We start from the raw sequence: 57,671 nt of genomic DNA, 5'->3' as shown, positions 1-57,671 counted from the left end.
CCATGGTCGCTTTGACGGTGCAGTGAATATCGTACAAGAACATGGACAGCTTTATATGTCGATTGACGCACGACAAATTAAACTGAAAGTGCAAATTTTAAGACAAGCCAATCCTGAATTATTGCCTTGGAAAGATTTAAATATTGATGTTGTTTTAGAATGTACAGGGCTGTTTCGATCAAGAGCTGCGGCAACGCAGCATATAACAGCAGGTGCAAAACGCGTGATTATCGGTGCAGCACCTTTTGATACTGTTGATGCTGCCATTGTTTATGGGGTAAATCATCATGATGTTAAAGCTAGTGATCAAATTATTTCGGGTGTGTCATGTACCACACAGGCTTTAGTTCCTTTGGTCAAAATTATTGATGATGCATTTGGAATTGACAGTGCATTAATGACTGAAATCCATGCGGTCACTGCGGATCAATCTGTATTGGATCATGCACATCGAGATTTACGCCGCGCACGTGCTTCAGGACAAAATATTATTCCAACTACATCTTCTGCTTTGGGTGCATTAAAACAAGTCATGCCCAAAATGGAAAACCGTATTGATGGTTTTTCAATACGTGTACCAACAATTAATGTTGCCGCCATTGATTTAACATTTATTGCTAAAGCGTCTGTAACAGCTCATTTAATTAACCAAATCTTAATTCAAGCTGCAAAATATGATTATGCTGAAATTATGTCTGTCACAGATGAGCAATTGGTTTCAAGTGATTTTAATCATTCACCTTATTCACTGATTGTTGATCTGAATCAAACCATGGTCGTGGGGCAACAGGCGAAAGTGTTTGCTTGGTACGATAACGAATGGGGCTATGCAAATCGCTTGTTAGATTTGTGTGAATCATTTTATTAATCTAATATTTATCACTTTAAAATAACTTTAATGACTTGAGTTTAATCAAGACGAAGATTGACGTGTTTTGTTGGGGGTGAATGATGTTTTATATATATTTGGTTATTGTGATTCTTTATCTGGCCATGATGTTTGTGATTTGGCAAATGGGAAAGTTAAAGAAAGAAAACCTTGAATGGCTTAAGCATGTGCAGAATCATGAGCAACAGATCCATGCACAAGAGCAACATCTCAAACAGGCCTTACAAATTATGCAAGATTTGGCTAAAAAAATGCATGTACAGCAGCAAGTTTTAGACAATACCTCAACACGTTTGACTCAAGTTGAGTTTCAAAACGCTGAATTAATTAAAATATTACAGCAAAATTCAAAACCTTAATTGAGGCTTTGAATTGCATCAAGTCAGGAGTGACAGGCTATTGAGAACGTTTAAAGCATAAAGTATCTCAAGATCCCTGTTGCAATGATACTGATCAGTACAGTGGGCAATAATGAAAAATAACAAGCTGCGAACAGTGTGATGATAATTGCAATCAAGTTGGCTGGTTGATCCGTAACAAAGTAGGGTGCAATCACTGATATCAAAACACAGCCGGGGATCACCTGTAAAATTCGCGTGGTTCTTTTGCTGAGGTGTTTATTTTTTAACAGCAAATAACCTAAGATTCGAGTTAAATAGGTTGTTAATCCCACACAAACAATGGCGATGAATGTCGTCATATGAATCATTCTTCATCTCCAATCAGTAAAAAAGCAGCGATAATTCCTGAAATAGAACCAATCAATACATACCAGCCTTTGGGTAGATAATAGTAGGCCAGTGCGGCCGCGATCAGACTAATCAACCAAGGCAGTGCGGGTTTAAAGCCTTTCCACATTCCGCGTAAAAGCACCAGAAAAACTGCGGGGAATGCCATGTCAAAACCAAACTTTGTGACATCGCCAAGAAAAGAGCCAATGCCGACTCCCATCGTGGTAAAAACCACCCACATGACATATAACGCAAAACAAAGGCCGATATAAAAAAACACACTAAATCCTGCATAGGGATTTCGAGGGTTTTGTTTGTGTGCATCCGTAATGCTAAGGGCCCAACTTTCATCACACATAAAAAATAATAATGGAAGGGCTTTACGATTGGGCAAATGTCGAATATAGGGTGCTAAACTTGCACCCATTAAAATATGGCGACTGTTGACCAGAAAAGTGATCAGAATTAAAAACAACAATTGAGGAGGCTGCGTCCAAACTTCAATAATGGCGAACTCAGAACCACCAGCAAAATTGAGTCCTGTTAACAATGGAACTTCTAAGGCAGAAAATCCTTTTTGCGCTGCTTGTGTTCCTAAAACCAGTGCAAAAGGGATAATACCCAGTAGCATTGGAATAGAGGTTTTAAGCCCACGTACAAACTCTCTAAATTCAATTGAATAGGTCAGTTCAGTCGTAGTGTTCTTAAAACTTAACATGAGTCGCTCAATGGTCGCTAAAACAAGGTGATTTTTATTTTATGCCAAATGATTCGCTATATTTCGCTAAACTTGCTGCCTGTAAAATAATTTTTGCAATATTATTGCTGGAATATGTTATTTTTTAGTTTTATCTGCTAGAAATAATTTTATGAAATTGGATCAGATAGATCGGCGTATTCTGTGTGCATTACAACGTAATGGAAAACTACAAAATAATGAATTGGCAGAACAGATCGGTTTATCCGCTTCACCTTGTTTAAGACGAGTAAAGCAACTGGAGGATGAGGGGATCATTGACCAATATGTTGCATTGGTCAATCCACACAAAGTAGATCTTAGTTTGACAGTCTTTGCACGAATTTGGTTAAAGAGTCAGGATGAACAAGCGGTCAATCGATTTATCGAAAGCATTATGAATATTTCTGAAATTGTTGAATGTCAACTTATGGCAGGAGATTGTGATTTTTTCTTACGTATTGTGGTTTCTGATTTAGAGGCATATCGTAAATTCCAAATTAATCATTTAAATAAAATTCCAGGGATCCAGAATGTCAAAACTGAAATCCCTTTACAGAAGATTAAACAGACCACAGCCTTACCACTGGATTAGTTTTTTTGATTCGCTTTCGAATAATTTTAAATATTTTATCGGCACTTGTTCAGTCAACCAAACCCCATTTTCAGCACAATAAAATTGGAAACCATCTTGGTGCATCTGTTTGGTGTCTAATATGAAAATGATGACTTTGCCATGTCGTTGTCCCACTTTCTGGGCTGTGACTAAATCAGCAGATAAATGTACGTGATGACGTTCACCTGAAATTAAGCCTTTTTCTAAAATACTGTCGACAAAGCGAGTTGCTGTGCCATGAAAAAGTGTATCGGGTGGCGTAATAGCAACATACTCACGTTGAACCTGAGCACTAGAGTGACCTTGTACTGCGCGGATTTTGTTTTGATCAGGTGAAAGTTGGAAACGTTTTTTATCACTGCTTTCAACGACCTCAATCAACTCTACGAGTTTAAGCGGTCTTTTGTGTTTGATCATTTGCTGCAAAAGGATATGTACATCCGTCCAGCCTTCGGAATCGAGTTGGATTGCAATGGTTTCTGGTTGATGTCGAAGTACTAAACTTAGAAATTTACTATGTTCGCGTAATGTTTTTTCTGAAGATTTCATTTGTTATTCTTACATGATATGGATTTGGGTATAAAATTAATGCTGAGTTTCAATTGCTCGTACGACACTATCCACTGAATATTGTCCCCATTCAGAGAGTTGGTCGATAAATAAATTGATTGCATGACTATCAAAATGCGCAACCAGCATATAGCAAGCGGAACCACAGACTTTATAGCAACTTTCAATTGACTCAAATTGAGCGATAAATGCTTCAAACTGTTCAAATTCATTATTCTGCATCATCACACGTATAAATTGTGTAGATTGATGCTGTAGCGTAATCGTATATTTCTGAATCGTTCCTTCATCTTGCATTCGCGCAATGCGACTTCCTACAGCTTGCCCTGTACGGTGTACTAATTTTCCGATCTCTTTATTGCTTAAGCGAGAATCAGTTTTTAGTATTTTTAAAATTTTGAGGTCAATTGGGTCATTTGGCAACATAGTGAATTGAACAAATTTTCAGTTTGAAAGTTTCTAATCGATTATTCTTTCATGAGTGACTGCAAATCGCCAGTTGTTTTGATTAATCTTATAAAAACATCAACACAAGGGTTAGGGAAACACCATGAGTCAAACAGCATTATTAGTGATAGATGTACAAAACGATTATTTTCCTCAAGGGAAGATGGAGTTGTTCTGTGCGGAACAGGCTTTAAAACATATCAATCGATTGGAAGATCTATTTATAAAGCGTGAGCAGCCGATTATTTATATTCAGCATATTGCCAATCAACCCAATGCTACATTTTTTGAAGCAGGAACGCAGGGTGTAGCACTACATTCGGGTTTACGTGTTAAGACCGATTCAATTGTGATTGAAAAACATTATCCCAATAGCTTTTTTCAAACCACTTTAAAAGCAGAATTAGAGCGACTGAATGTTGATAAATTAGTGATTAGTGGCATGATGACGCATATGTGTGTTGATGCGACGTCACGTGCAGCGGCAGAATTTGCTTATCAACCGACGATCATTGCAGACGCTACAGCGACGCGTCAATTGAGCTATTCAGGCAGAACAGTTGAAGCAGAAGATGTACAAACAGCCTGTTTGTCAGCCTTTCAAATGTTTTCACAAGTGGTCAGTATCGAGGACTATTTAAAATAGCTGAAAGAGTCAAAATAACAGGGAAGTACAGCGATTCGATTTTGTACTTCCCTTTAAATCTGAATAAAAATTTATGCTTGGTTTAAGAAACCTTCTTTGATTTTTTCAGGTAAGCCTGTATGCCACCATGTATAAATGGAGGATTTTATTTCTTCATCTTGTTCAGGATCATTGAAAGGTTCATCATCTTCACGAATCAATTCATCGCCTTCAAATTTAAACCAAAATTCCCACGGGTCATCATCTCCACAACCCCAAGCCAGTGTGTGAATTTCAGGGAGTAATGCTTTTAAGAAAAGTAGGATTGCTTCGATAAACTCATCACCCGAAGAACCATGCACAAAATGGGCAACTGAATAGCCTGCAATGGTGTGTAATGTTTCAGGACCCAAATCAAACTCAATATTGTCAACTGTATTTAAAAGATCTTCTGCAAGTTCTTGCCCCAATTGTGAATTTAGCTCAACTGCAACAGCAATAAATTTGTCTTGTTCACCGCGATGCTCTTGAAATAAACGGCCTAGCTTTTGCATGATTTCCGTATTTGGATGCGTGTAATATAAGTTGCTATGTAGTTCCATACTTCCCCAGTTTTTAGTATTTCAGTTGCTTTAAATAGATGCTGTTTTTCTAAACGAATAAATTATATTTTCAACAACGCAAATAGCAATCAACACTTGTGTGAAAAGTTAAATAAATACAAAGAATTGAAGTGGGATAGTGTGTAATAGATGGTTTTTTGCCTAAATTATGCATAGGTCGTCAAATTATCTAGGCATCAAAAGTTATTTTATTAATGCATGGCGCAGATGATCGTGCTAAAATAACAGAAATCGGGTGTGTTCCCGATTTTTTTATGCGGATTACTTCCGCGCTGACAGGATTTAGGTTTACAACATGCCCATTTCAGAGACATGGTTATTACCTGATGGTGTAGCTGATGTATTACCAGAGCAAGCGCAAGTAATTGAAAAATTGCGCCGTGAAGCTTTAGATTTCCTCGCATCACGAGGTTATCAACTGGTGTATACGCCATTCATCGAATACATCGAATCTCTTTCTTCTCTCTCCGAATCGAATCAAGATTTAGACTTAGCCACTTTTAAAGTCATCGACCAACTTTCAGGTCGTTTACTTGGTGTGCGTGCCGATATGACACCACAAGTGGCTCGTATTGATGCCCATGTACATCAAGTACAAGGTGTGGCGCGTTACTGCTATGCAGGAACTGTACTTCATACTAAACCACAAGGTTTTAATACCACGCGTGCACCACTTCAGTTAGGTGCAGAGTTATTTGGTTCAGACAGTATTGACGCAGACGTTGAAATGATCGACGTGATGCTCAATCTGCTTAATACTGCGGGTTTAGCTGATGGTATCCATCTTGATTTAGGGCATGTAGGACTGTTTAGAAGTCTGGTAAAACATGTGGGTTTAAACAAATCAACAGAAAGCCACTTATCTGATTTGTATCAGCGCAAAGCACTACCAGAACTTGCTGAATTCACTCAAGATTTAGAATTCGGTTCTGATTTTTATGCTTTAGGTCGTTATGCAAGTGATCTGGATGCATTGCAAGCGAATATTAGCGCAGAGATTTTTGCTGATGAAGCATTTAAAAATGCTTTTGAGGTACTTAAAACAACATATACAGAAATTCAAGCACGTTGGCCAAAACTCAATATTGGTATCGATGTTGTAGAGCTTCGTTCGTACCATTACCACACTGGGTTAATGTATGCCGTGTATGCACCAAATCGTGCTGCACCGTTGGCACAAGGTGGTCGTTATGATGGTATTGGTGAACACTTTGGACGCGCACGTCCTGCAACAGGCTTTTCTTGTGACTTGTATTCCTTAAGTGCGGGTCAACGTCAACAGATTGAAAAAGTGGTTGCACCGAAAGGTACCGAATCCACTTTGCTGGATGCGATTGCCGTAGCACGTCAACAAGGTTTAAGTGTAATTCAGTTATTGGGTAATGACGATTTAAACTCAGTTCCAAATGCAACCCACCAGATGGTGAATGTTGCTGGTGAGTGGAAAATTGAAACAATTTAAGTATCAGATTGAATGTTCATGTCATTCGATTTGGTTTTCTATTTTAACAGCATGATGTAATGAGGCTATTATGGGCAAAAGTGTTGTGGTACTCGGTACCCAATGGGGCGACGAAGGTAAAGGTAAAATCGTTGACCTGCTCACAGATCAAGCAGCTGCGGTAGTACGTTATCAAGGCGGACATAACGCAGGGCATACGCTCGTCGTTGGTGGTAAGAAAACAGTTCTTCACCTCATTCCATCAGGTATTTTACGTGAAAACGTACTTTGCTTAATTGGCAATGGTGTTGTACTTTCACCTGAAGCATTGATCAAAGAGATGGATATTCTTGAGAAAGAAGGCGTACCCGTTCGTGAACGTCTGCGTATTTCTCCAAACTGTCCGTTGATTCTTCCTCACCATATTGCACTTGATCAAGCGCGTGAGAAGAAACGTGGTAATGCCAAAATCGGTACAACAGGTCGTGGTATTGGTCCTGCTTATGAAGATAAAGTAGCGCGTCGTGCGATCCGTGTTGCGGATTTAGTTCGTGGTGGCGAACATCTTAAAGCACAGCTTGAAGAGCTTCTTGAATACCATAACTTCCAATTGACTCAATTCTTCGGTGTTGAAGCAGTTAAAGTTGAAGATGTGTTGGCACTTTGTGATCAATGGCGCGAAGTGGTTAAGCCATTAGTTTTAGATGTGATTACAACATTGCATGACTATCGTAAAGATGGTGCAAACATCATGTTTGAAGGTGCGCAAGGCTCACTTCTTGATGTCGATCATGGTACATATCCGTATGTAACTTCATCGAACACTACCGCTGGTGGGGTAAGTTCTGGTTCAGGTCTTGGTCCATTGCATCTTGACTATGTTTTGGGAATCACCAAAGCCTATACAACTCGTGTAGGTGCGGGTCCATTCCCAACTGAGCTTGTTTATGATGCTGCCAATGATGTTGGCGATGCAGTTGGTAAACATTTGGGTACTGTGGGTTCAGAATTCGGTGCGTCGACTGGTCGTCAGCGTCGTTGTGGTTGGTTTGATGCTGAAATCTTACGTCGTTCTGTAGATGTAAACTCATTATCAGGTATTTGCTTAACTAAACTTGATGTTTTAGATGGTTTGGAAGAAGTAAAAATCTGTATCGGTTATGAAGCTGCGGATTCAGGTTGTGTGGGTTCTACAGATGCGCTTGCATTTGAAACATTAAAACCAATTTATGAAACTATGCCTGGTTGGTCTGAGTCTACGTTTGGTGCGAAATCATTGGATCAATTGCCACAAAACGCAATTAACTATGTAAAACGTATTGAACAGTTGATTGAATGTCCTATCGACATCATTTCAACAGGTCCAGATCGTGATGAAACAATTGTGATGCGTCATCCATTTGATGCTTAATTGATTCAATCTTTAAAAAGCTCCTTCGGGAGCTTTTTTTGTTATTCTTTTTAGGTGTTTTAAATAAAGTGTGATTATATTTTGATTTTTTTTGTAAAATACAACATAATTCAGCCGCTAAGAGCTGAGCTTCGTTTTGAAGCTTGCAATAAGATCTATGAAATTTGGTGAAAATAATGATTAACAAGAAACTATTACTTGGCTTAGGGTTGGCTATAGGCTTAACAGGGTGTACCACTGTTGCTGAATTAACGGGTAATGATTCTGCGACTTTAAACCTCAATGCAGCAGCAGATTATAAACTTCTTGTTGAAGATGCAAAGGCACAAAAAGCACTTGATACAACATCTGCAACATATAAACGAGTCAATGCTGTTTTCTTAAAGATGAAACCTTTTGCTGATCAAGCAAATCAAACGGGTCAAAAATTTGACTGGCAATTGAGCGTGCTTAAATCCAATGAACTCAATGCATTTGTCATGCCTGGTGGTAAGGTTGTGTTCTTTACAGGTATTGTCAATCAATTGAAACTGACTGATGCTGAAATTGCTGCCATTATGGGACATGAAATGACCCATGCCTTAGAAGAGCATTCTAAACGTGGTGCTGGCGCAACTGCAATTACAGACTTTGCTGTGAAAATGGGCAAAACTTATGCAGGCGACAAATTGGGCTCAGTCGGCACTCAAGCTTTAGATATCGGAAGTAAATATGGTGTAGGTTTGCCATATTCACGTAGTTTAGAGTCATCTGCTGACCGTGGTGGATTAATGCTTATGGCGAAAGCTGGCTATAATCCTGAAGCGGCAATCAGTGTTTGGCAAAAAATGAACAAGATCGATGGTGGTAGTAATAATGGGGTACAGAAGTTCACTTCAACACACCCATCAAATAACGACCGTATTTCAGATTTAAACAAAAACATGGTTGAAGCAAAGCAAATCTATCAATCTGTGATTAAAAAGTAATTTGATTGTAGAACGCTAAGCCCGATGTAAATCGGGCTTTTTATTTACAGCTAAAAAAGACTAAAGTCGATATCAATTAGACTAGGTTTTCAAGTTTAGCTTGTTAAAATGTATTTTTAGATACACATTGAGTTTGTAGGATGCAAAAGAATATATCGAGCACGATATTTTATTCTCTGATTTTTGCTATGGGCGGTGCTCCAACGATCGCAATGCTGATTATTCAGGCTCAAACCAATGATCTGAATATCATCAATAATGCATTGCTTGGTCTGAGTGTGATGGTTGCATGCGTACTGGTTCCTATTATTTTGATCCAGAATGCATTTTTGTTTATCAAAAGAAATGATCAATATTTAGAACAAAAGATTATTCCATTGAAAAACATATATTTGACGCTGAATGTAATTTGTCTCATATATTGGTTGGCAATTCAATTTTTGTGATATTTCACTTACATAATTAATATGAATTAATGGATTTTATTGATTTATCCTTATGTAACATTTGCATATAATCCACAATGCTTTTATTTGTTCTCCATGGAGTTGATTATAATGAACAATAAATTAATGCTTAGTCTTTGTGCGGCGACTGTCATTTCAATTTCAGGGTGCTCAACTATCGCGGATATGGCAGGTGCTGATTCTGCAACGCTTAATTTAAATGCAACACAAGGCTTTAATAAAACAGTGCAAGAAGCACGTTTGAATAAGACTCTAGATACAACTTCTGCAACTTATAAAAAAGTGAATGCAGCATTTATTCGATTAAAACCTTTTGCTGATCAAATGAACCAAACGGGTCAAAGATTTGACTGGCAATTGGCAGTACTTAAGTCAGATGAAATCAATGCTTATGTTGCACCCGGCGGTAAAGTGGTTTTTTACACAGGGATTGTAAATCGACTGAATTTATCTGAAGCTGAAGTTGCTGCGGTGATGGGCCACGAAATGACCCATGCTTTAGAGGAACATTCTAAACAAAAATTAGGTGCGCAAGCGTTGACCAATCTTGCAGTTGGTATTGGTAAATCTTATGCAGGCAGCCAAATTGGTGAATTAGGTAATGCAGCGCTCGATTTGGGAAGCCAAGTCGGGGTAGGCTTACCATACTCACGTAGTTTAGAAAGTCGTGCAGATGAGGGCGGCTTAATGATGATGGCGAAAGCTGGCTATAATCCTCAAGCGGCAATTACCTTGTGGGAAAAAATGGCGAAACAGGGTGGAGGAAAAGGTTCTGCATTACTGTCAACACATCCATCTGATGTCAATCGTATCAATGCAATGAAAAAGAATTTACCTGCTGCAATGGCAGTTTATACTGCACGAGGCGGAAGATAAGTTTTTTGATAAAACCTATCGAATAGAAAAGGATGCTTATGCATCCTTTTTTTATTGAAAACAATGTAGAACAACACGTGTTTTAAAACCAGTGCTTAAGGTGCAGGGTTTGGCTGCTGCTGATGAATTGCATCTATTTCCGATAAGATTTCTTCAGACAATTGGTGATCAAAGGCCTGAATATTCTCTTTTAGTTGGTCGAGCGTAGTCGCACCAATAATGGTACTACTCACAAAAAATTGTTGTTTAATAAATGCCAAAGCCAATTGGGTAAGGCTTAAACCATGCTTTTCTGCAAGCTGTGCATATTGTTCAGTTGCCCAATCACTTTGTGGATTGCTATAGCGGCTAAAGCGAGAAAAAAGCGTAATACGTCCTTTTTCAGGGCGTGCGCCGTGGCGATACTTTCCTGTTAAGTAACCAAAGGCCAACGGTGAGTAAGCAAGTAAGCCGACGCCCTCGTGTTGTGCGATCTCAGACATCCCAATTTCATAAGTACGATTAAGTAAACTATAAGGGTTTTGTACACTCACGATTTTTTCTAAGCCCAATTGTTCAGCTAAATGTAAAAATTTTAAGGTACCCCAAGGCGTCTCATTGGATAAGCCAATATGACGAATACGTCCTTTTTTCACTTCTTTTGAGAGTGCTTCTAAGGTTTCAGCAAGCGGGGTAATCTCTTGTGTACGTGCTGCGAGTTGATTGCTGTAGCCCAGCGTGCCAAAGAAGTTAACAGGGCGTTGTGGCCAATGCAGTTGATAAAGGTCTATATAGTCTGTTTGTAAGCGCTTGAGCGAGCTATCAATAGCACTACTGATCTCTGCTTATATAAACTTGGTATGCCCATCACGAATTTGACTGCCACCTTGTTGGGGGCCTGCAATTTTTGTGGCAATGATAAGTTTGTCACGCTGACCGTTTTGAGCAATCCAATTCCCAATGATGCTTTCAGTCGACCCCTGTGTCTCTGGTTTAGGGGGTACGGGATACATTTCAGCAGTATCCCAGAAATGAATATTTTGATCGAGTGCATAAGCAAGTTGTTCAAATGCTTCATTCTGATTATTTTGTTCACCAAAGGTCATGGTACCTAAACAAATTTCAGGGACCACAAGATCAGAATGCCCTAAACGATTTGACTTCATTTTATGTCCTTCAAAATTAATATTCAGTATCTTATGAGAATAATAACGTAATTTAAATTTGATAACTAAGTGAAAGAATGTTTTTAATTATCAAAATAAGATAAAGTTATCTGATTCTTTTATAAAATGCTCATTTTAGCTTGGTCTTGTTTTATAACATGGTCATGAGACCAGCTCACAGTAATTCTCTGTGTATTTATCGCAACATGAAAAAAGCAAACTCGGGAGTTTGCTTTTAAACTATATTTTAACTTTTTGACAATATTTGATATTTATCCCATTCAACATAATTCTTTAAGGAATTAAATTCTCAAATTTGTTCTCAAGCTTTATTCATCATCTGTGCTTAGTTCGTCTTCAGAAAAATTAGATTCTTCCAAAGATACATCAAATATAAGGATGGCTTTACCGTCGGTTTCGATCATGCCTTGTTCTTCAAGTGTTTTTAGAACACGACCAACCATTTCACGGGAACAACCCACGATACGACCAATTTCTTGGCGAGTAATGCGGATTTGACGGCCGTTTGGCAAGATCATCGCTTCAGGCTGTGCTGAAAGATCAATTAAACAACGTGCAATACGACCAGATACATCAATAAATGCAAGGTCAGTTACTTTGCGTGTTGTATTCTTTAAACGACGAACAAGTTGTGCAAATACTGCATAACTTAAGTCAGGATATTGTTTACTAATTTCGTGGAAATTATCATATGAAATTTCAGCAATTTCACATACGTCACGGGTTCTTACTTCCGCAGTACGTTGTGGATTTTGCTCAAATAATCCCATTTCCCCGAAAAAGTCCCCAGGGTTCAAATATGCAACAACAATTTCACGCTCATCATCTTCACGTAAAATAATTGAAACTGAACCTTTTAAAATTAAATACAGTGATTTTGACTCTGAACCTGCATCAATAATCGTTGAGCGTTTTGGAAAACGATTGATGTGGGCTCTTTTGAGCAAAGCTTTGACTGACTCAGGTAGTTGACCAGGAGACAAAGCATCTGTACTAAGTTGTGCAAAATTAGAAGACATGCTTAAAAATTCCGAATTGGATAATAACTAGATCTGTTGATCTAAATTGAACTCGTCACGTAGAAGCAGTAGAGATGAAATTCCTTATCAACTCATTTTATGCTAGTGTACAGGTACCCCGTAAATTTATAGCTTTTTTTAGGTAGTTGCAATGCAAACTAGCGTTCATTGGTTAGAGAATGTTGCTTTCGAAGCAAAATCAGAAAGTGGTCATCAAATTGTGATGGATGGTTCTGCTGAATATGGTGGTGAAAACCGTGGACCACGTCCTATGGAACTCATATTAATGGGACTTGGTGGGTGTGCTTCATTCGATATTGTGACCATTTTAAAGAAATCTAGGCAAAATGTAACAAATGTTGTTTGTCAGCTCAAAGCGGATCGCGCAGACACGATTCCAGCTGTATTCACGAAGATACATTTACATTTTGTGGTAACAGGGCATGATGTAAAAGAGAAGCAAGTAGCTAAAGCTGTTGAATTATCAGCCGAAAAGTATTGCTCAGCAAGTAAAATGCTGTCCGATGGTGGTGTTGAAATCACCCATGATTTTGAAATTATTTCCGCGGAATAACGGAATTAATTTTAAAAAAGCCAATCAAAAGATTGGCTTTTTTTTAACGTGTTTTGGCTGCTTAAGTTGGTGACTTATTCGATCAAAATTAAAAAAAATAAATTATTACAAAATGTGTATTTGTTCAAAAAAAGCATTTTTGAAACAAGTGTTCAAAGGTTTCTTCGCATTTTTCTTGCTAAATTAAGGTGATAAAAATAATTGTGGGTCAACTCTGGCATTATTTAAGCTCATTCCCCAGTGTAAATGTGGGCCTGTTACTCGTCCTGTTTTACCCACCAATCCCAATAAATCTCCTTGTTTCAAGATTTGCCCTTTTTCTACATTGATTTTACTGAGGTGACAAAACATACTGATCAGACCTTGTCCGTGATCAATCATGACGGTATTTCCATTAAAGAAATAATTGCCTGTCGCAACGACCGTTCCCGCAGCTGGCGCAATCACTTTTTGTCCGATGGGGGCAGGGATATCTAAACCAGAATGTGGAGCACGTTCTTCACCATTAAAAAAACGTTTACGACCAAATGAATTACTAAATTTTCCTGCTGTAGGACGGATAAATTTGGGAAAGTCTTTCCATTGTGCAGGGCTAAATGAGCTGTAAACACTGTTTTGTTCTTTCGCTTCTTGGCTATAACGATCAAGTTGTTCCTGATTTGGATTGACGTAATCCTGATTTTTTACATTGAGGCGTTGCTCAGCATATTTAAATGGCTTCACTTCAATATTAATTGGGCCTGTAGAGCTTTGTAATTGCAGTGTACCCAGTGGTGCTGAAAGCGGAATACCAAAAACAATATGATTTACTGCATTTTCACCATCCACGATCAAGACAGGTTTATCTTGGTAAGTGACATTTAACACAGTTTTAGCAACAGGAATAACCGCTATGCCACCTGCACGACGTGAGTCTTGAGGTAAGGCGAAGGCTTGAGTTGCTACAATTAAGCTAGAGAGTAGGAAAAGTTTTTTGATTGAAGGCATAAATGACATACAAGGTTTAATTTTTTGTAGTATCTCGCTTTTTTATTCAGATGCTCAAGCATGTGATTGTTAAATTATAAGTAGAGTATTTTTAAATCACTAATTTCATCAAAGCATCAAGTCTTAAAGATGGACTATACAAGCTTCACTTCGAAAAATCACATGCCTAATTAATTAAGCATGTGATTATGATCGATCAATAAAATCATTAAGAACTAAAAATTAAACGCTAAAGTTTAAAATTAAGATTTATAAGGTTTAGCACGGCGCAGTTGATGTAATACTGAAACCAATAAATCAATTTCCTCAGTGGTATTATAAAACGCAAGAGAAGGGCGTACCGTACGTTCAACACCGAAACGGCGTAAGATCGGTTGGGCACAATGATGCCCAGTACGTACGGCGATTCCATATTGGTTGAGTACTTTCCCAACCTCTTCCGTTTCATAGCCTGCCAGTGTAAAAGACATCACACTGGCTTTATTTAATGCAGTACCAATCAGTCGTAGTCCAGAAACGCTTTGTAGCGCATGTTGACCATATTCAAGCAAGTCATGTTCATAACGTGCAATGTTATGGATTCCAATGCTTTCTACGTATTCTAAGGCAGCACCTAAGCCAACAGCATCTGCAATATTCCCCGTACCTGCTTCAAACTTATTTGGGGCAGGTTGATAGACCACATTCTCAAAAGTCACATCCTGAATCATATTTCCGCCGCCTTCCCATACAGGCATGCTATCAAGTAATTCAGACTTGGCATAGACAGCGCCAATACCTGTTGGGCCAAAAACTTTATGCCCAGAAAACACAAAGAAATCGGCATCTAAGGCAGTAACATTGGTGGGCATATGTGAAACAGACTGAGCACCATCAATCAAAACTCGCACACCTGCTGCATGCGCCAATGCAATAATTTCTTGAGTAGGCGTTACAGTACCCAAAGCATTAGAAACCTGTGTAATCGAAACCAGTTTGGTTCTAGGATTGAGCAATTTTACAAATTCCTCAATCTGAATCTGACCAGTATCATCTACAGGAATTACACGGAGTTTTGCACCAGTTTCTTTACTGAGTTGGTACCAAGGCACAATATTGGCATGATGCTCAAGATGGGACACAATGATTTCGTCTCCCGCTTGAATATTCTGCGTACCCCACGATTTTGCGATTAAGTTAATACCTTCTGTTGTACCTCGAACAAAGACGATATTTTTTGCTGAAGTAGCCCCAATAAAGCGAGCCACAACATCCCGAGCATGCTCATAAGCATCACTGGCACGTGCTGCAAGTTCATGCGCTGCACGGTGAATATTCGAATTTTCATGTTGATAGAAATATGAAATTCGATCGATGACCGCCTGAGGTTTATGGGTGGTGGCTGCATTATCCAACCAAACCAATTGTTTACCATTTACACGTTCTTGTAGGATGGGAAAATCCCGACGGATTTGCAAAATATCAATGGGTTGATAGTTCTGAGTATTCGCGGGTATTTGCACATCTGAATGCGGACGAACAGCTTCAATGGTAGGTGATTGAAGAAAATAATAACCAGACGCTGCGGTTGCAGGTTTGTCGTTACGATCTTGTAATACACTTTTTAATTGCTGGTCATCAGTCACATGATAATCATCAAAAGCATATGGATTTTTAAGCACATCAGTTTGAGCCACATTTGTATTTACTGTTTGGGCGCTGGTAACTTCAGGGTGAGGCAGATCCAAAAAGTAATAACTCGATTGCGCTTGATGTGGTGCAGTCGTTGTTAGGTTTGATGGAGCAGTGTGTTGTGTGATTTGTGTAGGATTCAAAGACAAATCTAGCTTTTGTCCGACCGCAAATGGATCAGGAGTATTTGCACCCCCAACAATGGGCGAAGAAGATAGAATTCTACGCTCAGGATGATCGGCGGTCGGTTCTACATAGTGATGTGTAGAATCTGGATTTAAATTTGCCTGTTGCACAATGGCAGGTATACGTCCAGACAATGCAGCAATAGGATCTTTAGGCTGTGGTTGATGGCTAACACCTTGAGATCGTTGATCGGGTAGATCAAAGTTAAAACCTTGTGGGTTTTGTTTGGGTAAAGCCGAAAAAAATTCAGCAGCCAATTGAGCAATGACAGATTCACTGATGGGTGCATCAGCAATATGATCAGAAGAAATATCTGGAGTGGCTTGATTACTTGTAAGTTGTTGGATAGTCATGGTACTTGTCTACCTCCACATCTTCGAGCACAGCGAGTGCATCATCTGTCAACACAGCAAGAGAACAATATAAGGAGATTAAGTAAGAGGCGATTGCATTACGATTGATGCCCATAAAGCGTACAGATAGGCCTGGTGCCTGTTCACCTGCAAGACCTGGTTGGAATAAGCCAACAACACCTTGACGCTTTTCACCGACACGTAACAAGATAATTTTGGTTTTGCCGTCTTCAACTGGAATTTTATTTGAAGGAATCAGTGGAATACCGCGCCAAGTGATGAACTGTGAACCAAATAGGCTTACGGTTGGTGGTGGAACACCACGACGGGTACATTCACGTCCAAAAGCCGCTATCGCATCGGGATGTGCTAAGAAGAAGCCCGGTTCTTTCCAAACTTTGCGCAGTAAATCATCAAAATCATCTGGTGTGGGTGCACCTGTCAAAGTGGAAATACGTTGTTCATCTGCAACACTTGCCAACAAGCCGTATTCAGGATTATTGATCAATTCACTTTCTTGACGTTCTTTAATAGTCTCGATGGTTAAGCGTAACTGTTCTTTGATTTGATCATGAGGACTACTATATAAGTCAGAAACACGGGTATGAATATCCAGAACTGTGGAAACACCATTTAAAAAATATTCACGTGGATTAACTTCATAGTCGACAAAAGTTTGTGGAAGTGTTGCTTCATCACGTTGTGTACAAGCCACCTGAATGTCATCGGTATTGCTGACTTTGTTGACACGGTAAATACCCGCTTCAACAGGGGTCCATTGCAATAAATGTGTTAGCCAACGTGGTGTAATGGTGGAGAGTTGCGGTACTGTTTTTGTCGCATTGGCAAGTTGACGAGCTGCTTGATCATTCAATGCTTGGCGTGTGACTTCTTGGTTCTTAGCCATGTTTTAATCCTTGGTGGTATTGGAAATTAATTATTGATTACTGGTTTGATTTAAAAATGCTGTTGTTATCTTCTCCAATAAAGTAAAAATTTTGCTCTTGGGGTTTAATTGTGCTGTATATTTATTGGATTAATTTGAGGTTTATTGCGTGCGTTTTATTGCCATTTTCGAGGAAAAATTCATAAAGGGAATAAAGCAAAAGCCTTATTCCTGACGCCAAGGTAAGTTGTGGAAACGCCATCCATTGAAAGAACCACGATGATCGTTTTCATCAAGGTCGCCTTCAAAGCCTTGTTCAATATTGTAAATATTTTCAAAACCTGCATTAAAAGCTACATTTGCAGCAGCAGCGGAACGTTTGCCACTGCGGCAAAGCAGTAGAATGATCTTGTCTTTTCCAATTTTAGTTTCAAGTTCTTTGGCAAAGCGTGGATTGCGGTTCAGCGCAGTTCCTGTTGCCCACGGGATATGCACTGTATCTTCTACATAGCCGACAAATTTACGTTCTTCGTTGGTGCGTACGTCAACAATCACCACATGTCCTGCTTTAAACAAAGCCCATGCTTCATGAGGTAAAATCGTTCCAGTAAATTCTAGATAATGATCTTCAACACGTTGTTTTGCTTGTTCAAAGATATTTTCAATTTGAGCCGTTGTTAATTCGGTAAAGTGTTGCTGATTTAAACTCGTCATTTCAATTGCCTTTTTTGAGACTTAAATCACGTCTAAGTCATCATGTATCAGATGTATTGATAACAACTATAATGATTTTATATATTCAATAAATTAATAAAAATTGAATTGCTTATTCTTATTTTGAAATAAGGTTTAAATGATTTTTAAAGATATCTTTATACGAAGAATGTTTATCTACAAGATTGCTAATAAAATAGTATCAAGGGTCTGCTAGCATTTCATATTATAGTTTGCGTTGTAGGTTAAAATTGAGCATGAGCGTATATGTCGTAACGCATGGGATAAGGAGAATAGCCAGCTTATTTCTGCGTTTTATAATGTAGGCTGAGATAATTTTAACGATAACCCAGAGTAAGAACAAAGCACTGCTTTGTTTGCAGTCTAAAGTGTAGTTGAGGGACTAGAGTGTTTTTTGCTGCTACTTCGTTACGAACTACTAGTTTAGATGACTAAATTTCGTATTTCGTGCCTCGGATCGCCTAAAAACACTCGTCGTCGCAAACATAAACGAATTGCCAACAGACCCTGTTCATTCAAAGTGAATAATAAAATTTCATGTTAAGCGCATGGATTGTGAAAAGTCATTTCAGTAGGTAAATATATGACCCAATGGAATATCCCCAATATTGTGGATGAGCTACAACAAGCTCGAAATGAATGGCGTACTCAACGTAAAAGCTTAAAAGACTTTGGCGGTAGGGAATTACCTTCAAAAGATGAAATTAAGAAAATCATGAATGATCTGTGTGGCATCTTGTTCCCTATGCGACTTGGACCACCTGACCTACGCCAACAAAGTGAAAATTTTTATATTGCACATGCACTTGAGAAAACTTTGCACTCATTATTGGAGCAAGTCAAACTCAATTTAACCTATGATTATAAATATAAAAAGCACAACGAAAATGCCGATGTGATTGAGGTATTGGCACAAAGTATCGTCAGTGAATTTGCGCAAAAATTACCAGATCTACGCCGTATTTTAGATACAGATGTGATTGCGGCCTATGATGGTGATCCAGCAGCACGAAGTGTTGATGAGGTTTTATTGTGTTATCCGGGTATTTTGGCAATTATTTACCATCGTATTGCACATGAGTTTTATAAAAAAGACTTGTCATTGTTGGCACGTTTAATTGCTGAGATTGCACATTCAAAAACTGGCATAGATATACATCCGGGTGCACAAGTCGATCAAGGTTTCTTTATTGATCATGGTACAGGTGTGGTGATTGGTGAAACCTGTATTATTGGTAAAAATGTGCGGATTTACCAAGCCGTAACGCTTGGTGCTAAACGTTTTGAAATTGATGATTCTGGGCGTTTACAGAAAGAATATGCACGTCACCCAATCGTAGAAGACAATGTGGTGATCTATGCAGGTGCAACTATTCTTGGGCGTATTACCATTGGTCAGGGTGCTGTAATCGGTGGAAATGTATGGATTACCCAAAGTGTTGCAGCAAATAGTGCAGTTTCTCAAAGTTCTGCAACCAAGTCAGAAGTGTAAGTGTATTGAAAGCTTAATAGGTTGCGTAGCATAAAATTTTTATGCGGTTAAAATGCTTCATTCAGAAAGTGGAATGATGTAGTAAGTTTGATCAACCGAGATGATCAGTTTATTTCTAATTTGGTATATCCAAGCAGTGTCAATGGGCAGCTTAAATTGTTTATTTTGCCCATGTTGTTTGATTTCAAATACATCATAGCCAATCGGTGTAAACCAGAATATATAATGATTTCCTGAACCTTGAACGTCATCAATACTTTGATATTTTAGATATTTGGCATTTACAGTGGATAACTCTACTGGCTTTTTGCATTCAGGCAGTCTTATTTCATCTGCTAACTGTGGCAGAAATTTGGAAAAATCACGACTATAGAGATAACTTTGTGGTGTTTTTAAGAGCTGTGTTTCGTGATCAAGAATTAAATAGCATTCTGCTTGGTGCTGTTGTAGATAAAGCTTTAACTGTTGAATGAGCTTTAAATTAAATGGTTCGGCAGGTTGAGCAGGATAATCATCTGGTGAAAAATCACGTTTTGGTTGTTCAGGCTTGTCTCTAAAAATATCTTTGAAATTTTCGATTACAGATTGCTGCTGTTGTTTATGTTCTTTTTGAGCTTCTGCGGCTGCTTTGGCCGAAATATATTGAGGATCAAAATAAACCGTTGTGCCATATTCTAAGACTTTCTTTTGATATGTTTTTTCTTGCACCATTTGCTCTAAAATTGTCTGAGCAAATGCAGTATAGGAAAATGAAGTCATGGCCGTTGAATTTTGTGTCTGTGCATTGAACAAATAAGCTTGCATTGGATCATTCACACCAGATTGAAATGTTTTTATAGTGATGAGAAAGTGATTGTGATTTAAGGCGACAATTTGATCGATCAATTGATTTGTTTGTGCAGCAATGAAATGAGGCTGAATCTGTTGATCATGATTTAGATCGTAAGTACATATTTTAAAATTCTTTACAGGATTTTGTTTTATATGACTTTCAGGGCAATTGTAGACAATAAAATTTTCATTGATGGCTTTTCTATTCATATCATCAGAGGTTTTAAACCATGTGAATTCTATGCCTGATATATTCGGTGTTAATTGCTGGATATGTTGGTGCGGAAATTTTTCACTATTTGGCGATTTGTAGCCACAGGCATACAGTGCAGATGCTGCAATTAATACAGATAATGATTTACCGAAAGTCAACATTGTTCTTATACTAAAATCTCTCAATACTCCTTACTCTAAAAGCATATCGTTGAAAATACAAACGCTTAAAAAACTAATCTTCTATATTTTTCCATCATCTTACTTGAAAAATAACGTTTCAGCACAGATATTAATACTGAAATCTATTCCAAGTGTTTTGGTAAGCTTTTGAAAAATATATAAATTAATTCACTATTGCTATTGAAATCGAAAAAAACGTTCCCATTTATTATTCAAGTACAAAATTTGTTGTGAGGAATAACAAGAATGCGATTTGAAAAATTTACGAACCGCCTGCAGCAAGCCTTATCTGATGCACAATCTCAGGCAATGGGTAATGATAATACCGCAATTGAGGGTATTCATATTCTTTCTGTTTTATTGGAAGAACCATCCAATCTTAGCCTGTTGCAACAGTCAGGCGCCAATCTACCTGAGTTAAAAACAAAACTGCAAAAAGCCTTAACAGACGCGCCAAAAATTGGAACACCAACTGGGGATATCAATTTAAATCCTGAAGCTGTGCGTGCGCTTAATTTGGCAGACAGTTTTGCTCAAAAAGCCGGAGATGAATTTTTATCTACGGATTGGGTGATCTTGGCACTTGCTGAAACAGGTGCAACCAAAACATTGTTAACCAGTGTAGGTGTAACAACTGACAAACTACGCAAAGCAATTGAAAATATTCGAGGTGGCGAACAAGTTATGGCAAATAACCATGAAGATCAGCGAGATTCACTCAATAAATATACTGTAGATCTTACGGCACGTGCTGCGGAAGGCAAACTCGACCCTGTAATTGGCCGTGATGAAGAAATTCGTCGTACCATCCAAGTGTTGTCACGTCGAACTAAAAATAATCCTGTATTGATTGGTGAACCGGGTGTCGGTAAAACAGCGATTGTGGAAGGTTTGGCACAGCGTATTATCAATGGTGAAGTGCCTGAAGGCTTAAAGGGTAAACGTGTTTTATCGTTAGACTTAGGCTCGTTGTTGGCTGGTGCAAAATACCGTGGTGAGTTTGAAGAACGTTTAAAAGCAGTACTCAAAGATTTAGCTAAATTTGATGGCGAAATCATCCTGTTTATTGATGAGCTACATACGCTTGTTGGTGCGGGTAAAGGTGATGGCGCAATGGATGCAGGTAATATGTTAAAACCTGCATTGGCACGTGGTGAATTACGTTGTGTCGGTGCAACAACACTGGATGAGTATCGCCAATTTATTGAAAAAGATGCAGCTTTGGAACGTCGTTTCCAAAAAGTTCTGGTGGATGAACCAAGTGTTGAAGACACCATTGCAATTTTACGTGGTCTAAAAGACAAATATGCAACGCATCATGGTGTGCAAATTCTCGATTCTGCAATCATTGCAGCCGCGAAAATGTCACATCGCTATATTACAGACCGTCAATTGCCAGATAAGGCGATTGATTTGATTGATGAAGCAGCATCACGTATCAAAATGGAAATTGACTCAAAACCTGAGCCACTTGACCGTTTAGATCGCCGTTTAATCCAATTAAAAATGCAATTGGAAGCGGTGAAAAAAGATGCAGATTCAGTCAGTAAAGCTGAAGTTGAGCATTTGGAAAAACAAATTTCAGATGTTGAAAAAGAATATAGTGATTTGGAAGAAATTTGGATTGCAGAAAAGCGTCTAGTCGATGGTACAAATCAGGCGCAAATCGAACTTGATAAAGCACGTACTGCATTTGAAAAAGCACAACGTGAAGGTGATTTGGCAGAAGCAAGTCGTTTGCAATATGGGGTGATTCCAGAGTTGCAAAAACGCTTAAATGAAGAAGAGGTTGCGGAAGTCAATGAAGAACCAAAACTGATTCGTACCAAAGTGACTGAAAATGAAATTGCAGAAGTGGTCAGTGCTGCAACCGGTATTCCTGTGTCAAAAATGCTACAAGGTGAGCGTGAGAAATTACTCCATATGGAAGATTTCTTACACAACCGTGTGGTGGGACAGGATGAAGCTGTGGTTGCTGTCTCAAATGCAGTTCGTCGTTCACGTGCGGGCTTATCTGATCCAAATCGTCCAAGTGGTTCGTTCTTATTCCTTGGACCAACAGGGGTGGGTAAAACTGAGTTAACCAAGGCTTTAGGTAACTTCTTATTTGACAGTGATGATGCGATTATCCGTATCGATATGTCAGAGTTTATGGAAAAGCATTCGGTGAGTCGCTTGGTGGGTGCGCCTCCGGGTTATGTGGGTTATGAAGAAGGTGGTGTTTTAACTGAAGCAGTCCGCCGCAAACCGTACAGTGTGGTGTTATTTGATGAAGTTGAAAAAGCCCATCCAGACGTATTCAACATCTTATTACAAGTGTTGGATGATGGTCGATTAACTGACTCACAAGGCCGTGTGATTGACTTTAAAAATACCGTGATTGTGATGACATCGAACTTAGGTTCAAGTGATGTACGTGAACTCGGTGAAGGTGCCAGTGATGAAGATGTTCGTTTAACGGTGATGAATGCCGTATCACAACATTTCCGTCCTGAGTTTATTAATCGTATCGATGAATTGGTGGTGTTCCACTCGTTGAAAAAATCACAAATTCGTGGCATTGCGGATATTCAATTGGATCGTTTACGTTCACGTTTATCTGAACGAGACATTGGATTGAAAGTCGATGATCAGGCCTTTGATATTCTGATTGATGCTGGTTTTGATCCTGTATATGGTGCGCGTCCACTTAAACGTGCAATTCAACAACAGGTTGAAAATCCATTGGCTCAGCAAATCCTTGCCGGTCAATTTACAGCAGGTGATACCATCTTAATCAGTGCTGAAAATGGTCAACTTGATTTTGGTAAATTAAAATTAAGTTAATTTATCCAGCAGTATAACCGAAGCCAACTACCGTAAGGTGGTTGGCTTTTTTATTGGATAAGCATTTATATTTTTGCGTGTTACAGATTCCGATCAGTAGGACTTTCGCGTTCTACATAAGTGTAAGCATTGGTGCAAGGGGAAGTAATCTTGATGGATAGCACTAGTGAAGGGGAAATAAGGTTGATTGAGCAGCAGAATGCCACATTAAGACTTTCGCATAATAGGGAAAACACTACACATCATAGAATTGATGCAAAGGTTTAGTGCCTGTTCAATCCTTCAATCAAGCATCCAGAGCTATAGGGATGCATAGATTTATAAACCATCCTAAACCAGCAATCGGCATAGTCTTGGCTTTTTATCATATTATTTTAATCATCAGATATTTATGCGTGTTTATTTCGGTTTTACCTATTATCGGGTTTTTCATGAATTTATTGAAAAAACGGTCAAAAATTGATAGTTTTTCAATGAGGAATAATAAGAAAGGAAAAGTTGATCATGATGATCAAAGATAAGGACAAATCTGATTATTTAAAAATACTCGGTTTTCTCTTGATGGCATTTAGTTCGATAGAGGCATTGGCAGATAAATTAGATGATCAAGATCTTGCAGAGCAATCTGTAGGTGTGGTTAAACTGTCACCCATTATTATTAAAGCTGTCAAGGAAAATGCACAACAACCTGTCGAAGAGCAAAATAACCTGCATAAACAAGTTGCTCAGGAAAGGTCGGACGATGCTAAAAAAGATGAAATTTATTCTACTGTATTAACTGATTTCGAGTGGCAGAAAAAAGACCCAGACCCAAATCAACCTGGGGATAAGTATTTAAAACCACTAGAAAAATATAGAATAATTGAGGTTGGCTATAATCCATATCAACGCCATGATGTGCGAATAACAACCCAAGATCGCGTTACACTTTATATAGGACATGAAATTGACCCCGTGGCTTATAAATAAGCCCGAGGTCTAGTATGATTAAACAGGGAAGTGTTTAATTTTCCATGCTCTATGGATTTTTTGATTACGTTTGAAATCTAAGCCAATCGTTTCATTGGTGATCTCTTGTACATCAAACATTGCATCGATTTCTTCATCCATCTCAAAACCACGGTAGTTATTTGAGAAATACAACGTTCCCTCGGTGGTTAGACGGTTCATTGCACGTTTAAGTAAAGAAATATGGTCACGTTGCACGTCAAAAGTACCGTAGAATTTCTTTGAGTTTGAGAAGGTTGGTGGGTCAATAAAAATCATGTCATATTGTTCATGACCTTCTTTTAACCATTCAAAACAATCACTTGAGAAGAATTGATGCTGTTCATCTGGGTGATCAACCGTTAAGCCATTTAAGACAAAGTTTTCTTTAGACCAATTTAGATAAGTATTGGATAAGTCAACACTTGTCGTACTTGCAGCACCACCTAAAGCAGCGTGTAGACTTGCTGTAGAGGTATAACTATACAGGTTCAGGAAATGTTTTCCTTTAGCTTCAGCTGCAATACGTAGACGCATTTGACGGTGATCTAGGAATAATCCAGTATCCAAATAATCAGTCAAGTTGATTAAAATTTTGGCTTTACCTTCTTGCACAATAAAACGTTTAGATGCAGTACTTTGTTTTGCGTACTGAGTTTTACCTTCTTGACGGGCACGAGTTTTAATAAAGATCGCATCACGACCTAGACCTGTTACGGCACGGATTGAAGCCAAAGCAAGGTTAAAACGTTTTTTGGCTTTTTCTGGGTCAATGGTTTTTGGTGGTGCATATTCTTGAACATGTAAACGATCACCATACAAATCTACAGCGACATTAAAGTCTGGTAAATCTGCATCATAGAGACGTAAACAGTAAATATCTTCTTTTACAGCCCATTTTTTCAAAGCTTGCATATTTTTTTGCAAACGATTGGTAAAGTCTTCTGCACCTTCAATTTTTTCAAATTGTTGATGTTGCCAATCTGCAAGGAAAGGTTTAACCACAGCTGCTGGCTTAATATCACCAAAACGAATATAAATTGGCAATTTACCATTCATTAAACGTAAGATTTGTGGATTGTTAAATGCCAATACATCAGCTTGTTCAACAGCCGCTGCGATAACGGCAGCATGCTGATTGGGGAAATTCTTTTGTAGAAGTGCTGACAGACCCAGATATAAAGCTCGGTTAGAGGCTTTTTCTCCTAAACGCTCACCATAAGGTGGGTTGGTGACAATAAATGAAGTTTTGCCTTCAGCTTGGAAATCGGGCCAATCTGCTAAAGTACGCTCTTCAATTTGAATTTGATCCAGTTGTTGCTCAAATCCAGCAGCAATAATATTTTGTTTGGTTGCTTTTACTGCTTCCCAATCTGCATCATAGGCATAGAATTTAGGTAAAGGTTGTTCTAGGGCAACTTTATGACGTTCAGCTGCTTCAGCTTTAATCGACATCCATAACTCATGATCATGCCCATTCCAGCCATTAAAGCCGAAACGGCGCACTAAACCAGGTGCACGATCAGTTAGGATCATCAATGATTCAATAATAAAGGTTCCTGAACCACACATTGGGTCAAGAATAATTTCTGGATTGCGTTGTTTAAGCTGTGCTTTTTGTAGGATAGCGGCTGCTAGGTTTTCTTTTATTGGGGCATCTGTCATAAAACGACGATAGCCACGCTTATGTAAAGAATCCCCAGATAAATCTAAACAATAGGTGTGTTCAGTTTTTCCAGCAAGCACATACAGGGTAATTTCAGGCTGTTTAATGTCGATACTTGGACGTTTACCTACAGCTTCCATGAAGGAATCAACCACACCATCTTTAACACGTAAAGTCGCAAACTGTGTGTTGACTTTAATATCACGTTCTACGTGAAGACGAATTGCGAAAGTACTTTGTGGTGCAAAAATAAGTGACCAATCAAAATTGATCGCACCTTCATAAAGTTCTTCTGCAACGTCACGTGCGTCATGGGTAAATTCAAGTTCATGAACATGAATCGGTGTTAGTACACGAGAAGCCAAACGTGACCACATACAAACACGGTATGCATCTTCGAGTTTGCCTTTAAAGATCAAACGTCCAGGAAATTTTTCAATATCTTGAATCCCTAAACCTTGAATTTCTTCTTGCAGTAAGGTTTCTAGTCCATCTGCACAGGTAACCCAATATGTAGAAAGACGTGGTTTCGAATTCATGAATATTTCCAAAGACATTAAAAAAGCAATCGCGTATTTTAGCGTATTTTGATGACGAAAACTTATAGAATGACCTTTTAAGTCCGAAATTTTATAAAAAGTACCAAATTCAGTTAAAAATTTGGGTTTTTTGCTTGAAATATATTCAAATATCAATATGTAGATAAGATCAAATAACGAATTTAAAAAATGCTCAGTCTTATTGTTTCAATGTTTATTTTTTCGCTATCTATGTCGATTTCACCGGGACCTGTGAATTTGACCATTTTAACCAGCAGTATGAATTATGGTGTAAAAGCAACTTTTGCATTTATTTCAGGGGCGACCATTGGTTTTACCTTGTTATTGGCATCAGTCTGTTTTGGTTTGTATCAAATGATCGTGATCTATCCTGTACTTCTTGATGTGATCACGATCTTGGGTACAGTTTTATTGTTGTGGATTGGGCTCAATATTCTACGTGCAAAAGGGACCGTGATCTCAAGTCAACCCCATGATGAAGCAAAAATACCAACCTTTATACAAGGTGCATTGATGCAATGGCTAAATCCTAAAGCATGGATTGCCGCAGTGGCGGGTACAGGGCTATTTTCAACGGGGCATATCCATGCTGTTTTATTGGTTTTTGTAGCGATTTATTTTGTTGTCTGTTATCTATCTTTATTGCTGTGGGGGATTGCTGGTGAAAAGTTAGCAAGTTTTTTAAATACAGGAAATCGGGCGCGTCTTTTTAATATCGTGATGGGTGTGTTATTAATTTTGATTTCATTGGAAATGTGTTGGCGCTATTTTTATCATTAAAATTTGATTTAAAATTCTTTTATTACTGAAATCATTTAAGACCAAGAAAAATTGGCATGCAGTATTACAATTTAAATAGATGAGTCATCTATGAATAAAACACACATGTAGTTCTTGATTCATGATGATGAACGTAAAGTGCATACGGGGCAATTTCTAGATCTATTTAAAGGTCCGCAATGTGTGGGGCGAGTTCTAGTCGGTAAACTTTTAAATAGAGAATAATGTGTATGCATTATTAATTCATTTTATGGTGTGATTTTGGTACACAATTTGCTTAATTATCCATCGTATTGGCTCAGAAATTTAATTGAATTTTTAATGAATTAATAAATACGGGGATTTCTATGCAAGATCTTAACAACAGCAGATTTATTGCACATGCAGATGCGTTTTCCATTGGGGCATTAATCTTAACGCGATTAAGACGTGTGACAGGGCGTGTGATTGATGTGATGTATTTAGTGGATAATAAAAGCTATGCACAGTATGTGATTGATATGTCATTGGCGACTCAAGATCCAGAATTAAATCGTCATGCCTTGCGCTTACAGCATTTATTAGAACAGGAACAACCAGCTTCCTCTGTGAATACAGTAACGACAACGCAAGTTGAACAAAGCGAGGAAGCATATGTTTCTGGTGCAACAGAAGAAGAAATTTATCGAGCGCAAGTCTCACATCACTATATTGGTGCATTGAGATAAGTCGGGCAATAAGCTCTAACTATAGCGTTAGAGCTTAATTGATACAGTGTGATTAAAATTAAAACTCATTTATAGTGTTGTTAAGCTGTGAGACAATCACTTGAGTTATACGAAATTCAATGCAGAAATTAGCAAATATTTAAAAAACAACCAAATGATTTACGTTGGTACGGCTGATGAGTCGGCACAACAAACTGAACTGCGATTAAGTCATTATCATCAAGCAAAGGCTGTTGTGTTTAAACTGTGGGTTGAACAGAAAAAATATAAAGAATTAATCTCCTGTGCGCATGGGCGTTGGTATCCTTATGAGGATTTTACTCTCCCATTGGCACAATATTTTGCTGCTCAACAGGATTTGCCACATTTAAAATTTCTTTGTGAACACGAGATCCGCTTTCGTTTAGAAGATACCTTAAAGTGCTTAAAACGTGTAAAAGAATATGATGTGACATTAACCAATATACAAATATCGGAATATCAACTGCATGATTTTGATCCACAAAAGTACCATCCAATAGCAGAATTACTTAAATGGCGTAATCAAGCCTTGCTGCGAATAGATGCTTATATTGAGCTGTTAAAAGATCAATCAGATATTGACTACCTCAATATGATTCAGCAACTTCGAGAAAAATTGATCAACTTAACACTCAAACTTGCAGACTTAAAGCAGATCAAATTTAAAATTTGATCGCTGACTTTTATGACTATTTGTCCAAAACTTCAACTGCCAAAGAAAAAGAAAATCTGTATAATACGTTAACTTAACCTCTAAGGAATCTCTCATGCACTTGGCGGCATTGCATACACCGAGTCAGATTCAACTCAATAATGATGGAAACTTAAAGCATTTCCTGACCATCGAAGGTCTTTCTAAAGCAACCCTCACCAAAATTCTAGATACAGCCCATTCCTTTATAAATGATCAAAATCAACTGATAACGACACCACTTTTAGAAGGTCGTACAGTGATGAACTTATTCTTTGAAAATTCGACACGTACACGAACTACTTTTGAAGCGGCTGCAAAACGCTTATCTGCAAATGTATTGAACATTGATATCGCACGATCAAGTACTTCAAAAGGGGAAACATTGCGCGATACACTATGGAACCTCGAAGCGATGGCAGCAGATATTTTTGTTGTACGTCATTCTTCATCAGGCGCAGCACATTTTATTGCTGAAACAGTTTGTCCACACGTTGCAATCATCAATGCTGGAGATGGGCGTCATGCTCATCCAACTCAAGCAATGTTAGATATGTTAACCATTCGCCGTGAAACGAAAAAGAATTTTGAAGACATTAGTCTGGCAATTATTGGTGATATTAAGCATTCGCGTGTGGCACGTTCAGATATCGCAGCGTTACAGACTTTAGGTTGTAAAGATATCCGTGTAATTGCACCAAATACTTTGCTTCCGTGTGGTTTTGATGAATATGGTGAAGGCGTTCGCTTGTTCAATAAAATGGATGAAGGCATTAAAGACTGTGATGTGATCATTACTCTTCGTATTCAAAATGAACGTATTGATTCACCAGCTTTGTCGTCACAAGCTGAATTTTACAAAATGTATGGTTTAAATAAAGATCGTCTTGCCATGGCTAAACCTGATTGTATTGTTATGCATCCGGGACCGATGAACCGCGGTGTAGAGATTGATTCTAGTATTGCTGATGGTGCACAGTCGGTAATTTTGCATCAAGTGACCAATGGTATTGCGGTGCGAATGGCTGTTTTGGCTTTGGCAATGCAAGGTCAGTTGCAAGAGAAAGGTTTGTTAGAAGCAATTGCGGTTTAAGGTTAAGGATAAAGTCATGAGTAGTGTAAAAATTGAAAATGTACGTGTCTTAGACCCAATTAAAAAAACTGACACTGTACAAACGGTTTATGTTGAACATGGAAAAATAGTCGAATCATCTGCCAATGTCGTAGATACCATTGACGGACAAGGAAAATGGTTGATACCGACTATGGTTGATTTGTGTGCACGATTACGTGAGCCAGGTCAGCAACAGCATGGTACCTTGAAGTCAGAAGGTAAAGCGGCACGTGAAAATGGTATTTTGCATGTATTTACCCCACCTGATTCAAAGCCGATCGTGCAAGACAATGGTGCTTTGATTCATGGACTTGTAGAAAAAGCCATGTTAGATGGTGGTATTCATTTACAAGTGATTGGTGCGCAAACCCAAGGTTTAAATGGTAAACAACCCGCAAATATGGCAGGTTTAAAAAAGGGTGGTTGTACTGCCGTTTCCAACGCATATGCTACTTTTAAAGATGATGATGTGGTTCTGCGTACCTTGGAATATGCAGCTGGTTTAGACATGACCGTGGTGTTTTATCCAGAAGAGCATCAGATCGCAAAAGACGGTTGTGTACATGAGGGGTTTATTGCCTCACGTCAGGGACTACCTATGATTCCAGCACTGGCTGAAACAGTTGCTATTGCGAAATACCTATTGATGATTGAAGCAACAGGTGTCCAAGCGCACTTTGGTTTGCTTTCAAGTGGTGCATCTGTAGAGTTGATTAAAATTGCAAAAAGCAAAGGTTTGCCTGTGACGGCAGATGTTGCAATGCATCAATTGCATTTAACAGAACATTTAATTGATGGTTTTAATTCTTTGGCACATGTGCGCCCACCATTGCGTGCTGAAAAAGACAAAGAATTACTGCGTCAAGGTGTCAAAGACGGTGTGATTGATGCGATTTGTACCCATCATGAACCTTTGAGTGGCTCTGCGAAATTAGCGCCTTTTGCTGAGACTTTACCCGGTATTAGTGCATTTGATACCTATGTGTCTTTTGGGGTGCAATTGGTTCGTGAAGGTTTGTTTGAACCTTTAGAATGGGTTGAAAAAGTTACGCTTGCTCCTGCAAAAGTGGCCAATATGACGGATCGTTGGGTCAAAGAGTCGGGTTGGGCTTTGGTTGATCCAGATCTAGAATGGGTTGTTAACAATGACAGTATTTTATCTCATGGAAAAAATACGCCATTAATCAATCAAAAAATGGTCGGTAAAGTACTGCAAACGTTTACTGCCTAAGCTGTAAAATTTACATAAGCGCAAAAATTGAAACAAAAAGCCAGCATAAGCTGGCTTTTCAAATAGATATTGAACACGCTGTGCTACAAAAAGCTATTATAACTATTAGAATTTAATCACTAGAATAAAAAATGATCAATAAAATGATTTTTAATGTGACAAATACAACAATGAAATCGGAGTGTCCAAAATTATGAATATTATTGAGCTTCTAAAAGAACGGGTGACCACAAAAGTTTTACAGGGTGATCTTCAGTTTCAAGATGAAAAAATCGGTGCTTTAAGTGCCTTTTATCCCATTCTCCTCTCTGTTTTAAAATCAAAACCAGAACTTATTAATACACTTCAACAAAATCTAAATCCTCGCTTAGGCGATATTTTCAGTCATCAACCAGAAACAGTCACACATTTTTTAGGACTGGTTGCGGGCAATGCACCAACCCAAGAAATTGAAAGCACATTAAACCACTCTATTGCTCCAACTTTATCATTGCTTGCAGATCAAGCAGGTTCAGATGATAAGCATGAAATTTTTGATTTTATCAAAGCGCAATGGAACAATATTCAAGATGCTTTGCCAGCTTGGGCAACAGGATTATTTGCCACATTGGGTTTAAGTGTAGGTGGTCTTGGTTTCGCAGCCACGACTCAAGCTGCACCCGTGGCTGAGGCAGTTATTCCCCCTGTAGAACCTGTGGCACCGATACCTGTACAAAGTGTATCTCCAACACCAGTACCCCTTGATACGTCTACAATCACAACAAATTCGATCCAAGATGAACCTAAAAAATCCAATTGGTTATTGCCAATTATTGCTTTGTTGGTGATTGCAGGATTGGCCGCATTGTTATTTAAACAGTGCAGTAGCAAGCCACCTGTAGGGGGAGATCCAGTAAGCAGTAGTGCTTCACAAGCTGTTGCTGATGTGCAAGCCACTGAACTGCAAATTTCAACAGATGCTGAAGGTAAATTAGCAAGTTGTCAGGCACAATCGAGCAGTCAATCTTTATTGGACAGTTTAAAAACCAGTATTGCCTCAGTGTTTGGTCAAACCGATCATTGTCAACTCACAGCCAGCAGTGCTTATGCCGCTGATTTGCCGGATCAAAATGCTGTAGATCAGGTGTTGGCTAAAATTAAAGGTATTCCAAACATTTCATTGGCTTGGATCGGTGATCAACTTACCATTCAAACAGCAGATTTAGCGCAAGCACAAAAATTGGCAGATGAGTTAAAAGCTATTGCTCCTAATCTACATATTTCTGTAGAGCAAACAGCCGATGCAAATGCAGCTGCAACAAGCAGTGCTGCAAATGTAGATACAAGTAACTCACAAGCAGACCAAGCACTGTCAAGCATTCAGGCAGATAAAGCCAATGTAAATGATATTGCAGCTGCATTGAATTTACAGGTAATTAATTTTGCGACAGGTTCTTCAGGTATTCCGGAAGCCAATAAAGCGATTTTGGATAAGGCAGCGAATTTGTTAAAACAACTACCAGATGCAAAACTCGTGGTTAAAGGCTATACGGATAATGTTGGGAATGCGGATTCAAACAAAAAATTATCTGAAAAACGTGCAAAATCGGTTGTTGCATATTTGGTTGAAAAGGGCGTACATACCTCACAGTTAACTGCTGAAGGACATGGTCAAGACAATCCAATTGCAGATAATTCAACCAAAGAAGGGCAATTTAAAAACCGTCGTATTGAGTTTGAAGTACTTGGTGCAACGACGCCATAATCTTTTTGGGCGGTATGTTCGGTGTTAAAACAGGCATAAATTGTATAAAAAGCTTCTGAATATCCAGAAGCTTTTTATTTTTTACTCGAAAATTCTTCAATTATTTGGTTAAATGAGCCACATAAAAATATGATCGGATAAACAATGAATAAATCATTAAACCCATTATTTATGATTGCTGCGATTTCTAGTACCTTGATGCTGTCAGGCTGTGATTACTTCAAAAAGAAAAAAGATGAAGGTAATGCTGAACTTGCAGAGTGGAGTTGTACCAATCAAGATAATATCAATCAAATTCAAAAATATTTGAAAGATGAGTATTTGCGTGAAGTCGCAGACAATATTAAAAATTCTGGTTATGAAGCTGACCAAGCACTACTTCAGAAAATTAACAATGCTTTAAAGTTTGAAGTGAAGAATGTTCGTACGATCACTGAAGACTCGTCTAAAACCAATCAACTGGAATGTGAAAGTCAGTTAGTGGTTCAATTCCCGAAAGGCTTACAACAGCGTGCTGAAAATTCATATGCAGAATTTGGGCAAGATTGTGAGGAGGGATGTGAAGGTGATGGCTATCGCAGTATACGTGAGTATATCGAAGCTGGTGAATCTAAATTGGTATTGGCCAATGATCAGCTGAAAGGTAAGTTTAATTACAATGTTGTGAAAACAGACAAAGATGGTTTAACCCTTGATGTGCTTAATCAGGATGCAGTTATTCAAGGGGTAACTTTTGTTACGGTAAAAGCGGTGCAATACGCAGCCTATATGAAAGAAAATAAAGATATGCGTGAACGCGAGCAGGTCAACCAAATTGAAAATGCAGAGCAAACAGCACTTGCACAAAAAGCCATGGACATCCGTAAAAAAGAGCTAGATGAAGAAAAGCTTAAACAAGTTGATCGTTTAAACCAGACTTGGGACAGTTTGAGTGATGAACAAAAAGCGCAATTTAAGCAAGATCAAACAGAATGGTTTGAAAAACGTGATGTTGATTGTAAAGTCATTTCACAGAAAAGTTTTGGTGATATTCCAGACAGTGAAATTGAAACCTATCAGCAACAACGTCAATATTGGGATGATGCGATGTCTCAACAAAATAAAGAGATGCAATATACCAAGTGTTTTAATAAACGTACCGCTGAGCGAATTATTTATTTAAACAATGCATTAAATTGATGTAATCATCATAATCTGAGAGGGATGAATTGATTCATCCCTTTTTTATTGGCATGCTGTAAGTATATTTAAAGTTTTAGATGTCGATATGCGTATTAGTATTGTTGGTTCAGGTCGTGTTGCTACACATTTTGCAAAAGCACTGTCAAAACAACATCATATTGTTCAGATTTATAGTCGTAATTTAAACAATGCACACAGCTTAGCCCAGCAGGTGAATGCTCAGGCAATTGATGCTGTGGATTGTATAGAACCTGAAATTGATTTATTAATTATTGCGGTAAGTGACCAAGCCATTGCTCAAGTCATCCAAACGATTCATTCACAACTTTCGGATGTTTTGATTGTTCATACTTCTGGCAGTACCAATCTCAATATATTGACTGAACACCATGTAAAATCTGGGGTTTTTTATCCCTTACAGACTTTTAGCTTTGAACGTGAAGTGGATTGGCAGAATACCCCGTTGTTTATTGAAACGGCTTTGCAAGAAGATTTGCCTACTTTAACGACGCTAGCAAATAGTCTAAGTAATCAGGTTTATCCATATAATTCAGCGCAGCGGCTGAGCTTACATCTGGCAGGAGTATTTGCCTGTAATTTTACAAATTATTGTTATGACATGGCTAAACAAGTGGTCGATGCACAGCAGGTCGATTTTAATTTACTGTATCCATTAATTTTGGAAACAGCAAAAAAAGCCACCCAAAATGATCCTGAAACTATGCAGACGGGTCCTGCAAGGCGTGGAGATGTGAATATTTTAGATATGCATCAGCGTATGTTACAGGATATGGGGCGGGAAGATCTTAAAGATGCCTATACACTTTTAAGCCAACAGATACAGAAAAAACACTCACTTGATTAAGTGAGTATTTTATCAATCGTATCTTTTGAAATCAATTGAGATCTAATTTAAAGCAGCGTGATCTGCACCGATTGTGACAATAACACCAATACAAAACAGGCTACAGTAGATAAAAAACCAGATGATCATGCGTTTAAAGGCTTTGTCTGAAATCGAGCTATCAGCATATTGTGGTTTTTTAGGGCTTTTGTCATCATTCATCGCAAAATCTCTTTCTGCTTAATATAGATTCATTATGGATAGAAAAGTGTTCACACTGTAGATACAAAAAATTAGAAAAAAACTATAACAGATAAGTAAGCAATGATGAATCTGTTATAAAAATTCAGCTTATGTCGTCACGGATTTACCAATAATATAAATCAATTGGTTTAATGCATTTTGAATCTTTTCATTCATTTCAAATGAACAATTCATCCGAATAAAGTGATTTTGTTGATTGCTAATATTAAATAAGCTGCTCGGCGCGACACTAACACCGTGTTCTAACATGTGCTGATAGATCTCATTACTATCGACTTGTTCAGGCAATTCAATCCATAGAAAGTACCCGGAAGGATAATAATTGACATGGCATTGCTCAGGTAAATGGGTTTTTAAATAATTAAAATATTGTTTTTTATAACGTTGTAAGGTGGATCGTAAAGTTTTTAAATGTTTTTCATAATGACGATGGGAAAGATATTCAACCAAAGCATTTTGGATAAATGAGTTGACTGAAAGGGTACTCATAAGTTGAGTGTGTTGAATATGTTCAGAGAATTTACCTGCATAGACCCAACCGATACGAAAACCTGCACCTAATGTTTTGGAAAAAGAAGAACAATGTAGTACCCAATTTTGTTGATCAAAATACTTCATCGAGAGGGGTTTTTTCTGATCATAGTAAAGTTCTTCATAGACATCATCTTCAATCAAATAAATCTGATATTGGTTGAGTAACTTCGCCAATTTTAATTTAATTTCATCACTCACAGTAAAGCCAATTGGATTCTGACCGTTTAACATCATCAAACATACTTTAATTGGATATTTTAAAATTGCCTGTTCGAATGCGTCTAAATCAATGCCATGTTCAGGATGTTCTGGGATGGTAATTACTTTTAATCCAAGTCGTTCAGCCGCTTGCCATGCCCCATAAAAAATCGTCTGCTGTAATAAAATATAGTCCCCAGCTTGTGTAAGTGCTTGCAATGAAAGATTTAATGCATCTAAACCTCCAGACGTAATCACAATATCAGATGGATCCGTGGGGATGCCTTGCATAGCATATTTTTGAGCAATAATTTTTCTCAGTTGATAATTTCCGGGTGGTAGACTGGGTGTTTGTTCATAGCTACGCCGTTGTCGAGCAAGTTGTCCAAGCGTTTGTATCAGTTTAGCGGAGTAGAGCAACTGGCTATTGGGAAAGGCAGAACCTAAAGGGATAATGTGTTCAGACTGGGTTGATTTTAAATATTTGAAAACAACGGAGTTAATTTCAACTGTTTCATTAATCACATGTAATGTGGTGGGGTGATCTGAGCTTTGTTCTACAACAAAATACCCTGACTTTTCTTTTGAATAAATCAGACCTTGCGCTTCGAGCTCTTGATAAGCATTCATCACTGTAATCAGGCTTAAACCTGATTGTTCAACCTGTTGACGTAGTGAGGGTAACTTTTCATGTGCTTTCCATGTCCCATTTTCAATCAATAATTTTAGGCTATGGGCCAGTTGTTCAGATTTATACATAGGTCAATGCAAGTGGGTATTTAAAATAACTATAACAGAAGCAATCAGCACAGCTCTATCTGTTATATATTTTTTCTAAAATTTTGTGGCTATATTTCTTTTTGATTTCTTTCCAAAATAGTCGCACGCGATGCAGTATAGAATGAGGCAGGGATATGTTTGTGACGACTCAGTTGAATGTGCTCACACAAGTTTTATGTGAGCATGATTGCTCTGAAAATGTGATAGAGCAACTCAATCAAAGATTTGTAAATCTAGAAGCAACATTATTGCGTGCCAAAGTCTTACGTGAATTTTCAAAAAAGAAAAGTACAGCGATTATCCAATCTGCAATTGCTTCAAATCATTTAAGTCTGGCTTATTTGTTTTCACCGTTTATTTTGGCGAATTTAAATCAAACAGTGCTTTACTCAACGCTTCTGACTGCACAAGTTCAAGATATTTTAAAACCTTATTATCAGGTTGAAAAAACCATGAATTTGACCAAGGATGATGTCGTGTTAGAAAGTTTAAACTTATTTTTAGATCTACAAGATCAAACATGGGATGCGCAGGAGTTCGTATATTTTCAGTTGTTCAAAGCACTGACTCAGGCAGAAGTTGATCGTATCTTTTTAATTACAGATCAGCGGATCAATCCAGATTATTTGTTTGAAATAGAATGTTTTTTTAAGGTTCGAATTTTCTTGGTAAATCCCGAAAATGATCAAGATGGTCTAAATCTGCAATTAGATCATCATGATCATAAATTAAACATGCAGAAGCTTTTGTTTAAATATAAAGATGATTTTCATGTGGCTTTATGTCGTAAATTTTCAGAAATGAATGCTAAAATTTTAAATTTATCAGGTCTTTATGATCTAGCTCAAGCGCAAAACCTAGTCGAAGATATGTTTTATTCTGAACATATTTATGAAAAACTATCGGTTTATGCTGAATATATGCAGACCCGATTACAGAACAATGTGTTTAGTCCAAAATTCAAATCTGTGTCAAGTTTGCAAGCTTAGATGCTGAGTATTTGCATACACAACGCTTTATTGAAGTGCTTTATGTATTGTATAAAGATACAACATGAGCCGTGAATACTTCGTTATTAGGTAAAAGTCTGGTCTAAAGCTTTATATATTAGCGATCAGATAAATGTTTTTTGAGATGATCTAAAAAGAGCTTCACTTTTTTAGGAATCTTTTGTTGAGATGGCGTAATTGCATAAAAATAAAGTTGCTTTGAATGATAATCCTCTAAACAACGCATAATTTTTCCGGCATCTTGATCTTTTTTGGCTAAAAAATCGGGTAAAAATATAATGCCTTGATCTTGTTTACAAAAATCTAAAAGGAAATCGCCACTGTTGCATGTCAATTTTGGCGTACAGTAAATAGTTTCTTCTTTTTTATTCTTACTCAGCACAATTTTAGTGCTTGAATCTGTTTGTGAATACAACAATAGACTGTGCTGTTTTAACTCATCGATTGTATTGGGTACGCCAAATTTTTCAAAGTAAGCTGTAGTTGCATAAAAATGTCGATGATAGGTACTAAACAGGTGGGCATTACGCTGATCAATATCTTGACTGATTCTGAGCACAATATCATATTGATCTTCACTGATATTTAAGAACTTATCTGAAAGAAACAAGTCTATTTTGATGTTGGGATACTGCGTCATAAATTTAGAAATGATCTCGGTAAGATGCGCATGTCTAAATGAATGAGGTGCATTGATTCTGAGTTTACCCTCGGGATATTTCTGGTCATGGGTAAAGTCACTGGTTGCCCATTCAAACTCACTCATAATGACTTTAGAGTGTTGATAAAATTTTTCACCTGAATGAGTTAAATCCATTTTACGGGTATTGCGGATGAACAGGACTGTATTAAAAATAGTTTCCAAATGACAAATTCTTTTCGCAACTTGATCTCTAGTAATGTTTAAGTGACGTGATGCACTGCTGAAATTTCCATATTCAACGACACTAATAAACGTATTGATACAGTCTAATTTATCCATTTAATTTTACAGTACTCTTCACTTGAATGATTAAAGTAACGCATCATCCTCTGCTGATCAATCATTGTATCTTTTTAGGATACAGTTTGTATTTAAAATAGTGTCTAGTGGTTTACGTGTATTTTTGCTTTTATATAAATTCCTTTATAAATGTGTTGCGAATCAAAATGAATAAAGCATTTTTAGAACAACTTACACCTCAAAACTGTCAAATCATCTTTATTGATCAACAACCACAAATGGCTTTTGGCGTACAGTCAATTGATCGTCAAACTTTAAAAAATAATGTGGTGGGATTGGCTAAAGCTGCTCAGGTTTTTAATATTCCAACCACTATTACAACAGTAGAAACAGAAAGTTTTTCAGGACACACTTTTCCAGAATTATTAAATGTGTTCCCTGAAGCACCTTTACTCGAAAGAACCTCTATGAACTCATGGGATGACCAAAAGGTTCGTGATGCATTGGCAGCCAATCATCGTAAAAAAATTATCGTATCTGGTTTATGGACTGAAGTTTGCAATATTACATTCGCTTTTGGCGCGATGCTGGAAGGTGATTATGAAATTTATATGGTTGCCGATGCTTCAGGTGGAACTTCAAAAGAAGCACATGATTATGCGATGCAACGGATGATTCAAGCAGGTGTGGTTCCTGTAACCTGGCAACAAGTTTTACTTGAGTGGCAACGTGATTGGGCACATCGTGAAACTTATGATGCAGTGATGGACATTGTGCGTGAACATTCGGGTGCATACGGTATGGGCGTAGATTATGCATATACCATGGTACATAAAGCGCCAGAAAGAACCACAACGCAGCATGAAGTTATTGCACCTGTGTCAGCAAAATAAACCTTATGGATATAAATATTCATCTACATGGAGATGATCATGACAGATGTACAGTTAATTCTTAAGAACGGCAAAATTACCACGCTTGACCCGAAACAACCTGAAGTAGATGCAATTGCGATCGCTGATGGAAAAGTGTTTGCCACGGGTGATGAAAATAGCATCATGAAGTTGGCCAACGACTTGACAAAAGTGATTGATTTAAATGGTCGTCGCGTTATTCCCGGTTTAAATGACAGCCATCTCCATATTATTCGTGGCGGGCTTAACTATAATATGGAGTTGCGTTGGGAAGGGGTACCGACTGTTAAAGATGCTTTAAACTTACTCAAAGAGCAGGCAGAAAATACGCCAGCGCCACAGTGGGTCCGTGTTGTCGGTGGGTGGACTGAATTCCAATTTGCAGAAAAGCGTTTACCAACTTTAGCTGAAATCAATAAAGCTGCGCCTGATACCCCAGTTTTTATTCTGCATCTATATGCAAGCGCAATGCTGAACAGAGCAGCATTAGATGTCTTAGGTTTTAATAAAGATACTCCTGATCCACCTGGGGGCAGAATAGAACGCAATGAAAAAGGCGAGCCAACAGGTTTATTATTGGCAACGCCTTCTGCTGCAATTCTGTATTCAACACTAGGTAAAGCACCCAAATTACCTGTCGAAGATCAAGTGAATTCTACCCGACATTTTATGCGTGAGTTAAATCGACTCGGTGTCACTTCTGCGATTGATGCCGGAGGAGGCGGGCAAAACTATCCAGATGATTATACAGTGATCAATCAATTGCATGAAAAAGATCAAATGACCGTTCGTATTGCTTATAACCTCTTTGCACAAAAAGCCGGTGAAGAGTTAGAAGATTATCAACGATGGACAGAAATGACGTTTCCCGGTGATGGCGATGCATTATTGATGATGAATGGTGCGGGGGAAAACCTGACTTGGTCAGCTGGTGATTTTGAGGATTTTTATGAACCTCGGCCAGATCTTCCAGAAAAAATGGAAACCGAATTAGAAGCCATTGTTGAACATTTGTCTGATAAGAAATGGCCGTTTCGAATTCACGCCACCTATGATGAAAGCATTAGTCGATTGCTCAATGTTTTTGAACGAGTCAATGGTAAAAAGCCATTTGAAACCCGTTTTATTATTGACCATGCAGAGACGGTTTCAGAAAAAAACATAGAACGGATCGGTGCACTTGGGGGTGGAATTGCCATTCAACACCGTATGGCATATCAAGGCGAAATCTTTGTTCAGCGTTATGGTGCCGATGCAGCCAAAGACACGCCTCCGGTAAAAAAAATGCTTGAGCTGGGTGTGCCAGTGGGTGCTGGAACAGATGCGACGCGTGTTGCATCATATAATCCTTGGGTCTGTTTGGCATGGTTAACCACAGGTAAAACTGTGGGTGGCTTTGCTTTATATGATGAGAAAGACTTACTTGATCGTCAGACAGCGCTAAGACTATGGACCAAAGGATCGGCTTGGTTTTCAGGCGAGCAAAGTAATAAAGGCGCTTTAGTCGCAGGTGAACATGCGGACCTTGTTGTACTTTCAGATGACTATCTCACTGTTGAGGGCGATGAAATTCAATTTATTGAATCAGTCATGACGGTGATGGACGGTAAAGTGGTCTATGCGGGTGCCGAATTTAAGCAACAAGATCCACCGATTCCACCCGCATCGCCTGATTGGTCACCAGTCAAACGATTTGGCGGACAGTGGCGTCAGTCTGAAAATCGTAATGCACCTTCCTTACAACCCTTACAAAAAGATTCAGCAGTGTGTGCATGTTCTAGTAGCTGTGGCATGCATGGACATTCGCATGCATGGATGCTTGATGTTCCTATCAATGATCAGGAAAAAAAATCATTTTGGGGCGCACTAGGCTGTTCTTGTTTTGCTTTTTAAAACCAACCTAAAAAATTCCATCTGAAACTAGGTGGAATTTTATTGGGGAGAAATTTATGAAAATCTATCTGATCTCTTTGGCCGTTGGGTTGTTGGTTGGCGTGTTGTATTACCTATTAAATGTGAAATCTCCAGCACCACCTTTTGTGGCCCTATGCGGTTTATTGGGGATGGTTATTGGCGAACAACTCATGCCAATGATTAAAAACTTATTATCCTAACGATAGGGTGAAGTAATAACAGGAGAAAGGGGCAAACGATGCAATTCAGACTAAGTAAATTATTGAGCTTCAATGCAGGCTATCTCGATACTGCAAGCTTTCTCGCATTGCATGGCTTATTTTCTGCCCACGTGACAGGTAATTTTGTAACATTAGGCGCGGCTTTAGTCTCCGAGAGCCAAACAGGTGCTTGGGCTAAATTGGCAGCATTACCGATGTTCTGTATTACGGTTTTATCGGTAAAATTGTTGGATCAAAAGTTTATCCGCCATCAAAACAGTTCATATGCGTTTTTTCTCAAACTGATGTTTTTGCTTTTTAGTATTGTCGCTGTATGTTCCTACTTTTATTTGCCCTTTCCTAAATACGATACCATCATGAGTTTCACTGTCGGTATGTTATTGGTGGCGGCTATGGCGATTCAAAATGCGATGCATCGTATCCATTGGACGAAAGAATCACCAACAACTGTGATGACGGGCGCTACAACACAATTGATGTTAAATATTGCTGAACTTTTTTCCAAACCTTCTCAGGAAAAAAGACTGCAAATTCGTCAGAGTATTGTTGCAATTTTTCCAACCATGTTGAGTTTTGCATTGGGATGCGCAGTTGCCGCAATCGTATATAAATTTGCATTGCTGTGGTTATTTTTACTTCCCCCAGTTTTGTTACTGATGATTTACATCAATCGGGACAACTATAAAAAAAGCTTAGGTTTTGACAGATCCTAATTCTAATTAATTATTGAATGACGAGTAGAACATGGAAAATATACAAACGACGCCACCGAGTGGGTTTTGGAAAACATGTCGAGATCCTTTGTTATTGACAATTGTGGGTGGCGCAATTGATACCATTGGCTTTATCGCACTGTTTGGTTTTTTTACTGCACATGTCACAGGAAACTTAGTCTTAGCCGGTGCTGCTTGGGTCAAAGGTGGGCCAGGGATTTGGATTAAGCTTGGGGCAATTCCCTTATTTATTCTGACTGTTGCCATCACCAAATATTGGATTGATCGTAGCGTACAAAAACATACCACTTTAAGTTATTTATTTTTGGGGGAAGCAATTTTTTTGCTTGGGTTTATGCTTGCGGGTTTATATTTTGAACCATTTAAAGATGCCAATAGTGTCACCGTCGCAATTACCGGTGGTTTAGGGCTGATCGCTTTAGCTATTCGTAACACTTCAAGTAAAACCTTAATTAAACATATTAGTCCGAGCACCATGATGACGGGAAATACAACACAGTTAGGTATAGATATTTCTAATTATTTAAGAGATCGGAACGATAGCAATATGCAAAAGCTACAGCATAGTTTCAGCATTGTGGTGGGGTTTGTGATTGGCGCATTTTTAGGTGCTTTTTTATATGTGTATCTAGATTTCTGGAGTGTCGCTTTCTTTGTCGCACCTGTGTTGTATCTGTCTTATCTCGCAGCCAAGCAAAGATTTGTCCAACCAAGCTAGTGGCTTAATGATGAATAAACATCAATGAGTAATCATGCTTGATGGCGTTTTTGTCATGATTATGGTGATCATGTCGGCGCTTAAAAATTCCTTCAAATATCTATTGGAATAATCATTTTTTAGTTAAATCAAGCCTTGATTGATTTAACTCGCATTCATCATTCACATTTTTGAAAAATCCAAAAATTAAGCCATGTCTTGTCAAACAGCAAAGCCAGCATCTGTCATTTATTTTAATTATGGACTTTGCAAAATTAAGGTAAACCTATGTCAAATTTAATTAAATGTATGATTCCTTTTGTTTCATTGCTCAGTATACAGTTGCATGCTGCTCAACACAGCTTAGACAAAAATAGTCATTATTTGTTTGGTGATTGGCAGGGGATGCGGACTGAACTTTTAACGCAAGGGATTAAATTAGATGCAAACTTGATTGTAGACAGCGCTTATTTAGCCGATGGTGGCTATAATTCGGGGAATGATCCTAAATATGCCAGTCAATTTTTAATTGGTTCAACTTTAGATTTAGAAAAGCTGGCAAATTGGGAGGGGATGACATTAAAAGTAACAATCACAGCAAGACAAGGACAAAGTTTATCTTCCGAAGATATTTCTGATCCATCTGCACCACAGCTTGCCAATGTTCAAGCAAATTATGGTCGTGGTAACAGTAAAAGTCGATTGACCGAGTTTTCTTTGGAGAAAAACTTTAAACAACAGGGGCTCAGTATTAAATTAGGGCGTTTGGGAATAGGTACAGATTTCAATGTGATGTCTTGTGAATTTCAAAATAATTCATTTTGTGCTGCGCAAATGGGGAAATGGCAAAGCGGAATTTGGTATAACTCTCCAATTTCTCAATGGGGTGGTCGTTTAAAATATCAATTTCACCCAGATCTGGCCGCACAAATCGGCGTTTATGAATATAACCCTCAAAATGCTTTAGAACGTCATGGCTGGAATCTGAGTACCCATCACGCCGATGGTGTCACCATTCCCATAGAGATGATCTGGCAACCGAAATCATTGATCAATGGATTAGCAGGGACTTATCGTGTAGGGGCAATGTATAACAGCGCAGATCAAGCTAAAAATCAAAAGGATATACGGACGGGACAGCAACAAAATCATACTTATGGCGCTTGGTTTAATTTTGACCAGCAACTTACTTCAGTTGGTGTAGGAAAGCAGGGCTTACACAGTTTTGCCAATTTTACATTCCATAGCCGTACCACCAACAAGGTGGATCAGTCTCAACAGATCGGTTTAAAGTATTATGGGGTGATAAGCAGCCGAGCTGAGGATAATTTTGGTTTTGCGCTTAATCGTATTCATATCAATGATCGTTTTACAGAAGACAATAAACAATTTAATGCTGATGCCGAATATAATATTGAATTAAATTATAGTTATTATCCAACAAAATGGCTGATGTTACGTCCAAGCCTGCAATATATCGTTCATCCTGGTGCAACACATGATGTCAACAATGCTTGGGTCTTGGCATTGGGAACAAAGCTTAACTTTTAGCATAAAAAATCTAGCTAAAATATTTTAGGATGAGTCCAATTTAAATAGGCAACATTAGACAAAAAAATAGCATTAAATATTTGATATTTAATGCTACAGATAAATTTAGAAGGAGGGTGATTTGGATTAATTTATTTTCTTAAAAATAAAGTCATTAATCTTATGACCTGCCTCAATACCACGACGTTCAAACTTGGTTTGTGGACGCCATTCAGGACGAGGATAGCTATTGCCTTTGCCTGCTAAATTTTCTAAACGAGGACGATTGTCTAAAACATCAAGCATCCATTCAGCATACGGTTCCCAGTCTGTTGCAGCATGGAATGTACCACCGATTTCCAGTTTTTCTTCAACCAATGGCATACGATCATGAGAAACAAAACGGCGTTTAAAATGACGTTTTTTCTGCCAAGGATCAGGGAAATAAAGTTGAACTGTATTGATACTATTGTCAGGCATTTCACGCAGAACTTGGATTGCATCTGCATCTAAAACACGTAGGTTTTTAACTTCTGCCATACCTGCTTCATAAACACATTGCGCAATACCAGGCACATGCACTTCGATTCCAACAAAATTACGTTCAGGATTGGCTTTTGCCATCAGGACCAAAGAGCGGCCCATACCAAAACCAATTTCTACCGTAAGTGGGCGTTCAGGATGTTCAAAGTGTTGACGTAAATCGCCGACAGGGTATTCCAAAATTAAATCACGATGTTGTTCAAGCGCAGTACGTTGTGAAGTATTGAGCGGTGACGATCTACGCATAAATGTCACAATTTCACGGTGTTCTTGCAAATTGTCTAATTCTACAATTTGTGCTTCAATTTGATCGTTTGACATGATTTAGGTAATACTAGAAATCTAAAAGGCGTATTGTAAGTGCTGAGCTTCGCAAGTCAAATTTTTTATAGAATTTCATTCAATTCTAATAAATTTACAATGAAAACTGGATAAAATAAAATCATTAACGCGCACTGAGTCAAAGACTATTCTTGTTATTCAATGCGTCGTTATGTTCATTTAGACTTTGTCTAATTAACTCGATTAATTCCCGCGATGCTTTAGGTAGTGCTTTATCTTTTAACCAAATCAGATAAATCGGAACGGAAAGTTGATTGTAGGTATTTTTAAAATCAATTTGGATTAAACGCCCAGCATCAATATGTGATTTGACCAATGAATATGGGAAATTTCCCCATCCTAAGCCGATCTCAACCATATCAATCGCCGTTTGTAGATCATTGGTTCGCCAATAAGATGCGGCAATTACCGATCTCAAATCAGCAATATCAAGCGCACTACTGGCAACAACAATTTGCCGAACATTAACCAAATCCTCAATATAAATAGGATGAACTGCTTGATTCATCAAGGCATGATTTGCAGAGATTGTTGCAACAACAACTTCCATGCTGACCAATTGCAAATGTTCTTGCATTTTAATATGTTGCCCTGAACCTGCTAAACAAATTGTGATTTGTTCTGAATACAGTAAATGCAAAATATCATCTTGTGGTGCAGTAATGATTTCGATATTGAGCAGTGGGTATTTTGCTGCAAGTTTATCAATAGATTGTAAAAGTTTTTGATTGTTTACATCCGATACAACACCTATTTTTAAAGTACTCTCCAAACCTAAGGACAGTTCATAAGCATGTTTACTCAATTGTTTTAATTGTTCTGAGATGATTCTTGCTTGTGGGGCTAAGGCAAGTGCTGACGCTGTTGGAATCACTTTGCGGGGTGTTCTTTCAAACAGCTGTAAGCCTAATTCTGCTTCAATATTTGCAATACCCATACTGACGGCTGATGGTACTCGATTTAAGGCACGAGCCGCAGCAGAAAAAGAGCCTGTATCCAGTACTTTTACAAATAATTCTATATTTTCGCTGGTGAAATTCATAATTGGTATCAGTCAAACTGAAAGCTATTGTCTTTATCTATTATTATAACTGAAATTAAAATAGCTTTTTTGAAAATCTGTTTGGGTAAGTTTATGCAAGGTCTTAAACGTAGAGTAATTTATGTAAGTACCTATGAAATCATTGGACTGGGTATTTCTTCTTTAGGGCTGGCACTACTTTCGGGTACACAATTAACCCATACAGGGCCTTTGGCTTTCCTGATTACCACGATTGCTGTGAGCTGGAACTTTATTTATAACTTAATTTTTGAAGCATGGGAAAAACGCCAAACTTTACGACAACGTACGGTAAAACGCCGTGTAGCTCATGCGATCGGATTTCAATTAACCTTGGTGGTTTTTCTTATTCCATTGATTGCATGGTGGATGAATATTAGTTTTCTAGAGGCTTTTTTATTAGATGCGGCTTTAATTGTTATCATTCCAATTTATACATTTATTTTTAATTGGTCTTTTGATCGATTATTTGGTGTTCCACTTTCCGCTCAAGCTTAAAAAATGTAATTGTTTCTGCTTAAATTATTGCCCATTCAATTGAATGGGCAATAATTCAGGTTTTTTCTAGCACATTAATTTTTATTTAACGCTTTAAATTTATACGACAGCTGATGTCGCAACAATAAAAAAATCGCCATTGTTGACCGCTCATAATTTATATAATCACTAAAGTTCATTCGGAAAATTAGGTGTGAGTGATGACAGAGCGTATTAGAGAAAAACTGCAAATTTTAGCAGATGCTGCGAAGTATGATGTGTCATGTTCATCCAGTGGCAGTAACCGTAAAAACAAAGACAGTGGGCTAGGCAATACGGGGGCTGGAATTTGCCATAGTTATACCGAAGATGGTCGATGTGTATCGCTGCTTAAAATTTTATTTTCCAATGTGTGTATTTTTGATTGCTCATATTGTGTTTCTCGCCGTTCTAATGATGTCAAACGAGCTGCTTTTACGGTACAAGAAGTTGTTGATTTAACCATTAATTTTTATAGAAGAAATTATATCGAAGGGCTGTTTCTCAGTTCAGGAATTTTTAAGTCAGCAGACTATACCATGGAGCGCATGCTACAAGTCGTTAAAAAGCTACGATTAGAAGAGAACTTTAATGGCTATATTCATCTTAAAACGATTCCAGGTGCTTCACAGGAGATTATCCATGAGGCAGGGCTTTATGTAGATCGGATGAGTATCAATTTAGAAATGCCTACCGCAGAAGGTTTAAAAAAGTTCGCCCCTGAAAAAACCCATGACGAAGTGCAAAAAGATTTGGGCATTGTTCGAGACCGTTTGATTCAATTTAAAGATGAAAGAAAAATTATAAAAACTGTGCCGAAGTTTGTTCCAGCAGGACAAACAACTCAAATGGTGGTGGGTGCACATAACGAAACGGATCAGGATATTATCTTAATGGCTGATCACCACTACAAAGAATTTAAACTCAAACGGGTATATTTTTCGGGCTATATTCCGATTAATGATGAAGAAAAAGCGTTGCCTTCGGTAGGTTCAGCACCGCCATTACTGCGTGAAAATAGACTGTATCAATCTGATTGGTTAATGCGGTTTTATGGCTTTGAAGCAAATGAAATTGTTAATGCAAAGCATCCAAATTTAGATTTAGATATCGACCCAAAACTGAGTTGGGCATTACGTCATCCTGAACAATTTCCTATCGATATCAATCAAGCTGAATATCGAATGATCTTAAGAGTCCCTGGAATTGGGGTCCGTTCAGCTAAGAAAATTGTTCAAGCACGTCGTTTTGGTAAAATTCATATTGATCAAATCAAAAAATTGGGGATTGCGTATAACAGGGCAATGCATTTTATTCGTTGTGCTGATACCCCTCCTTTTTTAAAAGATCAATTACCCAGCCAAATTCGCCAGAAAATATTACAGACAGGGCATTCAAAATATACTCAACAACTTTCGCCACAATTGGATTTGTTATTCTAAATGGCGAAATATATTTTTGATGGGACCATGACAGGGATTTTGTGTTGTGTATTTCGTGCATTTCAATTTAAAGAGTTTGATGTCATTGTCTCAAGTGAAAACAATACTCAAGCCGCTTTATTTGATGAAACGATTTTTGTTGAATCTAATGACGCTCAAGCCAATAGAGTTTGGCAAGGCCTAAAGTTAAAAGTTTCAGCAAGTGGTTTACGTAATTTTTACTATACTTTTTTATCTGAACAGGAAGATGCTTTTCAACATCTGTTTAATTTTAGTGTTTATGCATTCTTCGCTCAAAAAGCGATTGATCGAGATTATGGTCATCCAGATGTTTTGGCACTGTCAAAATGGGCCAAACAAGTGGGAAGAGAAAAGCACCGTATGGAAGCTTTTGTTCGCTTTAAAAAATGTAAAGATGAATTATTTTTAAGCTTGGTTAAGCCAGATTTCAATGTTTTGCCTTTGATCGAAAAGCATTTTAAAGCCAGATATCAAGACCAGCGCTGGCTTATTTATGATGAAAAACGAGATTTTGGTATCTATTATGATTTAAGACAGGTTCATCAAGTCAATATGAATGTCTTAGAGATTGATCAAAAGATTCATCAAGGTTCTAGTCAAGATTTTAGTGTTGAATTAGATCATCAAGAGGTTCTATATGATCAGCTTTGGAAAGATTATTTTAATAGTGTAAATATTTCAGCGCGGAAAAACATTAAACTGCATATTCAATATGTACCAAAGCGATATTGGCGTTATATGAATGAGAAAACGGTTTAAAGATTAAATTAATGATATCGCCTGTATCTATAGCTGGATCTTGAATAATATAGTTTTGGTTTTGATGTCTAGCTGGCTTTGTCTATGGTATTGCTATGGATTATATGAGCGGCGTCACAACAGTTATTTCTTCCCGAATTTTTTATTTAATCTTTATATGTCTCAAAAGAGGGAGCGATTACATGAATACAAAAAACATGTGTGCTGTCTATTTTAAACACTGTAATGCTTATGATTTAAGGTCTTCACTCTTTACACAGGCAAAGGTTTTATGTTTATTTTTTGAATAAATCTTATACAGTTTTTTATTTTTTCAGCTTTCTATTTTATTTGAAAATACTATCAAATGGTATAATTTATTCATGTATAAGCAATTGTAATTTATGTTGATTTTATAGTGGTATGTGATTTGTGTTGTTTTTATTTTGTTGATATGTTAATTATAAAATGCAAAATACATCACAGAATAATATACAAGGAAATACCACATGAATAGAATTTATAAACTAATATGGAATGTAAGCCTAAATGCTTGGGTAGTATGTTCAGAGCTTGGGAGAAAAGGGAAATCATCATCGAAAGTGACTTTATTGATTGGTGGTGTTCTGATTTCCTCAGCGAGTTTAGCTGTAGAGTGTACGCAAGGAACAAATGGCTCTGTTACGGTTAATAATACAAATAATACTGGAGCAAATATTAACTGTGAGGTATCTACTATTTTACCTGAAATAGGAAATACAAGTATTTGGAATACTGGGTTTTTAGTTTATAGCCAAAATGCCAACAGAAGCATAACGCTGACCAATGATTTAACCACAACACTCAAGGGATCGGGGGGGATTTCAGTCTATGGAACTGCACCTAATTTTACATCTTCTTTTAATGCCGCTGGAAAAAAACTCGATCTCACGATTACAAATTTAGATAGTAATAGTAGCAATCCAAATGGGGATAATATTGCAAAAATAGGACTGGGAGTATCGCATGGGGGTACTTCAACTATTGGTACATTGAATCTTACCATGCTAGATTTACCCAAAGGGCCAACATTTAATGAACGATTTGAGCACTATGGTGTAGTTGTGGGGTCAAGTGTTAATTCAGCAGAAACAGCTGCTTTTAATGGGATGAGGTCCAAAGCTATATTTGATAATTTAAATATTAAAATGAGTGCAAATAATAACCCATCCTTTTTATCAAATTATCCGTTAGTTGTCGGTATTCGTGCAATTCAAGGAGCACCACAATCTTCTGGTAATGGTGCTGCTGGCTATGTAGAGGTGAATAAAGATTTAAACATTGATATTAAAAATCAAAAAAATGATGCAATAGGAATTTATATTTCTGGTTCTGAACAAGGTGGCGTGGTACCAGAAGTTCATTTAAATAATAGCAATATCAGTATTGAGAGTACATCCACTCGCGCAAACGCTATTCGTTTAGGGAAAACAGCAGCAATTGGTACAGGCGAAGGTCGTTTATACTCCAAAGGAAAAATGATCATAGATACGACTAAAGCGCTTAATGATTCTGCAATTGATATTATTTGGCAGGGCGCTTTACTGGATGCCAATGCCGCTACCTCTAGTACTGAGATTAAAGCAGGCAGGGAAGCTATTAATATTAGTGGTAATTCAAGTCAAGCTACAGATCAAACAATTACAACATTTAATAATTTAATCATTAATAAAACAGCTACAAATACGGCAAGTTTAATTACTGTAGGAACAAACCAAAAAAACTATATTTTCTCTGCTAGAGGTGATAACACATCACTGATTTCTAATACGGGAAATAATGCGTATTTGATTGATGTTCAAGGAGCAAGTACAACGCCAAGCCAAGTCAATTATCATTTTGAAAACGGATATATGCAGGGACTTGTAAATAAAACAGACAGCTCTACTTTAAATCTCAATTTAAAAAATAACGCGATTTGGCAATTGGAAGCGAATGGAAATAGTACTCAAGCGAACTTTACAACATTAAATTTAATAAATTCACAACTTGTTGCTCATGATGTGAATCGCAGTAATCTACTTACAAATACACAATCTGCTTTTAACTTAAAAGGAAACGTTGTTGCATCCAACTCTCAAATTGATCTGGCTAATGGTGTGGCTGGAGACAAATTAACCATTACTGGCGACTATACAACTGGAAATAATACTTGGCTAATGGACTCTTATTTAACGGGTCTTGGACAGAGTGGTGATTTAGGTGTAGATGGTAAATCATATACAGATAACAGAGGTGGTCCCACATGTTTGAACAACTAAAAGCTTATTTATAAGTGATACTCTGCTCTAGTTAAGCTACCTTATTTTGTTGTGGTAGCTGGTCATAGTAAAACTCATCTGGAGTCATTTTGTCCAGACTCGAATGAGGTCGTTTCAAATTATAAAATTCAAAATATGCGTTTAATTGCTTCTTCGCATCCAAAACATTGCTGTAGGCTTTGAGATACACCTCTTCATATTTAACGCTCCGCCATAATCGTTCAACCATCACATTATCAACCCATCGACCTTTACCATCCATGCTGATTTGGATGTCATTTGATTTCAATACATCAATAAATGCATCACTGGTAAACTGACTGCCTTGGTCTGTATTAAATATTTCAGGTCGACCATATTTTTCAATAGCTTCATTTAATGTTTCTATGCAAAATGTAACCTCCATACTAATCGATACTCTATGCGCAAGTACCTTGCGGCTATGCCAATCAATCACAGCACATAAATAAACAAAGCCTTTTGCCATAGGGATATACGTTATATCCGTAGACCACACTTGATTACTGCGCTGAATAGCCAATCCTTTGAGCAGATATGGATATTTGCGGTGAGCTTGATTAGCCTGGCTTAAATTTGGTTTGCAATATAACGCATTAATGCCCATTTTCTTCATTAAAGTACGTGTATGACGTCGTCCTATATGATGTCCTTGACGATTCAACAAATCACGCATCATACGGCTACCTGCAAAAGGGTATTGCATATGTAACTCATCCATACACCGCATCAGCTTCAGATCTGATGCACTCACAGGTTTTGGGCGATAGTAATAACAACCACGGGAGACTTTCAGCAGCTGAGCTTGCTTAGATACTGAAATCTGAAGTGAGTCATCGATTAACTTTTGTGGTTGAAGCGGCCCAGTTTCTTCAACACACCTTCTAAAAAATCAATTTCTAATGCCTGCTCACCGATTTTTGCATGTAGTTTTTTTAGATCGATGGGTGGTTCTGTTGGAGCTTTTGATTGATCGAAAGCTTGCGAGGAAGCTGAAATCAGTTGATTTTTCCAGTCGATAATTTGGTTTTGATGAACATCAAATTCAGCACTCAATTCAGCAAGTGTTTTTTCTGCTTTAATCGCAGCAAGTGCTACCTTAGCTTTAAAATCATTTGAATGATTTCTTCTTGGTCTACGTGCCATAAAATACTCCATATATTGATGTTTATAACATCATTTGGGGAGCAAAATATCACTTATAAGTGTTGTTCAAATTTCCTGATCCACCTCTTAACGTCAAAATTACGGGTAATGTGATTGATAAAGGTATTGATTGGGTTTGGGTCAATAACTTAAATCTGGTTGATCCAACTGGAAAAGAATCTATTTTGATGTATGACATCGATGGTGCATCCAATGGTGAATTTCTTTTACAACGCCGTGTTGTAAAAGGCGGTTATGAATATTTGTTAAATAAGCATGCGAATGGTGACTGGTATCTTGAAAGTTTCAATATGAAAGGTGAAACGGGTGATACCGGAGCGACTGGTTCTACTGGAGCAACAGGTGATACTGGAGCCACAGGTTCTACGGGTGATACTGGAGCCACAGGTTCTACGGGCGCAACGGGTGATACTGGAGCCACAGGTTCTACGGGCGCAACGGGTGATACTGGAGCCACAGGTTCTACAGGCGCAACAGGTTCTACGGGCGCAACGGGTGATACTGGAGCAACTGGTTCTACAGGTGCAACAGGTTCTACGGGCGCAACGGGTGATACTGGAGCCACAGGTTCTACGGGCGCAACTGGTTCTACAGGTGCAACGGGTTCTACGGGCGCAACGGGTGATACTGGAGCAACAGGTTCTACAGGCGCAACAGGTGATACTGGAGCAACTGGTTCTACCGGAGCCACAGGTTCTACAGGCGCAACTGGTTCTACGGGCGCAACGGGTGATACTGGAGCCACAGGTTCTACGGGCGCAACTGGTTCTACCGGAGCGACTGGTTCTACTGGAGCAACAGGTTCTACTGGAGCAACAGGTTCTACAGGTGCAACGGGTTCTACGGGCGCAACGGGTGATACTGGAGCCACAGGTTCTACGGGCGCAACGGGTTCTACCGGTGCAACGGGTGATACTGGAGCGACTGGTTCTACTGGAGCGACTGGTTCTACTGGAGCGACTGGTTCTACTGGAGCGACTGGTTCTACTGGAGCAACAGGTGATACTGGAGCCACAGGTTCTACTGGGGCGACTGGTTCTACAGGTGCAACGGGTTCTACGGGTGCAACGGGTTCTACCGGAGCGACTGGTTCTACGGGTGCAACAGGTTCTACCGGAGCGACTGGTTCTACTGGGGCAACGGGTTCTACTGGAGCGACTGGTTCTACTGGAGCAACAGGTGATACTGGAGCCACAGGTTCTACGGGTGCAACAGGTTCTACAGGTGCAACGGGTGATACTGGAGCGACTGGTTCTACGGGCGCTACAGGTTCTACCGGAGCGACTGGTCCAACAGGCAGTACAGGTCCACATCAACCAGTCATTCGCCCAGAGGTTGGTAGTTATACTTTTAATGCCAATATTGCCAATAACTTATTTGTCCATCGTTTAGAAGATCGTATTGGTGCAAGTGAATACACCAATATGAATAAAGATGATGTCGGTCAACTCTGGTTAAGAGCTGTAGGGGGCTATAATGAATTTGAAGATAAATCTGGACAGATTGATACCGATGGTCATCATTATGTTTTACATGCAGGTTTAGGTTTGGCAAACTTTGGCGAAAAAGATGAATATAATGTCGGCTTAATGGCTGCTTATGGTAATGCAGGCAGTGATTCCAAATCATCAATTACAAATTACAAATCATCTTCAAAACTCGATGGTTATGGCTTTGGTTTGTATGGAACCTGGTTTGAAAATCCGACTGAAAAAACTGGTGCATATGTCGATACATGGGCAATGTGGAGTAAGTTTAAAAATGAAGTATCTGGACAAGATTTTGGAACAGAAAAATATGATTCTTCAGGAATTACGGCCTCAATAGAAGCAGGTTCTAGCTATAAACTTGGACAAAGTGAAGGCGTTAGTTATTGGATTCAACCACAAGGTCAATTTATTTACCAAGATGTTCGATTAGATTCATTTAAAGAAAAATCTACAGGTACGTTAATTGATGAAGGCAAGGGCAATATTCAAACTCGTCTTGGAGCAAAAGCCTTTCTTGTGGTCCCTACAGATATTGCAGCTAGCTCAAACTATCGCCCATACGTCGCATTAAATTGGATTTATAATTCTGAAGACAAACTTGTGAAGTTAGATAATAGTTACTATGGTATTTCTGGCAACTCAAATTTGGGTGAAGTTAAATTTGGTGTTGAAGGGCAAACAAGCAAAAACAGTTATGCATGGTTTAATCTTTCATATCAGATGGGTAGTAATAACTATAGCGATTTCATTGGAAATATTGGTTGGAAAGTGAATTTCTAATTCTAGTATTTAAGTGTTCTTAAAAGAAATCCATCAAGAAGCCTTGCAATGCAAGGTTTCTTTCATATAGAAGTATGTAAATAGAATCAAAGAGAAAAAATATGACACTTTGCTTAAATATGATTGTAAAAGATGAAAGTCATATCATTGAACAAACATTAGAAAATATATGTCAACATTTTAAGTTGGATTACTGGGTGATCTCAGATACTGGATCTAGTGATCGTACACCAGAGATTATCGAAAACTTTTTTAAAGCGAAAAATATTCAAGGTGAGATAATTTATGAAGCTTGGCAAAATTTTAGTTATAACCGTAATATTGCTTTAAAAGCTTGTCTTGGAAAAAGTGATTACATTCTTATTTTTGATGCAGATGATTCAGTAACAGGTGAGTTAAGTCTACCGACTTTACAGAAAGATGCTTATTATTTTCAACTTTCCAATGAAGATCTCTCGGTAAAATATTTAAGAAAACTCATTATTAAAAATAATGCTCAGTATCATTGGCGCGGTGTTTTACATGAATATTTAGAAAATAAAAATGAGCAAGAGGTAGGGGAAGTTCAAGGCGCTTATGTCGTTATTTCAGGTCGAAAGGGTAATCGGAGTTTAGATAAAGACAAATACTTAAAAGATGCCAAAATCCTTGAAATGGCTTATATCTCTGGTGATGATCCAGATTTATTACCACGTTATGCATTCTATTGTGCACAATCATATAAAGATGCAGGACAGATAGATAAAGCAATAGAATGGTATCTAAAGCGGGCTGAATTAGATATAGGTTGGTATGATGAAAAATACTGTAGTTTTGAGCAATTGGGTTTACTTTATGAAAGTGAAAAAAATTACAAAGATGCACTATCGTATTGGCAGATGGGAATAGCCCATGATCCACACAGAGCTGAGTGTTGGTATCATTCGGCTAGACGGCATAGTTGGGATCATCATCCTGAATTGGCTTACTGTTTTGCCAAACAAGCCAGTGAAATAAAAATGCCGGAAGGTAATCGTTTATTTTTAAAGAAAGATATTTATAAATTTTGGTCACTATATGAATGGTGCTTAAATGCATACAAACTTGGAAAAATTGAAGAGTCCTATCAAGCCTTTAAAAAATTAGTTGAACATTGTCCAGAAGACCTTGTCAATCGTTTAACAGATCAAATCAATGAATATCGTTGTTTTATTATGCAAGACTCTTTTTATGAGGGGCAGTTGTTGGCACTGAATTTACATCGAGTTGGAAAAAAAGCGTTATTAGAAAAAATTTTAAACGGGAATTAAAAACCGATATTCATTGTTGAGTAAGTTAAATGAAAAACCTTATAAACCCTAGTTTATAAGGTTTTAACGCATCTACTCAGAATAATATAAATCAGATTTCGTGATTGATCATTTATTCACTTTGGACTTAATCATCTAACACTTTAGACTGTCGTTCATTATCTGCTTTCCCAATCTGCCAGTAAGAACAGGCATAACAATCTTCTTTGCCCCAATCACTTTGCTTTCTTAAGATATTACGACATGCCCGTACGGCTTGTAGTTCGGCGGTAATATGTGCAAAACGGCTTGCTGGTAGATTAATGAATTCAGGATGGTGTAACAATTCGTCAGCCAATAAACTTTGCTGAAGCGGGTTCGGATTGAACAGCCATGTTTGCTCTAAATCAGCTTGTGTATTTAGTTCGATTTGATCTTCTACAGTTGCTACTTCTGCAATGACATATACTTTGGCATCAGCTGTTAATTTTTCTAAGATCGCTTGAGTAACTGCAAGTCCAGTCCCATCAGTGATAATGAGATAATGATTCAGCCCTGTAGGGATTGAATTTTTAGCGGCAGTAGACATGGTTACGCCAATTTGATCTCCAGGTTGAGCACGATCTGCCCAGTGACAAGCCACCGTATCTGTACCATGCATTGCAAACTCGATGGTTAGGGTTTTGTTGACTAAATCAATATCTCGATGGGTATAAGTCCGAATTTCTGGCATCATCTCAGGATTACTGACAATCCACTTACGCTGATTAAAATCAAAATCAGGAATTTCTATCGCAGTTTGATCATGCCTTGGAATAAAAATTTTATTGTTATCACCAATACTGGTGTATTTGAATTTCTCTACATCTGCACAGTCAAAAATAATACGAACATAGTTTGGACCTAGATATATTTTCTCTTTCACTTGAATAAAAGTGCGATGTGCATTCAGCGCCATGATTTATTCCATATAAATAACAATAATTCTCATTATCGTATCGGCTTTTACATGAAAATGCCACTATTACCGCGAGAGTTGATGATAAAACTGCAAAGATGCTCAATATCCTGCATCAATAAATCATAAACAATTTAATCTATCTATTTGTATTATTCAGTATGAGGAGGAATAACATAAGTCACTGAATCATATTTAGGTTTCTTTTTATATTCAGAAATAACCCCACCTAAAGATTCT

54 protein-coding genes and 1 pseudogene (2 of these 55 running past the window's edge) are annotated in these 57,671 nt (G+C 38.0%); 34 read left to right on the top strand and 21 right to left on the bottom strand.

Annotated elements, in window-relative coordinates; translation table 11 throughout:
* Both L3V46_RS12125 and L3V46_RS12120 read left to right on the top strand, forming a co-directional pair.
* Window positions 1-868, top strand: partial view of a type I glyceraldehyde-3-phosphate dehydrogenase gene (locus L3V46_RS12125; RefSeq protein ID WP_239045804.1) — the 3' portion only. It extends 155 nt beyond the left edge of the window; only the last 868 of its 1,023 coding nucleotides appear in the window; the start codon falls outside the window, past its left edge; the stop codon is at window positions 866-868.
* Between the two features lie 83 nt (window positions 869-951).
* Entirely contained in the window at window positions 952-1,248 is a 297-nt protein-coding gene (locus L3V46_RS12120; RefSeq protein WP_096733926.1) for a hypothetical protein, read from the top strand.
* A gap of 50 nt (window positions 1,249-1,298) precedes the next feature.
* On the opposite strand, the gene L3V46_RS12115 is transcribed toward L3V46_RS12120, so the two are convergent.
* Window positions 1,299-1,598, bottom strand: a complete 300-nt coding sequence (locus tag L3V46_RS12115) for an AzlD family protein (RefSeq protein WP_004721162.1) — start codon at window positions 1,596-1,598, stop codon at window positions 1,299-1,301.
* Window positions 1,595-2,338: an AzlC family ABC transporter permease gene (locus L3V46_RS12110; RefSeq protein ID WP_105712859.1), complete on the bottom strand. Its 744-nt coding sequence runs from the start codon at window positions 2,336-2,338 to the stop codon at window positions 1,595-1,597. The genes L3V46_RS12115 and L3V46_RS12110 overlap by 4 nt, the downstream gene beginning before the upstream one ends.
* A 151-nt stretch (window positions 2,339-2,489) precedes the next feature.
* Here L3V46_RS12110 and L3V46_RS12105 point away from each other — a divergent pair, with 151 nt between their 5' ends.
* Window positions 2,490-2,951, top strand: a complete 462-nt coding sequence (locus L3V46_RS12105) for an Lrp/AsnC family transcriptional regulator (RefSeq protein WP_081401519.1) — start codon at window positions 2,490-2,492, stop codon at window positions 2,949-2,951.
* On the opposite strand, the gene L3V46_RS12100 is transcribed toward L3V46_RS12105, so the two are convergent.
* Window positions 2,937-3,521, bottom strand: coding sequence for an RNA 2'-phosphotransferase (locus L3V46_RS12100; protein ID WP_239045803.1), 585 nt, complete (start codon window positions 3,519-3,521; stop codon window positions 2,937-2,939). The two genes, L3V46_RS12105 and L3V46_RS12100, sit on opposite strands and share 15 nt — an antisense overlap.
* 36 nt (window positions 3,522-3,557) lie before the next feature.
* Window positions 3,558-3,968 (bottom strand): AsnC family transcriptional regulator, encoded by a 411-nt coding sequence (locus L3V46_RS12095; protein ID WP_239045802.1) that lies wholly within the window; start codon window positions 3,966-3,968, stop codon window positions 3,558-3,560.
* 124 nt (window positions 3,969-4,092) lie between these two features.
* Between L3V46_RS12095 and L3V46_RS12090 the strand changes: the two genes are divergently transcribed.
* Window positions 4,093-4,635, top strand: a complete 543-nt coding sequence (locus L3V46_RS12090; protein ID WP_151957695.1) for a cysteine hydrolase family protein — start codon at window positions 4,093-4,095, stop codon at window positions 4,633-4,635.
* 71 nt (window positions 4,636-4,706) lie between these two features.
* Here L3V46_RS12090 and L3V46_RS12085 read toward each other — a convergent pair whose 3' ends face one another.
* Window positions 4,707-5,216: a hypothetical protein gene (locus tag L3V46_RS12085; RefSeq protein ID WP_239045801.1), complete on the bottom strand. Its 510-nt coding sequence runs from the start codon at window positions 5,214-5,216 to the stop codon at window positions 4,707-4,709.
* A 316-nt stretch (window positions 5,217-5,532) separates the two neighbouring features.
* Here L3V46_RS12085 and L3V46_RS12080 point away from each other — a divergent pair, with 316 nt between their 5' ends.
* From L3V46_RS12080 to L3V46_RS12060, 5 genes are all read left to right on the top strand, one after another.
* Complete coding sequence (locus L3V46_RS12080; protein WP_004820956.1) at window positions 5,533-6,699, top strand: ATP phosphoribosyltransferase regulatory subunit; 1,167 nt, start codon at window positions 5,533-5,535, stop codon at window positions 6,697-6,699.
* 70 nt (window positions 6,700-6,769) lie between these two features.
* Window positions 6,770-8,089, top strand: coding sequence for an adenylosuccinate synthase (locus tag L3V46_RS12075; protein ID WP_004721148.1), 1,320 nt, complete (start codon window positions 6,770-6,772; stop codon window positions 8,087-8,089).
* Window positions 8,090-8,265: 176 nt separating this feature from the next.
* Entirely contained in the window at window positions 8,266-9,057 is a 792-nt protein-coding gene (locus tag L3V46_RS12070) for a M48 family metallopeptidase (protein WP_004820958.1), read from the top strand.
* A gap of 140 nt (window positions 9,058-9,197) precedes the next feature.
* Window positions 9,198-9,503, top strand: a complete 306-nt coding sequence (locus tag L3V46_RS12065) for a hypothetical protein (RefSeq protein WP_239045800.1) — start codon at window positions 9,198-9,200, stop codon at window positions 9,501-9,503.
* A gap of 111 nt (window positions 9,504-9,614) precedes the next feature.
* Window positions 9,615-10,400, top strand: a complete 786-nt coding sequence (locus L3V46_RS12060) for a M48 family metallopeptidase (RefSeq protein WP_239045799.1) — start codon at window positions 9,615-9,617, stop codon at window positions 10,398-10,400.
* Between the two features lie 95 nt (window positions 10,401-10,495).
* Here L3V46_RS12060 and L3V46_RS12055 read toward each other — a convergent pair.
* Both L3V46_RS12055 and crp read right to left on the bottom strand, forming a co-directional pair.
* Window positions 10,496-11,545: pseudogene (locus L3V46_RS12055) on the bottom strand (NADP(H)-dependent aldo-keto reductase).
* Window positions 11,546-11,874: 329 nt separating this feature from the next.
* Window positions 11,875-12,585: a cAMP-activated global transcriptional regulator CRP gene (gene crp, locus L3V46_RS12050; protein WP_004721139.1), complete on the bottom strand. Its 711-nt coding sequence runs from the start codon at window positions 12,583-12,585 to the stop codon at window positions 11,875-11,877.
* Between the two features lie 151 nt (window positions 12,586-12,736).
* Between crp and L3V46_RS12045 the strand changes: the two genes are divergently transcribed.
* The gene (locus tag L3V46_RS12045; protein WP_004721138.1) at window positions 12,737-13,159 is read left to right on the top strand and encodes an OsmC family protein; all 423 of its coding nucleotides are present in this window, start codon (window positions 12,737-12,739) and stop codon (window positions 13,157-13,159) included.
* A gap of 183 nt (window positions 13,160-13,342) precedes the next feature.
* Here L3V46_RS12045 and L3V46_RS12040 read toward each other — a convergent pair whose 3' ends face one another.
* The 4 genes from L3V46_RS12040 to L3V46_RS12025 form a co-directional block, all read right to left on the bottom strand.
* Complete coding sequence (locus tag L3V46_RS12040; protein ID WP_239045798.1) at window positions 13,343-14,146, bottom strand: peptidoglycan DD-metalloendopeptidase family protein; 804 nt, start codon at window positions 14,144-14,146, stop codon at window positions 13,343-13,345.
* Between the two features lie 242 nt (window positions 14,147-14,388).
* The gene (locus L3V46_RS12035) at window positions 14,389-16,356 is read right to left on the bottom strand and encodes a family 2A encapsulin nanocompartment cargo protein cysteine desulfurase (protein ID WP_239045797.1); all 1,968 of its coding nucleotides are present in this window, start codon (window positions 16,354-16,356) and stop codon (window positions 14,389-14,391) included.
* A complete protein-coding gene (locus tag L3V46_RS12030) occupies window positions 16,331-17,263 on the bottom strand; it encodes a family 2A encapsulin nanocompartment shell protein (protein WP_004721119.1) in 933 nt (310 codons plus the stop codon). The genes L3V46_RS12035 and L3V46_RS12030 overlap by 26 nt, the downstream gene beginning before the upstream one ends.
* A 204-nt stretch (window positions 17,264-17,467) precedes the next feature.
* On the bottom strand, window positions 17,468-17,956 hold the full coding sequence (locus tag L3V46_RS12025; RefSeq protein ID WP_004820984.1) for a rhodanese-like domain-containing protein: 489 nt from the start codon (window positions 17,954-17,956) through the stop codon (window positions 17,468-17,470).
* 604 nt (window positions 17,957-18,560) lie between these two features.
* Here L3V46_RS12025 and epsC point away from each other — a divergent pair.
* Complete coding sequence (gene epsC / locus L3V46_RS12020) at window positions 18,561-19,469, top strand: serine O-acetyltransferase EpsC (RefSeq protein WP_004820985.1); 909 nt, start codon at window positions 18,561-18,563, stop codon at window positions 19,467-19,469.
* 57 nt (window positions 19,470-19,526) lie between these two features.
* Here the strand turns inward: epsC and L3V46_RS12015 are convergent, their stop codons facing one another.
* Window positions 19,527-20,675: a hypothetical protein gene (locus L3V46_RS12015; RefSeq protein WP_239045796.1), complete on the bottom strand. Its 1,149-nt coding sequence runs from the start codon at window positions 20,673-20,675 to the stop codon at window positions 19,527-19,529.
* A gap of 267 nt (window positions 20,676-20,942) precedes the next feature.
* Between L3V46_RS12015 and clpB the strand changes: the two genes are divergently transcribed.
* Entirely contained in the window at window positions 20,943-23,522 is a 2,580-nt protein-coding gene (clpB, locus tag L3V46_RS12010) for an ATP-dependent chaperone ClpB (RefSeq protein ID WP_239045795.1), read from the top strand.
* 504 nt (window positions 23,523-24,026) lie between these two features.
* Complete coding sequence (locus L3V46_RS12005; RefSeq protein WP_224965343.1) at window positions 24,027-24,491, top strand: hypothetical protein; 465 nt, start codon at window positions 24,027-24,029, stop codon at window positions 24,489-24,491.
* A gap of 18 nt (window positions 24,492-24,509) precedes the next feature.
* On the opposite strand, the gene rlmKL is transcribed toward L3V46_RS12005, so the two are convergent.
* Window positions 24,510-26,714 (bottom strand): bifunctional 23S rRNA (guanine(2069)-N(7))-methyltransferase RlmK/23S rRNA (guanine(2445)-N(2))-methyltransferase RlmL, encoded by a 2,205-nt coding sequence (gene rlmKL, locus L3V46_RS12000; RefSeq protein ID WP_239045794.1) that lies wholly within the window; start codon window positions 26,712-26,714, stop codon window positions 24,510-24,512.
* Between the two features lie 189 nt (window positions 26,715-26,903).
* Between rlmKL and L3V46_RS11995 the strand changes: the two genes are divergently transcribed.
* The 8 genes from L3V46_RS11995 (at window position 26,904) to L3V46_RS11960 (ending at window position 35,070) form a co-directional block, all read left to right on the top strand.
* Complete coding sequence (locus L3V46_RS11995) at window positions 26,904-27,515, top strand: LysE family translocator (protein WP_034618157.1); 612 nt, start codon at window positions 26,904-26,906, stop codon at window positions 27,513-27,515.
* A gap of 347 nt (window positions 27,516-27,862) precedes the next feature.
* Window positions 27,863-28,222 (top strand): hypothetical protein, encoded by a 360-nt coding sequence (locus L3V46_RS11990; RefSeq protein ID WP_004820990.1) that lies wholly within the window; start codon window positions 27,863-27,865, stop codon window positions 28,220-28,222.
* A 100-nt stretch (window positions 28,223-28,322) separates the two neighbouring features.
* Window positions 28,323-28,916 carry a hypothetical protein gene (locus L3V46_RS11985; RefSeq protein WP_239045793.1) on the top strand — a complete coding sequence of 198 codons (594 nt, stop codon included), beginning with the start codon at window positions 28,323-28,325 and terminating at the stop codon, window positions 28,914-28,916.
* A gap of 94 nt (window positions 28,917-29,010) precedes the next feature.
* Window positions 29,011-30,027: an aspartate carbamoyltransferase catalytic subunit gene (locus tag L3V46_RS11980; protein ID WP_004721095.1), complete on the top strand. Its 1,017-nt coding sequence runs from the start codon at window positions 29,011-29,013 to the stop codon at window positions 30,025-30,027.
* A gap of 16 nt (window positions 30,028-30,043) precedes the next feature.
* Complete coding sequence (locus L3V46_RS11975) at window positions 30,044-31,279, top strand: dihydroorotase (RefSeq protein ID WP_004820993.1); 1,236 nt, start codon at window positions 30,044-30,046, stop codon at window positions 31,277-31,279.
* Window positions 31,280-31,472: 193 nt separating this feature from the next.
* Entirely contained in the window at window positions 31,473-33,023 is a 1,551-nt protein-coding gene (locus L3V46_RS11970; RefSeq protein ID WP_239045792.1) for an OmpA family protein, read from the top strand.
* Between the two features lie 144 nt (window positions 33,024-33,167).
* Window positions 33,168-34,202 (top strand): hypothetical protein, encoded by a 1,035-nt coding sequence (locus L3V46_RS11965; protein WP_004820998.1) that lies wholly within the window; start codon window positions 33,168-33,170, stop codon window positions 34,200-34,202.
* 88 nt (window positions 34,203-34,290) lie between these two features.
* Window positions 34,291-35,070: a Rossmann-like and DUF2520 domain-containing protein gene (locus tag L3V46_RS11960; RefSeq protein WP_239045791.1), complete on the top strand. Its 780-nt coding sequence runs from the start codon at window positions 34,291-34,293 to the stop codon at window positions 35,068-35,070.
* Window positions 35,071-35,112: 42 nt separating this feature from the next.
* Here the strand turns inward: L3V46_RS11960 and L3V46_RS11955 are convergent, their stop codons facing one another.
* Window positions 35,113-35,271 (bottom strand): hypothetical protein, encoded by a 159-nt coding sequence (locus L3V46_RS11955; protein WP_004721086.1) that lies wholly within the window; start codon window positions 35,269-35,271, stop codon window positions 35,113-35,115.
* 129 nt (window positions 35,272-35,400) lie between these two features.
* The gene (locus L3V46_RS11950; protein ID WP_004721084.1) at window positions 35,401-36,804 is read right to left on the bottom strand and encodes a PLP-dependent aminotransferase family protein; all 1,404 of its coding nucleotides are present in this window, start codon (window positions 36,802-36,804) and stop codon (window positions 35,401-35,403) included.
* Window positions 36,805-36,959: 155 nt separating this feature from the next.
* Here L3V46_RS11950 and L3V46_RS11945 point away from each other — a divergent pair, with 155 nt between their 5' ends.
* The gene (locus L3V46_RS11945; RefSeq protein WP_239045790.1) at window positions 36,960-37,814 is read left to right on the top strand and encodes a hypothetical protein; all 855 of its coding nucleotides are present in this window, start codon (window positions 36,960-36,962) and stop codon (window positions 37,812-37,814) included.
* Window positions 37,815-37,932: 118 nt separating this feature from the next.
* Here L3V46_RS11945 and L3V46_RS11940 read toward each other — a convergent pair whose 3' ends face one another.
* Window positions 37,933-38,817 (bottom strand): LysR family transcriptional regulator, encoded by an 885-nt coding sequence (locus L3V46_RS11940; protein WP_239045789.1) that lies wholly within the window; start codon window positions 38,815-38,817, stop codon window positions 37,933-37,935.
* 167 nt (window positions 38,818-38,984) lie between these two features.
* Here L3V46_RS11940 and L3V46_RS11935 point away from each other — a divergent pair, with 167 nt between their 5' ends.
* The 6 genes from L3V46_RS11935 (at window position 38,985) to L3V46_RS11910 (ending at window position 44,809) form a co-directional block, all read left to right on the top strand.
* The gene (locus L3V46_RS11935) at window positions 38,985-39,671 is read left to right on the top strand and encodes a hydrolase (protein WP_004821006.1); all 687 of its coding nucleotides are present in this window, start codon (window positions 38,985-38,987) and stop codon (window positions 39,669-39,671) included.
* Window positions 39,672-39,710: 39 nt separating this feature from the next.
* Window positions 39,711-41,585, top strand: a complete 1,875-nt coding sequence (locus L3V46_RS11930) for an amidohydrolase (protein ID WP_239045788.1) — start codon at window positions 39,711-39,713, stop codon at window positions 41,583-41,585.
* A gap of 56 nt (window positions 41,586-41,641) precedes the next feature.
* A complete protein-coding gene (locus L3V46_RS11925; protein ID WP_004721074.1) occupies window positions 41,642-41,806 on the top strand; it encodes a DUF1427 family protein in 165 nt (54 codons plus the stop codon).
* Between the two features lie 38 nt (window positions 41,807-41,844).
* Complete coding sequence (locus L3V46_RS11920) at window positions 41,845-42,540, top strand: YoaK family protein (RefSeq protein WP_239045787.1); 696 nt, start codon at window positions 41,845-41,847, stop codon at window positions 42,538-42,540.
* A 31-nt stretch (window positions 42,541-42,571) separates the two neighbouring features.
* Window positions 42,572-43,279 carry a YoaK family protein gene (locus tag L3V46_RS11915; RefSeq protein ID WP_239045786.1) on the top strand — a complete coding sequence of 236 codons (708 nt, stop codon included), beginning with the start codon at window positions 42,572-42,574 and terminating at the stop codon, window positions 43,277-43,279.
* 267 nt (window positions 43,280-43,546) lie between these two features.
* On the top strand, window positions 43,547-44,809 hold the full coding sequence (locus L3V46_RS11910) for a carbohydrate porin (protein WP_239045785.1): 1,263 nt from the start codon (window positions 43,547-43,549) through the stop codon (window positions 44,807-44,809).
* A gap of 126 nt (window positions 44,810-44,935) precedes the next feature.
* On the opposite strand, the gene trmB is transcribed toward L3V46_RS11910, so the two are convergent.
* Window positions 44,936-45,652 (bottom strand): tRNA (guanosine(46)-N7)-methyltransferase TrmB, encoded by a 717-nt coding sequence (gene trmB / locus L3V46_RS11905; protein WP_004821023.1) that lies wholly within the window; start codon window positions 45,650-45,652, stop codon window positions 44,936-44,938.
* 139 nt (window positions 45,653-45,791) lie between these two features.
* Entirely contained in the window at window positions 45,792-46,715 is a 924-nt protein-coding gene (locus tag L3V46_RS11900) for a LysR family transcriptional regulator (RefSeq protein ID WP_239045784.1), read from the bottom strand.
* Between the two features lie 93 nt (window positions 46,716-46,808).
* Between L3V46_RS11900 and L3V46_RS11895 the strand changes: the two genes are divergently transcribed.
* The 4 genes from L3V46_RS11895 (at window position 46,809) to L3V46_RS11880 (ending at window position 51,750) form a co-directional block, all read left to right on the top strand.
* Window positions 46,809-47,231: a PACE efflux transporter gene (locus L3V46_RS11895; RefSeq protein ID WP_004821026.1), complete on the top strand. Its 423-nt coding sequence runs from the start codon at window positions 46,809-46,811 to the stop codon at window positions 47,229-47,231.
* A 200-nt stretch (window positions 47,232-47,431) separates the two neighbouring features.
* Window positions 47,432-48,691, top strand: coding sequence for a putative DNA modification/repair radical SAM protein (locus L3V46_RS11890; RefSeq protein ID WP_239045783.1), 1,260 nt, complete (start codon window positions 47,432-47,434; stop codon window positions 48,689-48,691).
* Window positions 48,692-49,471, top strand: a complete 780-nt coding sequence (locus L3V46_RS11885) for a TIGR03915 family putative DNA repair protein (RefSeq protein WP_004821030.1) — start codon at window positions 48,692-48,694, stop codon at window positions 49,469-49,471.
* A 488-nt stretch (window positions 49,472-49,959) separates the two neighbouring features.
* Window positions 49,960-51,750 carry an ESPR-type extended signal peptide-containing protein gene (locus L3V46_RS11880; protein WP_239045782.1) on the top strand — a complete coding sequence of 597 codons (1,791 nt, stop codon included), beginning with the start codon at window positions 49,960-49,962 and terminating at the stop codon, window positions 51,748-51,750.
* Window positions 51,751-51,781: 31 nt separating this feature from the next.
* Here the strand turns inward: L3V46_RS11880 and L3V46_RS11875 are convergent.
* Window positions 51,782-52,914, bottom strand: a protein-coding gene (locus tag L3V46_RS11875; protein WP_225367773.1) for an IS3 family transposase whose coding sequence is annotated in 2 segments (ribosomal slippage) — window positions 51,782-52,662 and window positions 52,662-52,914 — 1,134 coding nt in all. Because the reading frame shifts where the segments join, the coding sequence is not laid out codon by codon here.
* A 59-nt stretch (window positions 52,915-52,973) separates the two neighbouring features.
* Here L3V46_RS11875 and L3V46_RS11870 point away from each other — a divergent pair.
* Both L3V46_RS11870 and L3V46_RS11865 read left to right on the top strand, forming a co-directional pair.
* Window positions 52,974-55,205: an autotransporter outer membrane beta-barrel domain-containing protein gene (locus L3V46_RS11870; RefSeq protein WP_239045781.1), complete on the top strand. Its 2,232-nt coding sequence runs from the start codon at window positions 52,974-52,976 to the stop codon at window positions 55,203-55,205.
* 101 nt (window positions 55,206-55,306) lie between these two features.
* On the top strand, window positions 55,307-56,494 hold the full coding sequence (locus L3V46_RS11865; protein WP_239045780.1) for a glycosyltransferase: 1,188 nt from the start codon (window positions 55,307-55,309) through the stop codon (window positions 56,492-56,494).
* A gap of 127 nt (window positions 56,495-56,621) precedes the next feature.
* On the opposite strand, the gene L3V46_RS11860 is transcribed toward L3V46_RS11865, so the two are convergent.
* Window positions 56,622-57,431 carry a siderophore-interacting protein gene (locus tag L3V46_RS11860; RefSeq protein ID WP_239045779.1) on the bottom strand — a complete coding sequence of 270 codons (810 nt, stop codon included), beginning with the start codon at window positions 57,429-57,431 and terminating at the stop codon, window positions 56,622-56,624.
* A gap of 152 nt (window positions 57,432-57,583) precedes the next feature.
* Window positions 57,584-57,671, bottom strand: partial view of a GNAT family N-acetyltransferase gene (locus tag L3V46_RS11855; protein WP_239045778.1) — the 3' end only. Its footprint extends 428 nt past the window's final position; only the last 88 of its 516 coding nucleotides appear in the window; its start codon lies off the right edge, out of view; it ends in the stop codon at window positions 57,584-57,586.

It is taken from the genome of Acinetobacter sp. AG3 (genome assembly GCF_022343575.1).
GTDB classification, from domain to species: Bacteria; Pseudomonadota; Gammaproteobacteria; order Pseudomonadales; family Moraxellaceae; genus Acinetobacter; species Acinetobacter guillouiae.
The sequence above is the reverse complement of the archived record's forward strand: the minus strand, read 5'-3'. Positions and strand labels throughout refer to the sequence as shown.

Coding starts and splice junctions, on each gene's coding strand:
- L3V46_RS12120 (WP_096733926.1), top strand. CDS start 952: ATGTTTTATATATATTTGGTTATTGTGATTCTTTATCTGGCCATGATG.
- L3V46_RS12115 (WP_004721162.1), bottom strand. CDS start 1,598: ATGATTCATATGACGACATTCATCGCCATTGTTTGTGTGGGATTAACA.
- L3V46_RS12110 (WP_105712859.1), bottom strand. CDS start 2,338: ATGTTAAGTTTTAAGAACACTACGACTGAACTGACCTATTCAATTGAA.
- L3V46_RS12105 (WP_081401519.1), top strand. CDS start 2,490: ATGAAATTGGATCAGATAGATCGGCGTATTCTGTGTGCATTACAACGT.
- L3V46_RS12100 (WP_239045803.1), bottom strand. CDS start 3,521: ATGAAATCTTCAGAAAAAACATTACGCGAACATAGTAAATTTCTAAGT.
- L3V46_RS12095 (WP_239045802.1), bottom strand. CDS start 3,968: ATGTTGCCAAATGACCCAATTGACCTCAAAATTTTAAAAATACTAAAA.
- L3V46_RS12090 (WP_151957695.1), top strand. CDS start 4,093: ATGAGTCAAACAGCATTATTAGTGATAGATGTACAAAACGATTATTTT.
- L3V46_RS12085 (WP_239045801.1), bottom strand. CDS start 5,216: ATGGAACTACATAGCAACTTATATTACACGCATCCAAATACGGAAATC.
- L3V46_RS12080 (WP_004820956.1), top strand. CDS start 5,533: ATGCCCATTTCAGAGACATGGTTATTACCTGATGGTGTAGCTGATGTA.
- L3V46_RS12075 (WP_004721148.1), top strand. CDS start 6,770: ATGGGCAAAAGTGTTGTGGTACTCGGTACCCAATGGGGCGACGAAGGT.
- L3V46_RS12070 (WP_004820958.1), top strand. CDS start 8,266: ATGATTAACAAGAAACTATTACTTGGCTTAGGGTTGGCTATAGGCTTA.
- L3V46_RS12065 (WP_239045800.1), top strand. CDS start 9,198: ATGCAAAAGAATATATCGAGCACGATATTTTATTCTCTGATTTTTGCT.
- L3V46_RS12060 (WP_239045799.1), top strand. CDS start 9,615: ATGAACAATAAATTAATGCTTAGTCTTTGTGCGGCGACTGTCATTTCA.
- crp (WP_004721139.1), bottom strand. CDS start 12,585: ATGTCTTCTAATTTTGCACAACTTAGTACAGATGCTTTGTCTCCTGGT.
- L3V46_RS12045 (WP_004721138.1), top strand. CDS start 12,737: ATGCAAACTAGCGTTCATTGGTTAGAGAATGTTGCTTTCGAAGCAAAA.
- L3V46_RS12040 (WP_239045798.1), bottom strand. CDS start 14,146: ATGCCTTCAATCAAAAAACTTTTCCTACTCTCTAGCTTAATTGTAGCA.
- L3V46_RS12035 (WP_239045797.1), bottom strand. CDS start 16,356: ATGACTATCCAACAACTTACAAGTAATCAAGCCACTCCAGATATTTCT.
- L3V46_RS12030 (WP_004721119.1), bottom strand. CDS start 17,263: ATGGCTAAGAACCAAGAAGTCACACGCCAAGCATTGAATGATCAAGCA.
- L3V46_RS12025 (WP_004820984.1), bottom strand. CDS start 17,956: ATGACGAGTTTAAATCAGCAACACTTTACCGAATTAACAACGGCTCAA.
- epsC (WP_004820985.1), top strand. CDS start 18,561: ATGACCCAATGGAATATCCCCAATATTGTGGATGAGCTACAACAAGCT.
- L3V46_RS12015 (WP_239045796.1), bottom strand. CDS start 20,675: ATGTTGACTTTCGGTAAATCATTATCTGTATTAATTGCAGCATCTGCA.
- clpB (WP_239045795.1), top strand. CDS start 20,943: ATGCGATTTGAAAAATTTACGAACCGCCTGCAGCAAGCCTTATCTGAT.
- L3V46_RS12005 (WP_224965343.1), top strand. CDS start 24,027: ATGATGATCAAAGATAAGGACAAATCTGATTATTTAAAAATACTCGGT.
- rlmKL (WP_239045794.1), bottom strand. CDS start 26,714: ATGAATTCGAAACCACGTCTTTCTACATATTGGGTTACCTGTGCAGAT.
- L3V46_RS11995 (WP_034618157.1), top strand. CDS start 26,904: ATGCTCAGTCTTATTGTTTCAATGTTTATTTTTTCGCTATCTATGTCG.
- L3V46_RS11990 (WP_004820990.1), top strand. CDS start 27,863: ATGCAAGATCTTAACAACAGCAGATTTATTGCACATGCAGATGCGTTT.
- L3V46_RS11980 (WP_004721095.1), top strand. CDS start 29,011: ATGCACTTGGCGGCATTGCATACACCGAGTCAGATTCAACTCAATAAT.
- L3V46_RS11975 (WP_004820993.1), top strand. CDS start 30,044: ATGAGTAGTGTAAAAATTGAAAATGTACGTGTCTTAGACCCAATTAAA.
- L3V46_RS11970 (WP_239045792.1), top strand. CDS start 31,473: ATGAATATTATTGAGCTTCTAAAAGAACGGGTGACCACAAAAGTTTTA.
- L3V46_RS11965 (WP_004820998.1), top strand. CDS start 33,168: ATGAATAAATCATTAAACCCATTATTTATGATTGCTGCGATTTCTAGT.
- L3V46_RS11960 (WP_239045791.1), top strand. CDS start 34,291: ATGCGTATTAGTATTGTTGGTTCAGGTCGTGTTGCTACACATTTTGCA.
- L3V46_RS11955 (WP_004721086.1), bottom strand. CDS start 35,271: ATGAATGATGACAAAAGCCCTAAAAAACCACAATATGCTGATAGCTCG.
- L3V46_RS11950 (WP_004721084.1), bottom strand. CDS start 36,804: ATGTATAAATCTGAACAACTGGCCCATAGCCTAAAATTATTGATTGAA.
- L3V46_RS11945 (WP_239045790.1), top strand. CDS start 36,960: ATGTTTGTGACGACTCAGTTGAATGTGCTCACACAAGTTTTATGTGAG.
- L3V46_RS11940 (WP_239045789.1), bottom strand. CDS start 38,817: ATGGATAAATTAGACTGTATCAATACGTTTATTAGTGTCGTTGAATAT.
- L3V46_RS11935 (WP_004821006.1), top strand. CDS start 38,985: ATGAATAAAGCATTTTTAGAACAACTTACACCTCAAAACTGTCAAATC.
- L3V46_RS11930 (WP_239045788.1), top strand. CDS start 39,711: ATGACAGATGTACAGTTAATTCTTAAGAACGGCAAAATTACCACGCTT.
- L3V46_RS11925 (WP_004721074.1), top strand. CDS start 41,642: ATGAAAATCTATCTGATCTCTTTGGCCGTTGGGTTGTTGGTTGGCGTG.
- L3V46_RS11920 (WP_239045787.1), top strand. CDS start 41,845: ATGCAATTCAGACTAAGTAAATTATTGAGCTTCAATGCAGGCTATCTC.
- L3V46_RS11915 (WP_239045786.1), top strand. CDS start 42,572: ATGGAAAATATACAAACGACGCCACCGAGTGGGTTTTGGAAAACATGT.
- L3V46_RS11910 (WP_239045785.1), top strand. CDS start 43,547: ATGTCAAATTTAATTAAATGTATGATTCCTTTTGTTTCATTGCTCAGT.
- trmB (WP_004821023.1), bottom strand. CDS start 45,652: ATGTCAAACGATCAAATTGAAGCACAAATTGTAGAATTAGACAATTTG.
- L3V46_RS11900 (WP_239045784.1), bottom strand. CDS start 46,715: ATGAATTTCACCAGCGAAAATATAGAATTATTTGTAAAAGTACTGGAT.
- L3V46_RS11895 (WP_004821026.1), top strand. CDS start 46,809: ATGCAAGGTCTTAAACGTAGAGTAATTTATGTAAGTACCTATGAAATC.
- L3V46_RS11890 (WP_239045783.1), top strand. CDS start 47,432: ATGACAGAGCGTATTAGAGAAAAACTGCAAATTTTAGCAGATGCTGCG.
- L3V46_RS11885 (WP_004821030.1), top strand. CDS start 48,692: ATGGCGAAATATATTTTTGATGGGACCATGACAGGGATTTTGTGTTGT.
- L3V46_RS11880 (WP_239045782.1), top strand. CDS start 49,960: ATGAATAGAATTTATAAACTAATATGGAATGTAAGCCTAAATGCTTGG.
- L3V46_RS11865 (WP_239045780.1), top strand. CDS start 55,307: ATGACACTTTGCTTAAATATGATTGTAAAAGATGAAAGTCATATCATT.
- L3V46_RS11860 (WP_239045779.1), bottom strand. CDS start 57,431: ATGGCGCTGAATGCACATCGCACTTTTATTCAAGTGAAAGAGAAAATA.